Annotated in this window: 47 protein-coding genes, 2 tRNA genes and 4 pseudogenes; 21 read left to right on the plus strand and 32 right to left on the minus strand. The window is 40.6% G+C overall.

Annotated features, from left to right (window positions below):
- Positions 1–66: 66 nt before the first annotated feature.
- Positions 67–807 (minus strand): IS630 transposase-related protein, encoded by a 741-nt coding sequence (locus tag BM135_RS17975; protein WP_245737368.1) that lies wholly within the window; start codon positions 805–807, stop codon positions 67–69.
- Positions 808–874: 67 nt separating this feature from the next.
- Here BM135_RS17975 and BM135_RS17980 point away from each other — a divergent pair.
- Both BM135_RS17980 and BM135_RS10395 read left to right on the plus strand, forming a co-directional pair.
- Positions 875–1,159 (plus strand): annotated as a pseudogene (locus BM135_RS17980) (omptin family outer membrane protease); the annotation flags it as partial.
- Between the two features lie 557 nt (positions 1,160–1,716).
- Positions 1,717–9,141 (plus strand): Ig-like domain-containing protein, encoded by a 7,425-nt coding sequence (locus tag BM135_RS10395; RefSeq protein WP_175486083.1) that lies wholly within the window; start codon positions 1,717–1,719, stop codon positions 9,139–9,141.
- 152 nt (positions 9,142–9,293) lie between these two features.
- Here the strand turns inward: BM135_RS10395 and lhgO are convergent, their stop codons facing one another.
- The 3 genes from lhgO to BM135_RS10410 all read right to left on the minus strand — a co-directional run bounded on the left by lhgO (position 9,294) and on the right by BM135_RS10410 (position 13,568).
- Positions 9,294–10,484, minus strand: a complete 1,191-nt coding sequence (lhgO, locus tag BM135_RS10400; RefSeq protein WP_092519671.1) for an L-2-hydroxyglutarate oxidase — start codon at positions 10,482–10,484, stop codon at positions 9,294–9,296.
- Entirely contained in the window at positions 10,477–12,459 is a 1,983-nt protein-coding gene (locus BM135_RS10405; RefSeq protein ID WP_092519672.1) for a TRAP transporter permease, read from the minus strand. The genes lhgO and BM135_RS10405 overlap by 8 nt, the downstream gene beginning before the upstream one ends.
- A gap of 77 nt (positions 12,460–12,536) precedes the next feature.
- On the minus strand, positions 12,537–13,568 hold the full coding sequence (locus BM135_RS10410) for a TAXI family TRAP transporter solute-binding subunit (protein WP_092519707.1): 1,032 nt from the start codon (positions 13,566–13,568) through the stop codon (positions 12,537–12,539).
- A 268-nt stretch (positions 13,569–13,836) separates the two neighbouring features.
- Between BM135_RS10410 and BM135_RS10415 the strand changes: the two genes are divergently transcribed.
- The 4 genes and pseudogenes from BM135_RS10415 to BM135_RS17710 all read left to right on the plus strand — a co-directional run.
- Positions 13,837–14,667: an alpha/beta fold hydrolase gene (locus BM135_RS10415; protein ID WP_092519673.1), complete on the plus strand. Its 831-nt coding sequence runs from the start codon at positions 13,837–13,839 to the stop codon at positions 14,665–14,667.
- Between the two features lie 490 nt (positions 14,668–15,157).
- Positions 15,158–16,546: an amidohydrolase family protein gene (locus BM135_RS10425; protein WP_092519674.1), complete on the plus strand. Its 1,389-nt coding sequence runs from the start codon at positions 15,158–15,160 to the stop codon at positions 16,544–16,546.
- Positions 16,547–16,813: 267 nt separating this feature from the next.
- On the plus strand, positions 16,814–17,881 hold the full coding sequence (locus BM135_RS17705; protein ID WP_092519675.1) for a M60 family metallopeptidase: 1,068 nt from the start codon (positions 16,814–16,816) through the stop codon (positions 17,879–17,881).
- Positions 17,882–17,919: 38 nt separating this feature from the next.
- Positions 17,920–18,216: pseudogene (locus BM135_RS17710) on the plus strand (M60 family metallopeptidase); the annotation flags it as partial.
- Positions 18,217–18,340: 124 nt separating this feature from the next.
- On the opposite strand, the gene ychF reads toward BM135_RS17710, so the two are convergent.
- Both ychF and pth read right to left on the minus strand, forming a co-directional pair.
- Positions 18,341–19,432, minus strand: a complete 1,092-nt coding sequence (gene ychF, locus BM135_RS10440) for a redox-regulated ATPase YchF (protein ID WP_092519677.1) — start codon at positions 19,430–19,432, stop codon at positions 18,341–18,343.
- 112 nt (positions 19,433–19,544) lie between these two features.
- A complete protein-coding gene (gene pth / locus BM135_RS10445) occupies positions 19,545–20,135 on the minus strand; it encodes an aminoacyl-tRNA hydrolase (RefSeq protein ID WP_092519678.1) in 591 nt (196 codons plus the stop codon).
- A gap of 267 nt (positions 20,136–20,402) precedes the next feature.
- On the opposite strand from pth, the gene ychH reads away from it, so the two are divergent.
- Complete coding sequence (gene ychH / locus BM135_RS10450) at positions 20,403–20,678, plus strand: stress-induced protein YchH (protein ID WP_092519679.1); 276 nt, start codon at positions 20,403–20,405, stop codon at positions 20,676–20,678.
- An 86-nt stretch (positions 20,679–20,764) separates the two neighbouring features.
- On the opposite strand, the gene BM135_RS10455 is transcribed toward ychH, so the two are convergent.
- The 5 genes from BM135_RS10455 to lolB form a co-directional block, all read right to left on the minus strand.
- Positions 20,765–22,777, minus strand: coding sequence for an autotransporter outer membrane beta-barrel domain-containing protein (locus BM135_RS10455; protein WP_245737370.1), 2,013 nt, complete (start codon positions 22,775–22,777; stop codon positions 20,765–20,767).
- Positions 22,778–23,031: 254 nt separating this feature from the next.
- Positions 23,032–25,080 carry an autotransporter outer membrane beta-barrel domain-containing protein gene (locus BM135_RS10460; protein WP_092519681.1) on the minus strand — a complete coding sequence of 683 codons (2,049 nt, stop codon included), beginning with the start codon at positions 25,078–25,080 and terminating at the stop codon, positions 23,032–23,034.
- Between the two features lie 620 nt (positions 25,081–25,700).
- Positions 25,701–26,648 carry a ribose-phosphate diphosphokinase gene (prs, locus tag BM135_RS10465; RefSeq protein WP_139204099.1) on the minus strand — a complete coding sequence of 316 codons (948 nt, stop codon included), beginning with the start codon at positions 26,646–26,648 and terminating at the stop codon, positions 25,701–25,703.
- Positions 26,649–26,707: 59 nt separating this feature from the next.
- Positions 26,708–27,667 (minus strand): 4-(cytidine 5'-diphospho)-2-C-methyl-D-erythritol kinase, encoded by a 960-nt coding sequence (gene ispE, locus BM135_RS10470; protein ID WP_092519683.1) that lies wholly within the window; start codon positions 27,665–27,667, stop codon positions 26,708–26,710.
- Positions 27,667–28,284: a lipoprotein insertase outer membrane protein LolB gene (gene lolB / locus BM135_RS10475; RefSeq protein WP_092519684.1), complete on the minus strand. Its 618-nt coding sequence runs from the start codon at positions 28,282–28,284 to the stop codon at positions 27,667–27,669. Before lolB ends, ispE begins: the two co-directional genes overlap by 1 nt.
- A 304-nt stretch (positions 28,285–28,588) precedes the next feature.
- On the opposite strand from lolB, the gene hemA reads away from it, so the two are divergent.
- The 5 genes from hemA (at position 28,589) to kdsA (ending at position 33,603) form a co-directional block, all read left to right on the plus strand.
- Positions 28,589–29,851 (plus strand): glutamyl-tRNA reductase, encoded by a 1,263-nt coding sequence (gene hemA / locus BM135_RS10480; RefSeq protein ID WP_092519685.1) that lies wholly within the window; start codon positions 28,589–28,591, stop codon positions 29,849–29,851.
- Positions 29,852–29,892: 41 nt separating this feature from the next.
- A complete protein-coding gene (gene prfA, locus BM135_RS10485; RefSeq protein WP_092519686.1) occupies positions 29,893–30,975 on the plus strand; it encodes a peptide chain release factor 1 in 1,083 nt (360 codons plus the stop codon).
- Positions 30,975–31,850: a peptide chain release factor N(5)-glutamine methyltransferase gene (prmC, locus tag BM135_RS10490; RefSeq protein WP_092519687.1), complete on the plus strand. Its 876-nt coding sequence runs from the start codon at positions 30,975–30,977 to the stop codon at positions 31,848–31,850. Before prfA ends, prmC begins: the two co-directional genes overlap by 1 nt.
- Positions 31,834–32,643, plus strand: a complete 810-nt coding sequence (gene sirB1 / locus BM135_RS10495) for an invasion regulator SirB1 (RefSeq protein WP_092519688.1) — start codon at positions 31,834–31,836, stop codon at positions 32,641–32,643. Before prmC ends, sirB1 begins: the two co-directional genes overlap by 17 nt.
- A 105-nt stretch (positions 32,644–32,748) precedes the next feature.
- Positions 32,749–33,603, plus strand: a complete 855-nt coding sequence (gene kdsA, locus BM135_RS10500) for a 3-deoxy-8-phosphooctulonate synthase (RefSeq protein ID WP_092519689.1) — start codon at positions 32,749–32,751, stop codon at positions 33,601–33,603.
- 103 nt (positions 33,604–33,706) lie between these two features.
- On the opposite strand, the gene BM135_RS10505 is transcribed toward kdsA, so the two are convergent.
- The 8 genes and pseudogenes from BM135_RS10505 to BM135_RS10530 form a co-directional block, all read right to left on the minus strand.
- Positions 33,707–34,747 carry an MSMEG_0569 family flavin-dependent oxidoreductase gene (locus tag BM135_RS10505; RefSeq protein WP_245737371.1) on the minus strand — a complete coding sequence of 347 codons (1,041 nt, stop codon included), beginning with the start codon at positions 34,745–34,747 and terminating at the stop codon, positions 33,707–33,709.
- Complete coding sequence (locus tag BM135_RS17470; RefSeq protein WP_245737372.1) at positions 34,744–34,995, minus strand: FAD-dependent oxidoreductase; 252 nt, start codon at positions 34,993–34,995, stop codon at positions 34,744–34,746. The genes BM135_RS10505 and BM135_RS17470 overlap by 4 nt, the downstream gene beginning before the upstream one ends.
- A gap of 56 nt (positions 34,996–35,051) precedes the next feature.
- Positions 35,052–35,372 carry a hypothetical protein gene (locus BM135_RS17475; protein WP_245737373.1) on the minus strand — a complete coding sequence of 107 codons (321 nt, stop codon included), beginning with the start codon at positions 35,370–35,372 and terminating at the stop codon, positions 35,052–35,054.
- A 25-nt stretch (positions 35,373–35,397) separates the two neighbouring features.
- The gene (locus BM135_RS10510; RefSeq protein ID WP_245737374.1) at positions 35,398–36,069 is read right to left on the minus strand and encodes an AIR synthase related protein; all 672 of its coding nucleotides are present in this window, start codon (positions 36,067–36,069) and stop codon (positions 35,398–35,400) included.
- A complete protein-coding gene (locus BM135_RS10515; RefSeq protein WP_092519690.1) occupies positions 36,069–36,632 on the minus strand; it encodes an MSMEG_0567/Sll0786 family nitrogen starvation N-acetyltransferase in 564 nt (187 codons plus the stop codon). Before BM135_RS10515 ends, BM135_RS10510 begins: the two co-directional genes overlap by 1 nt.
- A gap of 12 nt (positions 36,633–36,644) precedes the next feature.
- Positions 36,645–37,742, minus strand: coding sequence for an MSMEG_0568 family radical SAM protein (locus tag BM135_RS10520; RefSeq protein WP_092519691.1), 1,098 nt, complete (start codon positions 37,740–37,742; stop codon positions 36,645–36,647).
- 36 nt (positions 37,743–37,778) lie between these two features.
- Positions 37,779–38,660: a nitrilase-related carbon-nitrogen hydrolase gene (locus BM135_RS10525; RefSeq protein ID WP_245737375.1), complete on the minus strand. Its 882-nt coding sequence runs from the start codon at positions 38,658–38,660 to the stop codon at positions 37,779–37,781.
- Positions 38,661–38,800: 140 nt separating this feature from the next.
- Positions 38,801–39,124: pseudogene (locus BM135_RS10530) on the minus strand (MSMEG_0572/Sll0783 family nitrogen starvation response protein); the annotation flags it as partial.
- A 29-nt stretch (positions 39,125–39,153) separates the two neighbouring features.
- Here BM135_RS10530 and BM135_RS10535 point away from each other — a divergent pair.
- The gene (locus BM135_RS10535) at positions 39,154–40,560 is read left to right on the plus strand and encodes a sigma-54 interaction domain-containing protein (protein WP_245737378.1); all 1,407 of its coding nucleotides are present in this window, start codon (positions 39,154–39,156) and stop codon (positions 40,558–40,560) included.
- On the opposite strand, the gene BM135_RS10540 is transcribed toward BM135_RS10535, so the two are convergent.
- The 4 genes and pseudogenes from BM135_RS10540 to BM135_RS10555 all read right to left on the minus strand — a co-directional run.
- Positions 40,550–40,849 carry a hypothetical protein gene (locus tag BM135_RS10540; RefSeq protein ID WP_092519692.1) on the minus strand — a complete coding sequence of 100 codons (300 nt, stop codon included), beginning with the start codon at positions 40,847–40,849 and terminating at the stop codon, positions 40,550–40,552. The genes BM135_RS10535 and BM135_RS10540 overlap by 11 nt on opposite strands.
- A 302-nt stretch (positions 40,850–41,151) precedes the next feature.
- The gene (dauA, locus tag BM135_RS10545) at positions 41,152–42,840 is read right to left on the minus strand and encodes a C4-dicarboxylic acid transporter DauA (protein ID WP_092519693.1); all 1,689 of its coding nucleotides are present in this window, start codon (positions 42,838–42,840) and stop codon (positions 41,152–41,154) included.
- Positions 42,841–43,013: 173 nt separating this feature from the next.
- Positions 43,014–43,352 carry a dual specificity protein phosphatase family protein gene (locus BM135_RS10550; protein WP_245737379.1) on the minus strand — a complete coding sequence of 113 codons (339 nt, stop codon included), beginning with the start codon at positions 43,350–43,352 and terminating at the stop codon, positions 43,014–43,016.
- A 101-nt stretch (positions 43,353–43,453) separates the two neighbouring features.
- Positions 43,454–44,497 (minus strand): annotated as a pseudogene (locus BM135_RS10555) (class I SAM-dependent methyltransferase family protein); the annotation flags it as partial.
- 274 nt (positions 44,498–44,771) lie between these two features.
- On the opposite strand from BM135_RS10555, the gene BM135_RS17480 reads away from it, so the two are divergent.
- Positions 44,772–45,980 carry an HTH domain-containing protein gene (locus BM135_RS17480; protein WP_245737376.1) on the plus strand — a complete coding sequence of 403 codons (1,209 nt, stop codon included), beginning with the start codon at positions 44,772–44,774 and terminating at the stop codon, positions 45,978–45,980.
- Positions 45,981–46,295: 315 nt separating this feature from the next.
- Complete coding sequence (locus tag BM135_RS17485) at positions 46,296–46,535, plus strand: DUF6622 family protein (protein WP_245737377.1); 240 nt, start codon at positions 46,296–46,298, stop codon at positions 46,533–46,535.
- A gap of 699 nt (positions 46,536–47,234) precedes the next feature.
- Here BM135_RS17485 and BM135_RS10575 read toward each other — a convergent pair.
- Together BM135_RS10575 and BM135_RS10580 are read right to left on the minus strand one after the other, a co-directional pair.
- On the minus strand, positions 47,235–47,591 hold the full coding sequence (locus tag BM135_RS10575) for a DUF3969 family protein (protein WP_092519695.1): 357 nt from the start codon (positions 47,589–47,591) through the stop codon (positions 47,235–47,237).
- Positions 47,591–48,043 carry a hypothetical protein gene (locus BM135_RS10580; protein WP_092519696.1) on the minus strand — a complete coding sequence of 151 codons (453 nt, stop codon included), beginning with the start codon at positions 48,041–48,043 and terminating at the stop codon, positions 47,591–47,593. The genes BM135_RS10575 and BM135_RS10580 overlap by 1 nt, the downstream gene beginning before the upstream one ends.
- Before the next feature lie 422 nt (positions 48,044–48,465).
- Between BM135_RS10580 and BM135_RS16980 the strand changes: the two genes are divergently transcribed.
- Positions 48,466–48,852, plus strand: coding sequence for a hypothetical protein (locus tag BM135_RS16980; RefSeq protein WP_175486077.1), 387 nt, complete (start codon positions 48,466–48,468; stop codon positions 48,850–48,852).
- A 60-nt stretch (positions 48,853–48,912) separates the two neighbouring features.
- Here BM135_RS16980 and BM135_RS16990 read toward each other — a convergent pair whose 3' ends face one another.
- Entirely contained in the window at positions 48,913–49,062 is a 150-nt protein-coding gene (locus BM135_RS16990) for a hypothetical protein (protein ID WP_175486079.1), read from the minus strand.
- 85 nt (positions 49,063–49,147) lie between these two features.
- Here BM135_RS16990 and BM135_RS17985 point away from each other — a divergent pair, with 85 nt between their 5' ends.
- Positions 49,148–49,231, plus strand: a complete 84-nt coding sequence (locus BM135_RS17985) for a hypothetical protein (protein WP_422646126.1) — start codon at positions 49,148–49,150, stop codon at positions 49,229–49,231.
- Positions 49,232–49,315: 84 nt separating this feature from the next.
- Here the strand turns inward: BM135_RS17985 and BM135_RS17000 are convergent, their stop codons facing one another.
- The 3 genes from BM135_RS17000 to BM135_RS10600 all read right to left on the minus strand — a co-directional run bounded on the left by BM135_RS17000 (position 49,316) and on the right by BM135_RS10600 (position 49,989).
- A complete protein-coding gene (locus BM135_RS17000; RefSeq protein ID WP_175486081.1) occupies positions 49,316–49,492 on the minus strand; it encodes a hypothetical protein in 177 nt (58 codons plus the stop codon).
- Between the two features lie 197 nt (positions 49,493–49,689).
- Positions 49,690–49,779, minus strand: a tRNA-Ser gene (locus BM135_RS10595).
- Between the two features lie 120 nt (positions 49,780–49,899).
- A tRNA-Ser gene (locus tag BM135_RS10600) sits at positions 49,900–49,989 on the minus strand.
- A gap of 312 nt (positions 49,990–50,301) precedes the next feature.
- On the opposite strand from BM135_RS10600, the gene ghrA reads away from it, so the two are divergent.
- Together ghrA and BM135_RS10610 are read left to right on the plus strand one after the other, a co-directional pair.
- Positions 50,302–51,249, plus strand: coding sequence for a glyoxylate/hydroxypyruvate reductase GhrA (ghrA, locus tag BM135_RS10605; RefSeq protein ID WP_092519699.1), 948 nt, complete (start codon positions 50,302–50,304; stop codon positions 51,247–51,249).
- Positions 51,250–51,331: 82 nt separating this feature from the next.
- A complete protein-coding gene (locus BM135_RS10610) occupies positions 51,332–51,883 on the plus strand; it encodes a TorD/DmsD family molecular chaperone (protein WP_092519700.1) in 552 nt (183 codons plus the stop codon).
- A gap of 145 nt (positions 51,884–52,028) precedes the next feature.
- On the opposite strand, the gene BM135_RS17495 is transcribed toward BM135_RS10610, so the two are convergent.
- Positions 52,029–52,199, minus strand: coding sequence for a DUF1439 domain-containing protein (locus BM135_RS17495; RefSeq protein WP_339385111.1), 171 nt, complete (start codon positions 52,197–52,199; stop codon positions 52,029–52,031).
- A gap of 118 nt (positions 52,200–52,317) precedes the next feature.
- On the minus strand, positions 52,318–53,523 hold the full coding sequence (mdtH, locus tag BM135_RS10620) for a multidrug efflux MFS transporter MdtH (RefSeq protein ID WP_092519701.1): 1,206 nt from the start codon (positions 53,521–53,523) through the stop codon (positions 52,318–52,320).
- A gap of 175 nt (positions 53,524–53,698) precedes the next feature.
- On the opposite strand from mdtH, the gene rimJ reads away from it, so the two are divergent.
- Positions 53,699–54,286, plus strand: coding sequence for a ribosomal protein S5-alanine N-acetyltransferase (gene rimJ, locus BM135_RS10625; protein ID WP_092519702.1), 588 nt, complete (start codon positions 53,699–53,701; stop codon positions 54,284–54,286).
- 233 nt (positions 54,287–54,519) lie between these two features.
- Here the strand turns inward: rimJ and BM135_RS10635 are convergent, their stop codons facing one another.
- Positions 54,520–55,119 (minus strand): protein kinase domain-containing protein, encoded by a 600-nt coding sequence (locus tag BM135_RS10635; protein WP_092519704.1) that lies wholly within the window; start codon positions 55,117–55,119, stop codon positions 54,520–54,522.
- Positions 55,120–56,006: 887 nt separating this feature from the next.
- On the opposite strand from BM135_RS10635, the gene murJ reads away from it, so the two are divergent.
- Positions 56,007–57,542 carry a murein biosynthesis integral membrane protein MurJ gene (gene murJ, locus BM135_RS10640; protein ID WP_092519705.1) on the plus strand — a complete coding sequence of 512 codons (1,536 nt, stop codon included), beginning with the start codon at positions 56,007–56,009 and terminating at the stop codon, positions 57,540–57,542.
- The last annotated feature ends 129 nt before the right edge of the window (positions 57,543–57,671 follow it).

A 57,671-nucleotide genomic window follows, 5' to 3' on the forward strand; every position in this document is an offset into this window, starting at 1 on the left:
AGACGGGCTAGGAACCCTAGGCGGCATCAGGCTGCATACACCGCACCAAATCTAATCGTATTTATTTTAACCTACATTTAAGATACAAGGCGGTAACCATTCCAATTGGCATCCGTAGTCTGCTATCGCTTTTATCGTGTCATGTCGTTTATGGAATGGGGCATTATCCATCACAATCACTGCACTGCTTGGAAGCTTTGGCAGCAAATCTTGTGTCATCCAGGCATGAAAGACATCCGCATTAATGTTTCCAGAAAACAAGCTTAAGGTCACGAAGGTCATTTTGAGGATGGCACCCATGACATTAATGCGACCTCTGGCCTGCCAATCGTGTGTACCGAAGCAGCGCCATCCTTTTGTCGAAGAGCCGTGTGTACGGGGCATAGACTGCGCAAAGCCGCTTTCATCCAGATAAACAATCGGTTTTCCCACCTGTTCATAATGGTGAATGCGCTCGACAAATGCCTGACGAATCCGGGCATCAGCGTTGGGATGCCTTAGCGTTTTTTTTTTGACAGTCATCTTCAGCCGTTTCAAGGCGTAATGGATAGCAGACTGTGCAACGCCTAAGCGTTTTGCCCTTTCCCATTGATAGTCATCGGGGTAATTTTGGACATCCATAATGAGCGCCTCATCACTGATTTTCGTGGGCGGTTTATCACGGGTCATACAAGGCTCTATTTTATGACGCCACCGAAATAAGGTACGCATAGAAATGTCAAAATGGGTACTCGTTTGTTCGAACGTCAACGAATGCTTGTCTTTGTATGCCAGTACTCTCTTTCGAAAATCCAAACTGTAGCCCATCTTACTTTATCCCTTGTCAGTTGAATCCAGACATTATGCCATATTAATATGATTCTGCTATAGCCCGTGGGTGAAGGCTTGGAGCAACGATGAACATTATTTGCGTAATTTAACCATTCCTCAGAAATCCGATAAGGTCCGTTACTATGGTATTAGTATAGATGCGGGCTATTACTTAACTGAAAATACTAAGATATATACGGCCGTGACCTGGAATAAATATCGTGAGGGTAAAGGTAAAACGAGATTTATCTACAATGATATTGGTCATACCGAACAGTTAGGGGACGATACTATAGGAATCGAAAACCAAAACTACAATATAGGTCTTGGATTACAGTATCATTTTTAGCATTCTTGTGATTGCCCGGTGTTGACCGGGCAATCCACAGGTAATTTTCTTACTTTTTCATATTGCATTATTCTGCATATTTTTAAGAATTATCTCAATGATCAATAAATTATTACAATGATTTATTTTATTTGTTTTTTATATATTTAATGAATCATTATAATAGCATTTAATTGTATTTGTTTTTTGTATAATAAATTCGACTTCACAAGTTTTTCATCTATTATTTAATATAAGCTCTATCTTATGCGATGTAATTCTTTATGAATTTTAAAATAATCATTCATTTTTCTCATGAATAATTATTAAGGTATTTATGCGTATTTTTATAATAGAGGGTCACTATGTGATCGTGTTAAGTAAAACAATAGGGGGATAAATCTAATTGTTTGTGAATTTATTCTTATGGGTATTGGGATAAATAAAATAGGCTTTAATTTTTAGTGAGTTATAGATATTGAATTTTTCCAAATAGATGATTAAAAAATAATAGTCATAAGTTTTTAACTTTGTGATGAATCAATCCATTTATTAAAATGATCTATTGGAATTCAAATATGGATAAAGGTAATATAAAGGAAACAAGCATGAAACGTGGTGGCTTTATTCGCCGTGTTGCATGGTTCAATATTGCATTGCAAATATTATTTCCTATTGCAGGAAGTTTAACCCCGGTCATGGTTGCTAATGCGAATAGCCAAGTAGAACCAAATTCAGCGCTTCAACAAGATAGTCGATGGTATATCATTCAACAGAATGAAACATTAGATGATATTGCTAAAAATCACTATTCAACGGATAACCAAAATGAATCAAAGGAAAGAGAAAGGCAGCTTGCTAATATTGTAAAACAAACAGGGCAATTTTTTAAGAATAACCCAAGCACTGATTCTGCGATGGATCTCGCTCGCTCAACCCTCGCCAATAAAGCTAATAATGAAATTGAGAAATGGGTTAAAAAATTTGGTAATGCCCGTATTCAACTGAATACCGATAAGAATTTTTCGTTTAAAGGTTCTCAATTTGATTTGTTGTTTCCTTTATGGGATGAAAAGGAAAATCTCATCTTTAATCAAAACAGCCTTCACAGAATAGATGGCAGAACGCAAGCTAATGTGGGGTTTGGCTGGCGTCATTTCACGTCTGATTATATGTTTGGTCATAACGTATTTTTTGATTACGATTTATCACGACACCATTCCCGTGTTGGCGTAGGAATAGAGTATTGGCGTGACTATTTAAAATTGAATGCAAATGGCTATATGCGAATCAGTAGCTGGAAAGACTCCCCTGATCTTGAGGATTATCGTGAACGACCAGCTAATGGCTGGGATATTCGGGTTGAGGGATACTTACCACAATATCCTCAGTTGGGTGCAAAATTTATTTATGAACAATATCATGGCAATGAGGTGGCGTTATTTGGTAAGGATAATCGCCAGCAAAAACCCCACGCATTTACAGCAGGTATTACTTATACGCCAGTACCTCTGATCACTATCGGTGCTGAGACACGGGAAGGTAAATCCGGTAAAAATGATGCGAAATTGAATTTTCAAATAAATTATCAAATTGGTATTCCGTGGCTGAAACAAATTTCAACTGATGCTGTTTCTTCTTTGCGTAAATTATCTGGTAATCGCTATAGTTTTGTTGAGCGAAATAATAACATCTTTTTGGAATATCAGAAAAAAGAAGTGATTCGATTGCAATTAGATGAAGTGATCGAAGGTTATGCCGGTGAAGAGAAGCCATTAAAGGTTGCTATAGCTTCAAAATATGGTCTTGAGCGCATTGATTGGGATTTTGCTTTATTGGCAGCTAATGGTGGCAAGGTTATTGAAAAGCGGGAGAATGATTACCGTATTTTGCTGCCAAATTACCAATATGGCCAAGAGGCTAATAATACATACCAAGTCTCTGCTGTTGCTATTGATAAAAAAGGCAATTATTCAACTCGGGCTTATCTTCAGGTTATCGTTTCTTCTGCGGCAATAGATAAAATGCAAAGCGCACTATCACCGACAAAAGTTGAGTTACCCGCAGATGGCAAAAGTACCAGAGAAATAACGTTAGAGATTAGAGATAAACGGAATTTGCCTATTAATGTTAATACTGAAGAAATCAATATTAAGATTGAATCAGAGCAGAAAACACCCGATAGCCTGCCTGTTCAGGTTCCTGCTTCCCAGAATGCTACTGCAAAGAAATCTACTGCTACTGGAATCGGTGCATCTACTCAGATTTCAGCTTTTCAGTATATTGAAGCAGGGAAATATGTTGCTACGGTGACAGCAGGTACGCGTACTGAAACGTTAACGCTGACCCCATTGGTGAGAAATACTATTTTTTCTTCTGCAAATATCGTGGTTAAAGCAGATGAAAAAACGGCAAAAATCAAACCCGGCCAATTGAATATTTTACAGAAAAATGTGCCGGCGGATGGTAGCACTCCGAACCAGATAGAAATGACTGTAACTGATAGGTTTGGTAATCCAATTCCTGATTATGTCGTCACATTTAATGCAGACAATGGCGCTGATATTAAAGGAGAAGGTACCACCGATGTAAATGGCCGATTAGTGATGCCGATGACAAATACCAATGCAGGAACGACTACAGTTACAGTTAACGTAGGAGGTATAGAGTACTCTGTAGAAGTTGTATTTACGCCGGACGAAAAAACAGCACGTATTGAAGAGAGCAATTTACAACTTATGCATCCAGATGGATCTATTGCGACCGAAGGAGATACTTTTGTTGCTGATGGGCAAACAGAATATCTAATTAAAGCAATAGTGACAGATAAGTCGGGTAACTTGATTCCTAACGTAGAGGTAATTTTTCACGCTAATAATCAGGCGAGTATTACAGAGGAAAGAGTTGAATCAAATGAGCAAGGAGCGGCAGAAACGTCAATAAGTAGCACAAAATCTGGAACCACAACGGTGACCGCGACTATCAACACGGGAACAGGCGCTATACAGGTTGAGATCCCAATGACCTTTATCGGGCATAAAGCGACGGTCAGAGTGTTAAAAGTTGAGCTGGATGAGAGTAAAAACCAGCCTGATCCTGAGGGTAACTATCTTGCAGATGGTAAAACACCTGTTACTGTTAAAGCTTTTGTTGTTGATGAAAATGACAATCCACTGACATCGGTCACAATCTATTGGGAATCAAATCGGGACAGGAATGTAGTTAAGCTGGGCGGTTTTCAATCTGATACAGATGACAATGGGATCGCTTTTGCTACAGTGACGAGTACAGAAGCCTTTGATGTAAAAATCACTGCCAGTACGAATAAGAGTTCAGAGAGAAGTTTAAGCACCTCAGAACCTATTAGGTTTAAGGAAGATGCTTCCATAGGGATAGTCACTGAAATAAAACAAGAAAATCCTAATAAAGACTTCGTTGCAGATGGTAAAGATAGTGTGAAGTTAACTTCGCAACTCGTTGATAAAAATGGTAACCCTTTGAAGGAAGTTAAAGTTACATGGGCAACTGATAAAAATGGAGCGGTGGTTAATCAAACAAGCATTACAGATGAAAATGGGGTCGCAAAAACAACACTGAAATCTACTGAATCAGGTGAGATCACTGTGACGGCAACTTATGAAAACAGTGATAGTACGCATAATATTCAAGCGATTAAAGTCAATGCGGCTGCGGATTGGAATACCGCAAAAGTTTCGCTCATCAGTGATAAAAGCGAAGCTGTCGCGGATGGCTATGATGGGATTAAAGTGATTGCAACGGTTATTGATGTAAATAATAACCCATTGTCTGGTAAGCATATTACTTGGCGTTCTTCGGAAAAAAATAATCAGTTGGATCCTGTTGCAAGCCTGATTGATGCACAAGGGAAGGCGAACACAGTTATTTCGGGTACGCAGGCTGGAGATATCGTTATTGAAGCGATATTTATGAATGAAGTAAAAGCAAAACATACGGTGACTTTTACCGCCATTCAACCGGATTCTGAAAATTCCGATGTAATTGGTATGCAAAAGCAAAGCCAATTTACATTATCGCCGCAATCTATTGTGGCAGATGGAATAATTAAGGCAGAAGCGAAGCTGGTTCTTAAAGATCAGTACGGTAATTTAGTTCCTAACCAGAATAACAAAATTTCATATTCAGTTATTTCGGGGGATACCAGCGGCATTATTTTCCATAATCAAAAGGAATCTGCACCGGGTGTTTATACAGTATCTATCACTGGATCACAGGAAGGGTTAGCTATTATTCGCGCTGAGGTAATAAGTCGCGCTGAAGTAACAAAACAACTCTATTTTGACGCAACGTTAGGTTTTGTTGCCAATGCAACAACAGCTCAACTGGCATCTGTCGCAATGATGAAAGCAGGTTCTAATAACCCAAACAACTTACAATTTATTTCTGTTAATACGGATGGTCAAGACAATGTCATTATTAAAGCCCAACTTCAAGATAATAACGGAAATAAGGCACTGCCTAATATTGTTGTCGGCTGGAAAGCCACATTGGGAGATTTATCTTCAATATTGAGTAAAACCGATGCAAATGGTATTGCAGAAATATTATTGACGAGTAAACAGGCAGGGAATGCTCAAGTCACTGCGGTATTGGGCAGTGGAGAGAGAACCGCTCAAACTCAGGCGAGGTTTGTTGCTGGGGCGCTGTCAAAATCACATTCATTAGTGAATATCTCAAAAAATATTGCAGCTGCCGGGGAAGAAATTCAGATTACGTTTACCCCTAAAGATATAAACGGCAATTTACTGACAGGAACAATAGGAAATATAGCATTAGAGTATACAAATGATTTAGGTATCACGCCTAATCCACCTCAGTTTCAGAAAAATAACTTCGGAGATTATGTTGCTAATATTCAAGCCAAAAATGTAGGTCATACGGATATTACTATTAATGTTGATTCTAATGTTGATTCTAATACTGATTCCCTAAGAATTGACCATCCTGTCAAATTAGAGATCGTGGCTAATCATACAAAACCCCAAGCGGTTGATGGGCAGAATCCATTTATTGTAAACAAACAAGGCGGAAACGATCTTCTTAAGGATGGGGATAGTGTGACGGTTGATGAAACAGTAACTTATTCCATTCCATTGGTGGATGAAAATGGTAATCCGTTAAGTAAAGATATCCCTACCTATTGGTCGATTGAAGGTGAAGGTATATTAAGTGCGGCGAGTGTATTAACAGATAATAAAGGTATAGCCAAAGTCGGATTGAGTAGTAATAAAACTGGCATGGCTAAAGTGACAGTCAATCTGCCAGATGGAAAATCTTATACGCAAACTGTGATATTTACTGCGGGTAAGTTAGATACACAAAACTCCGCAGTCATATTATCTAAATCTAAAATAATTGCTGATGGTAATGACGAAACGCTTCTTATTGTGAAATTGTATGATACATCAGGAAATGTGATACCTAACCGTTCAACTGATATTCGGGTAAATCCTCAAAACGGAAAGGGTATCAATATTTCTCCACAATTCGTTGAAGATAATGTTCACTCTGGTGAATACCATATTCCAATTAAAGGGACGAAAATAGGTAATGAAGAATTTACCGTATCGGTTAATGGGGTGGATTTAATCAAGAAACCGATTCTTACCTTTATTGGTGATGGAAAGTCTAAAAAGATGACTGACTTTACTCTCAGTCAGCGCTCAATAGAGGCGGGCACTTTCGTTACATATTCTGTAAAAGTCATTGATGCCAATAATAACCCATTGGAAGGCATGATGGTTTCATGGCGATTACCATCAGACATGGCCTATGATAAGGCGTATAAACCGAGATCAGCCAGTCAGACGGATAGGCAAGGTATCGCCGTGCTGAACATTAAGCCCATCAATGCCGGAAAATTCACTCTTGAAGCCTCTTTGGATGGAAATACACATCAGGATATGCCAGAGCTGACGGTGACTTCATCGGCCATTGACTTGCGAAAGTCGACATTTGTGACAGATGTGACGAAGATTGGTACAGCTGGCAAACAGAAAGAAGCAATACTGACAGTTAAGTTGTCAGATCAATACGATAATCCTGTTAGTGGGAAAAACGTCAAAATAGACTTGTTGAAGAAGCTAAATGGTTTCAACGTAAGTTCGGTCAAAGATAATGGTGATGGTACTTATACCGCATCAGCGACTTCAAGCAATAAAGGCTCGGCTGAACTTCAGGCTGAGGTTAATGGGCAAAAAATAGGGAATACATTAGTTATTAATGTAGGGGCTATTACGCCGACTTTGCGTTTTGATAATAAAGATGTAAAGGCAACTTATACTAAAAACTATACAAAATCCCAAAAAGTACACAACTTACCACACGGTGTACGTAAGATGTGGACAAGTTCAGCACCGGACGTTGCCGATGTGGATGACAACGGGAATATCACATTACTGAAAGCGGGTAAAACAACCATTACGGTACAAACGGGAACCAATGGGCAGTATAACAAGACGGATGCGAGCTATCAGTTGACGGTGGCGCGTGCAGAGCCTCGGTTAAAGAGCCGGGATATACAAATTGTTGCAGCATGGAATGATGGAGTAAGTCGCAAGGCTGAAATCAAGTTCGATAATCGGGACGTAGATTATGACAATTTATTGAAACTGAGCCAATTTTCCAGTTCTGCCAATAATGTGGTGAAAGTGGATACATATGGCAATCTTACGGCGGTGAAACCCGGAACGGCTACGATAACTATCAGTACGCCAGAGACAGAGCAGTTTGATAAATCTACTACAACAATCAGCTATGTATTGGAGAAAGGAGTACTTGATATTAATTTTGATAAAAAAGTTATTGAGAGTGACTTAGATGGTCAGGATATAAGTTCTCTAATTCAAAATTTAACTCTTCCTCTACATGCTAATTCTAAGATGAAAAGCAGTAATTCTGCGGTTGTAGAAATTATAGATAGCAAATGGAAAAAGAAATCTTCTGGATTAACGACTATTACTCAATATATTGATGAAAATGATTACTATAAATATAGTGAAGGTAGTTATGAAATTATCATATATGATAAGCCTATTATAATTTATCAAGAACCAAATGTAATTAATGCAGGAAAAGAAATCAAAATTTCTGATAGCAAGAAATGGACTCCTGTTTTTACAACAGATAACTTGAGTATAATTTGGAAATTAGACAGTAATAATAAATACCGAGAAGCTACTGAAGTATTTGTCGAATTGGTTGGAGACAATGGACAACTTCTTGATAAGAAAACTTATAGTGCGAGTTTATTAAATTCAAGTAATGAAATAATCAAAACCATATTTGAGCCAGAATCTAGTTATTGGGGTAAGCGAGCTTTAATAAGATTGACGGTAAAAGGTAAAGGTTCGCTTTCCGTGGTAAAAGAATCCCATGCTTTTCAAATTGAAAATCTTTCTCCAAATAAAATATGGAAAGAGCTGCGTATAAAAAAACGAATTAAAGTTGGAGAAATTTTTAATGTCCAAGGGGGATATGGTTATCGGTGGGAGAATTCTTGTCGAGATCATTTTGATGGTTGGTGGAGTTCTATAATTGGAGAGAATAAATATGTGGTTGTAGTTGCTTTAAATGGGGATAGTAAAATCGATTTCGGTGATCAGAAGCTGCTTTCTCCGATGGAATTTTCTTATCAAGCAATAACCAACAAAAATTATCTGGCTGATTTTTACACAATTGAGAGGACGGAGCCGAATGCCAACGGTCAAATAGTAAAAAACCATATTAATGAGAGTACTAATTTGGGAGTTGAAACTTCTGATTATGTAGGTGCTCAATTAGCGCTGATTAATCCAGACTGTTGGAAGAATGAAGTAGGGGGATATCGGATGAGTGTGACGATCAAATATGCAGGGAACGTGTACAAATATACCAGTACTCAGAGTCATGGATATGGTGGTAATGGTGATGGTATGTATAAGGAAAATATAGATAATAAATGGAAGTTACAAAGCGTCCATTAATTATCTACTGGTGAAAAATAGTTATTGGTAATTTAAAAGTGGTTTTTTAAATATTACTTCCAATATCTTTCATATAAGTAAGGGCACATTTGTGCGCCCTTACTTGTTATGGAGATTCTTCCGAATTGGTTTTTAGCTAAGGCATTAAAGAGCTAGACAGAAGAAAAATACTTTTTCACAATCTCCCTCCCAATCTCTATCGAAGCCGTAGCCGCCGGAGAAGGGGCATTACAAACATGCAGTGAACGGCGACCTTTCACAAAGTGAAAATCATCCACCAATTTGCCATCAGCAGTGAGTGCCTGAGCACGCACACCAGCTGGCCCCGGTGTGATATCTTCGGGTTGTAGATCAGGAATAAGTTGATGGGCATTTTCGGTAAAAAGTTGGCGTGAAAAGGAACGTCGCATTTCTGCCATGCCTTCACAATAATAACGTGTGGCGATTTTCCAAAAACCTTTATAAGTCAGCACTTCTGCTAAATCCCGTGGGTTGAAATCTGTTTTGCGATACCCCTCGCGTTTAAATGCCAATACTGCATTGGGGCCGACATCCCGCTTGCCATTATGCATTCGCGTAAAATGAACACCAAGGAAAGGGAAATCAGGATTGGGTACGGGGTAAATCAGGTGATTAACCAGATAGTTTTTACTGTTGTCCAAAACATAATACTCACCACGAAAGGGGACGATCCTCATGCCCGTTTCATAGCCTGCCAGTTTGGCAATTCTGTCACTGTGCAATCCGGCACAATTCACCAGCCATTTTGCCTGATAGCTGGCTTGTTGGGTTTGTACCTCAACGTCATTACTTTTTTCACGAATACTTTGAACTTGCTGCTGATAATGAATGTCTCCACCTCTGGTTTGAATTATTTCCGCCAGTTTTGCCGCAATTTCTGGGTAATTTACGATCCCTGCATCCGGCACCAAGATTGCCTCAAGCCCATTGACATAAGGCTCGCGCTCTTTCAGTTGAGTTTGCGAAAGGAGACTGACGTCAAGGCCATTTTTCAATCCTCGTTGATAGATATCTTCCAGCAAAGGCAGCTCTTTGAATTGCGTGGCAACAATCACCTTACCGCACCGATCGTAATATAATCCATGTTGTTGACAAAATTCATATATCGTGAGGTTTCCCTGTTTAGCTAATCGTGCTTTTAAACTGCCGGGCGTGTAATAAATACCGGAGTGCACAACATTGCTGTTATGGCCGCTTTGATGTGCAGCCACGCCATTTTCTTTATCCAATATCAGCAAGCGCAGGTGCGGATGCTGTTCTTGCAGGGCATTGGCAGTGCCAAGCCCGACTAATCCCGCACCAATGATAATTACGTCATACATTTTTGGGATTTTCCTCATTGTTATTATTTTCTGGGTGTTTCAATTTACGTTCTGATTTATTGCGTAATAAATGCATAGCAACTGCGACGACAATCAAGGCTATTCCGACCAGATCAGTGAGCATTCCCGGTTTGATTAAAAGAATTGCGGCAATAGCAAAGAAAATTCTTTCTAACCAGTGAGCCTTGTGCATCCAGAAATTAGCACTAGCAATGGAAAGTGAATAGATACCAATCAAGGCTGTCAGGATCATATAACCAATGGATAGGACGTTTAAATCATCGCCTTGCATCAATAATGCTGGGTTGTACACCAAAATAAATGGAATGATAAAACCCGGTAGAGCCAGCTGTACCGCATTCCATGAGGTCTGTATGGGATCAGCACGGGCAATACTGGCAGCCGTGTAGCTGGCAAGTGCTACAGGCGGTGTAATATTGGAAAGTACGCCAAACCAGAAAACAAAGAAATGAGCGGCCAATGGTAAAACACCCGCTTTAATTAATATAGGTGACACTGTCACTACGACAACAATGTATAAGGCCGTTGAAGGAAGCCCCATACTGAGCACAATACAAACAATCATCACGACGAGCAGGATCATCCACAGTGTATTATCGGTGAGGGATACGATATTGAAAGCGAGAGTTGATCCAATTCCCGTCATGGTAACAACACAGATAATAACTCCAATGGCGGCACAGGCGACGGTGACTTGAATCGCTCCACGGGCAGCCTCATTCAGAGCAGCGGCGATTTTCTTGGGGGTCATGCGCACGGAAGTATCTGGGGTGATCCAACTTGCGATGATAATCGCGATAATGCCGAGGAAACCGGCATAAATCGGGGTTTTTCCGGTCAATAAAGTCCCAATCACAATAAATAGCGGCAGTAATAGCAGGCCACGAGCTTTTAATACCGCTTTGACTTGAGGAATATTTTCTTTTCTGATGCCCTTTAATCCTTGTTTTTTGGCTTCCAAATCAATGGTGATAATCAGAGTTGCATAATAGAGCAGTGCCGGAATAATGGCAGCAATTACAATGGTAGTGTAGGAAATACCTAAAAAACCCGCCATGATAAATGCGGCCGCGCCCATAATAGGTGGCATGATCATGCCTCCCGTTGATGCCGTCGCTTCTACTGCACCAGCGAAACGAGAAGAGAGACCAATGTTTTTCATCAGGGGAATAGTAAAAGTGCCGGTTGTAGCGACATTGGCAACTGCACTGCCACTCAGTGAACCCGTTAAGGCGGAGGAAATAACAGCAACTTGGGCTGGCCCGCCACGACGACGCCCGGCTATGGACAGAGCAAGATCATTAAATAAAGCTGTCGCGCCACTGACACTTAAGAATGCACCAAATAAGATAAAAACAATGATCGCCGTCGATGCCGTGGATAGAGTAATACCAAAAATGCCTTCGCTGGTCATAAATAAGCGGAACAATAGGCGCTCAAGCGAAAATCCGGCATGTCCGAAGATCCCCATGAAATACTCGCCGAATAGGGCATAGACGATGGCAAAAAGGGATAAGCCAGGTATGAAATAACCAGTTGTACGCCTTGCTGCCTCAAATAATACGCCAATACCAATGACGGACATCACATAATCTATCGTATTGGGAATGCTGTTGCGTACGACATGCAAGTCAGTATAAGTAAAATAAAAATACCCATAACTGATCAATGTAAGCAGAATAAAAAGGTAATCCCAATAATTAAATTTGGAAGTCGAATAACGTTTGGAAATCGGAAACAGAATAAAGCCTAAAACCAGAACTCCTCCGAGAAATGTTGTATTGCGATAAAATTCCTGTGTATTGGATAATGCATTGGAATAGATAGCATAAAGAGAAATTGCAATGGCAAGTATTGTCGTGAGTTTCAAATAGAAACCAATTAAATGACGGTTACCTGATCCCGCTTCTTTATCCAGCACTATTGTGGATGACGTTATATTATTAGTGTTCATAGTAACTCCATAATATTATGGTCAATAGTATGATAGGTAAATCAGTTTGAAATTTATGCTTTCAGGTAGAAAAGTTATTATTGGTTGGTCACTAATGTAATTTCTGGAGGCACAAGATATTCCGGAATATCCAAGCCAATTTCGCGATAATATTGATAAGCACCAAGATGTAATGGCACAGAAACACCTTTTAAGGCATTTTCGGGCAGAATATATTTTGCAGAGCTGTGGATTTGGTGGACTTCCTTCTGATTTTCAAACATCACTTTTGTTAATTCATAGATAGTTTTTTCGTCTATCTTGCGTGTTGTCATCAGGATATTGGGCTGTGCGATCGTTTGAATGGGCTGTTTTTGGAGTGGGTAAGTTTCTGGCTTAATGACAAAGCGAAACCATGAATTGGCAATAGCGTTAATTTTTTCCAATTGTTCGTTTGTTACATTCAGAATACGGGCGGGAACCCCACTGGCATACATATCTGTGACTGCTGATGCCGGTACACCGGCAGGTAAGGCTCCACCATCAAGACGACCATCCCGCATGGCTGAAACGGTATCGCCATAACCAAGATATTCTGGATGAATATTTTGTTTACTGAGATTGACACCTTTCAGAATAATCAGAGTAGATTGTTCGGTACCACTGGCTTGTGGCCCGACAGAAAAACGGGTTCCGGCAATATCGTTTAGCGTTCTATCTTTGACTTTATCCTCTAATAAAACAAAGTGTTCAACATTCGGCCAAAGCACGGAGATAGAACGCAGATCCTGATAAGGGCGGTTTTCGAAATTTCGTACGCCTTGATAGGCTTCGACGGCAATTAAACTTTGTAAAATAGCGAGCTGAGCTTCATTCTTCTGGAATAGATCAATATTTTCAACCGAACCGGCTGAAGATTGTCCCGTTACCTGAATATTTTCTTGTTTCAGATGGTTACTCCAGATATTGGCTAAACCCACTCCCATAGGATAATAAGTTCCGCCTGTGGAAGCTGTAGCTACGGAGAGAAAACGTTTATTGGCATTTTCTATTTTTCCTATAATGGCCATGATGATCAGAGCAATGGCAGTAATAACAGCTAATAGGAGCTTTAGTTTTGGGTAAGTCATCTTCTTTATTGTCATAATGTGGTTACCAGATAATGTTGTGTAATAGATGTTAAATATTCGCATTCACTTGTATACAACATTACATATCCAGTTCGGAGTTTAATATTTAAAATTGTGATAGGAGTTTTATATGTATTAAAAAAATAAACGAAAAATATGAAATAACTGATAGATTTTAAGTGAGGTAAGGGCACGGCTTGCTCTTGCAAGGAATAAAAAATTCAGGCTTTATGAATAAAATTCACATTCATCTTGAGGAGATGGAATAATGGATACTACACACAATAATATTAATCATTATAATATTAAAACCCGTTATGCATCTATTTCGGTAATAGATACAGGCGGGATTGGGTTACCTGTTCTTTTAATTCATGGCAATTCAAGTTGTAAAGAAGTATTTCGTCATCAAATTAATCAATTAAAAGGGAAGTATCGGATTTTGGCGTTAGATTTACCTGGACATGGTTCATCATCAAATGCCAACGATTCACGTCAAGCATATTCAATGCCTGGTTATGCACGTACGATCATTGAAGTATTGAAGCAAATCGATATTGACAAAGTAGTGGTTTTTGGTTGGTCATTAGGTGGCCATATTGGATTGGAAATGTTGGATTTATTCCCTGAGATGATTGGTTTAATGATTTGCGGTACTCCGCCAGTATCAGTTGGCGCAGATAACGTGGCTCTTGGTTTTCGTCCTGGTGTAGGGCTTGCCGGCAAAGCGGAGTTTACGGAGGAAGACATCAAGAATTTTGTATCTGATACCTATGGAATCAATGCTCCTCATGATCCGTTTATTGTTGAAGCGGTGATAAGAACAGATGGATTGGCACGGCAGTATATGTTTGAAGCTTTTCTTTCTCCTCAAGCAACTAATCAAAAATTATTGGTTGAAACGAGTGAAATACCGTTAGCGATTGTTAATGGAGCAGATGATCCATATATTAATTTTGACTATATTAATGGGCTGAATTACCGAAATCTTTGGAAAGGAAAAGTATTCAATTTGGCTGGCATTGGTCATGCACCTTTTTGGGAATCACCCGAATTATTTAATCCAGTTTTGACTGATTTTCTTAATGGTTTTCAATGAAACATCTCCATTTTAATAGCTTGAGTAAATTATCGCTATGATTTATCTGTTGAGTTCTATCTAGCGGTAAGGATATTCTTTATTAAAGAATATCCTTCTTACATTCACATAATAAGTGCAAAGCTGTTAAGAATCTACCTGATACAAGTAGATATATATGTTTTTATATTTCAAGCTATTACTCAGAAGTGACGGGATATAGAAAATAAAGCAAATTTTAGAAAAAGTCTGATAAATGTTTTTTTAATCGTTTAATTTCCTGAGAAATTTGTGGGTTTTTTATTACATCATGGCAAGTAAATGTTGGTAATGGCGACATACCTAAAAATTGGTTTGCTTTACCTTATTTTCAACTATTGATGAACATTCATGAACACCTGATACTCACCAAAAATATTTATTGATAACGTTTTAGTAACATTAACGGATGTTGTGAATATCTCGAAACTTCTGAACCACCACAATTGTTACCATCTGAAAAGGAAATGCAATGAACGAAAATAAAAACCGTCGTGAGTTCTTAAGTCAGACTGGCAAAATGGTTACTGCCTGCGCGTTGTTTGGTGCAATCAGCCCTGTCGCATATGCTGCTCAGTCAGCCACAGCAAATGATGAGGCGAGCGATTCTACGAAGATAACTGATAAACATTACTATCTGGATAACGTTTTGCTGGAGTCAGGGTTTGTATTTGAGGGGCAGACGGCAGTCAGCACGCTGACTGAGCTAAAAACGCTGGAAATCAACAATGGAAAAATTGTTGCTCTGCGTGAGAACAAACAGTATTCGGACAGCACGCTACCTCGTTATGATGCAAGCAGCAAGCTGATGCTTCCGGCGATGCGGGATATGCATATCCATCTGGATAAAACATTTTATGGTGGCCCGTGGCGTGCCCTTAACCGACCAGCAGGCACCACAATTCAGGACATGATTAAACTAGAACAGAAACTCCTGTTGGAACTGCAACCGTACACTCAAGAGCGTGCGGAAAAACTGATTGAGCTTCTCCAGTCGAAAGGCTCTACCATCGCCCGTAGCCACTGCAATATTGAACCAGTCTCTGGCCTGAAAAATCTCGAAAACTTGCAAGCGGTTCTGGCACGTCGCCAATCTGGTTTCAGTTGCGAAATTGTGGCTTTTCCGCAACACGGTTTATTACTTTCTAAATCGGAGCCGTTGATGCGTGAAGCAATGCAGATGGGGGCGCATTATGTGGGTGGTCTTGATCCAACTAATGTTGACGGTTTGATGGAAAAATCCCTTGATACGATATTCCAGATTGCACTGGATTATGGCAAAAAGGTGGATATTCATCTGCATGAAACCAGCCCGGCAGGCGTAGCGGCGATTAATTACATGGTAGAAACTGTAGAAAAAACACCTCAGTTAAAAGGCAGACTGACCATCAGTCATGCCTTTGCACTGGCGACACTTAACGAACAGCAAGTGAATGAGATCGCTGCCCGTATGGCTGCGCAGCAAGTAACAGTTACTTCTACTGTACCTATCGGTACGCTGCATATGCCACTCAAACAGTTACGCGATAAAGGTGTATTTGTGATGACTGGCACCGATAGTGTGATTGATCACTGGTCGCCGTATGGTTTGGGTGACATGTTGGAGAAAGCCAACTTGTACGCACAACTATATATTCATCCGAACGAACAAATGTTATCGCGCGCGCTGGCGATTGCCACCGGTGATGTGTTGCCACTTAATGATAAAGGCGAACGTGTATGGCCTAAAGTGCAGGATGATGCCAGCTTTGTGCTAGTGGATGCTTCCTGCTCCGCCGAGGCGGTGGCGCGTATTTCGCCACGAACTGCGACATTCCATAAAGGGAAAATGGTGTGGGGGGGTATGGAGAAAACGGTATAAGTTAGAATAAAATCCACGCACAGTTGCGTGGATTTTATTGAATAACTCTAGGTCAATTGACTTCGTTCAAAGCGACAGACTCTATTCTGTATACCGCCATCTATTATGGGTTTATAGGCTTTTCTTTTATTAATCAGTCCATTAATGGCTGCTTAAAATTTGTTGATATAGATAGAACCTAAATGTAATGTTGTAGAGTGATAATCAACGTGGTTGCTTAATGGCAGGCTACGAAAATTTCATACCTACCATTTATGGAGGAGAATTATGATGAATATCACCGACAATATGCTACGTTTTGGCTTCCTTTTTATGCTTTGTTTAATTTCTGGCAACGTACAAGCAAAACAATCTATCAATGATAATATGGCGGGTAAAAATCACTGTGCCAGCATAAAGTTGAACAATAATTCAGATATAAACAATGCGTATATAAATAATGTGGAGAAACGCTATCTATTACCCGCTTTACCCTCCGCCGCTGAAGAATGGGAGCGTCTGCGCACGATGAAGCTGGTAGATTATTTCTCCTCCGGCTTATATGTTCGTAAAGATGAAACTATCCGTCTGTCATTAACTGGAGCGAAAGCCATTTCGGTTTTTTTTAATTCTCCCACAATCCCTTTCTCTGAGGGAGAAGCTGGTAAGTCGATTCTTGTATCCTCAAAGGATAAAGCCAGCACTTTTATATCTCCTGCTGACGGGATAATGTATTTCCGTTATACCCAGCATCATTCTAATAAGCCTAACCCCATAAAAGCGTCGATTAAGGTGCTTAAGGGAGGCGAAGCCATTCCTTTTTATGTTGCAGGCCAGACAACGCTCTGCCAGTGGCAGAAGATGTTAAAGGAATATAGCCATTCACCATTTATTGAGATAACCGATCGCAAAAGCATAATCACCGTGACACGGGATATTTATAATCGTTCTGCAAAGGCGGATCCGGCAGTATTGTTGGGTAAAATTAAATGCATTATCAATAGTTATGATGATATCTCTGGTTTATCGGCTAAGGGAGATAATAAAGACCGTCCATCTCTGCTTAAAATTCATTATATTGAGGATAAGTTTTCCTCACCAGAAGATATTAAAAACGTTTACATGTATGCGACAGATTATATAGTAGGCATGCCGGAAGACAGTGCACTGGATATACTTAACCCGGACAGATTATCATCCGCTTGGGGAATATGGCACGAAATTGGGCATCATTATCAACAGAGTGATTGGCTTTGGGAATCCGTCATAGAAAGCACTGTTAACATTTATTCTCTGTATATTCAATCGCTATTAGGTTTTCCGTCCCGATTAGACAATAAAATGATAATGGCCTAACCTGGAATGAAGTCGCGAAGGAATTCAAGCGGTCCCCTAACCGTAATTTCAACAGTGAGAAGCCGGATAGTATGAACTGGGTAAGACTGGTAATGTTTGAGCAACTGAGGAAAGGATTGGGGACTGACTTTTATCGTAAACTTCACAGCTATTATCGACACTATCCGTTGAAGCAGACAGCCAGCGACGAAGAGAAAATAAACAAGTTTGCCTTGAGTGCAAGCAAGGTCTCAGGTTTTGATTTAACGGAGTTCTTTGTCGGTTGGGGCTGGGCTATTAACAAACAAACCCATGATGAAATTAAGGCTCTTAATCTTCCAAAATCAACGCTATAAACATCAAATTATTATAAACATCAAATTATATAGCAGTGAGCCGTCTGATAAAATCCACGCAGTTGCGGGGATTTTATCAGTCTCGATAAGACATTCTAAAATGTCTTAAGACAAGAAAAATGATTTAGACATTGAACAAGAAATTCAGCACATCACCATCTTTAACGATATAGTCTTTCCCTTCTGCACGCATTTTGCCAGCTTCTTTCGCGCCTTGTTCACCTTTATAAGTGATAAAATCATCAAACGCGATGGTCTGGGCACGGATAAAGCCTTTTTCAAAATCGGTGTGGATTTTACCCGCAGCTTGTGGTGCTGTGGCGCCGATCGGAATAGTCCAGGCACGAACTTCTTTCACGCCCGCAGTGAAGTAGGTTTGCAGGTTCAGCAATTTATAGCCAGCGCGGATAACACGGTTCAGGCCCGGCTCTTCCAGACCCAATTCCGCCATGAACTCTTCGCGATCTGCATCTTCCAGTTCTGCGATATCGGCTTCGATGGCTGCACAAACGGGAACAACGATAGAGCCTTCTTTTTCCGCAATGGCGCGAACGATATCAAGGTGTGGGTTATTCTCAAAACCATCTTCATTGACGTTTGCAATGTACATGGTTGGTTTCAGGGTCAGGAAGCTCAGATAACGAATAACCGCTTTTTCTTCTGGATTCAGGTCCAAAGAGCGCAGCATACCTGCTTGTTCAAGGTGAGGAAGACATTTTGTCAAGGCTTCCAATTCTGCTTTAGCGTCTTTATCACCGCCTTTGGCTTTTTTCTGTACACGCTGGATGGCGCGTTCACAGGTATCCAAATCAGACAGAGCCAGTTCTGTATTGATAACATCAATATCTGAAGCAGGATCAACCTGACCAGAAACGTGGATGATGTTGTCGTTTTCAAAACAGCGTACTACATGACCTATCGCTTCTGTTTCACGGATGTTGGTCAGGAATTGGTTTCCTAAACCTTCACCTTTTGAAGCGCCTTTTACCAGACCCGCAATGTCCACGAATTCCATGGTGGTTGGCAGTATACGTTGTGGTTTAACAATCTCAGCCAATTGGTCGAGACGTGGGTCTGGCATCGGCACAACACCTGTGTTTGGCTCGATGGTGCAGAACGGGAAGTTTGCTGCTTCGATACCTGCTTTGGTCAGCGCATTGAATAATGTAGATTTCCCAACGTTAGGCAGGCCAACGATACCGCATTTGAATCCCATATATTTATCACCTTAAATCACTTATAAACCAACGAGCAATATGCTTGTCGGTGAGTTATACAAAATTGGCGCTATTATACACGCAATAACCCGCTGCGCCACGCACTCCCAGCTAGGCGCTGGCTTTAAAGGCATGCAGGCGGTTAATTGCCTTGTTCATACCCTCTTTAATGAGGATGTCAGTACAGCGCAATGCTTCATCTATCGCATCGTCAATCAGTTTTTGTTCGCTGGCAGGAGGCTTGCCAAGGACAAAACCCACAACTTTGTTTTTATCGCCCGGATGGCCAATACCAATACGCAGACGATGGAAGTTAGGGTTATTGCTGAATTTGTTTTGAATGTCTTTCAGGCCATTATGACCGCCATTACTGCCGCCTAGTTTCATTTTTGCCACGCCGGGCGGTAGATCCAGCTCGTCATGAGCAACCAGAATTTCATCCGGTTGAATGCGATAAAATCCAGCAAGAGCAAGGACAGATTTGCCGCTGAGGTTCATGAAAGTGGTTGGCACCAGTAAACGAATATCCTGCCCATTCATGTTGATGCGGGCGGTATAGCCAGAAAATTTACTCTCTTCTTTTAGGGACTGGTTATGGCGTTGTGCTAACAAATCGACAAACCATGCTCCGGCATTATGTCTGGTCTGTGCATATTCAGCCCCAGGGTTTGCCAGTCCAACGATTAATTTTATGTTACTCACGGTTTAGGTTCGCTTATTGGCAATAGAACAAAAAAGGGAATTAGTTTACCTATCTCAAGGCTTGAGTACAAAATCATTATTTTAATAAATATTGTTTTGGTGGAATGTAAAAAATTAGGCTTAAATTTGTACACCCTGTGATCATCGCCGCAATAACCTTTTGTATGATAGGGCTATACTTAACACAGAAGAAAGATGTCTACTTTCGTGCTTTTGAGTTCGTTGTGTTTGCAAATTAGCGTTCACAAAAAGTATTGGAGGTTGGTTATGAGACGTAAAAAGGCTTTTATTTTTGGTAATATTCTCATGGGAATGGGAATGACGGCAATGCTTGTTAGTCTGGCTTATGTATTGTTTAGCCATATTTTCAAATTTGGTCATTCTGAATTTCTTACAGGTATCTCATTAATGGGATTGTTTGTTGGCGCATTTATTTGGCTGGTAGGAGCTAGAGTTGGTGGTAGAGAACAAGTTAGTGATAAATATTGGTGGCTGAAAAATTACGATGAACGTTATCGTCGTAAAAAACATCGACATCCGTAATTATTTTAAACGTTAAAATTCAGTACATTTTAGGTAAGGCGGCAATTTACTACCGCCTTACCTTTGCTTGTGAAAGAGTTGGTATATCAAAATCTGACGTTCATGCCGAGATTAAAATAATAGTCGTGATTTGGCTCATTATCATTTTTTTCATGTGATACAGCCGCAAATGCGCGAAGATTATTGGTCAGATTGGCATTAATGCCGACAGTGTATTGAACGCGATCCTTCTTCTGTTTTTTCTCCTGCTGTACGAAACTTGTTTGGGTGGAGTTGATCGCGCTGCGAAGAGCATAGTGTTCATCATTGAATTGATGCTTAAACAGGACAGAGGCATAAGGATTAATAAGTCCCAATTGTGTATCTACTCGCCAGCCCATCGAGCCAATTCTGGCATGATAGTGTTGATCGCCAAAATGCATGGCAGTACTCCTGTTACCAGATTCACGATAACCATCAATATTTCCTTTGTCCCAAGTGTATTGAATGATTGGACTGGTGGTCAGATAACGGGTGACAGGGATATCCCAGCCTGCCGTAATACGCCAACCCCACTGCTTACCCATCGTTGAACCTGATTCCCTACGTGTGGCCTGACCAAGTTGGATGGAACGTGACAAATTATCGTAATTGGTGCGTAAATAATGGAAATCACCGCTTAGCCAGCCGCGGTTATAGTAGTTCCATAGTGTGTAAGCTGTTATGACATGGCCTGTCGCTGCATAATTAAAATTGGGTGTTGCATTTTGTTCATCTCTATAACGTGAAATTGTTGCCCCTAATAGCAAATTATCCGTCAGTTGATAATCGCTACCCAATGTAAGGGTTCGATTGTGATTGCCAGTATAACCGCCAAATACACCGATTTTACCTTGTTCTTCATGACGATTGCGTAGTTGTTGCAGGTGGCTGTCAAGTGAGGATAGGGCGACTTTAACTGGAATGCGATTGATAGGGTTCAATGTCATCACCTGTAGTGGGGCGTTATAGATCGACATAATGTACTGACCAATCACATGATGTGCATAAGGTGTTGGGTGGAAGTTATCGGAAAACAAGAATGCTTGGCTTTTATCAAATTCAGGATCGGAAGAAGAACAAACCATAGCCATTTTACCTTGTTGACAGGCATAACCCAAGGTATTGAAGATACCATAAATAGTCGGGTTCTCAATCATTTCTCGTAAGAGAAGGTTAATATTGGCACGAAGGATATTTCCGTTATCTAGTCGGCTTTCTTCAATTTGATTATATTTGTCAGAAAGTTGGGAGGCAGTTTTGCTGGCATTATCGTAAGCATCCCGCAATTGGTGGTAAATTTCTTTAGCTTTTTGGGGATCTTGGGGAGATGCATTTGCGGCAATTTTTTTTAAGACACCTTCGATAATTTTATTTCGGATTTCGGTATTTGGCGTAGGATACTGGTTAATGGCTTCATGAATTTGTTTCAGAGTTTGAGCGATCTTTTCTTTAGGTACTTTCTTTTTCTCCAACGAAATTTTAAGTACTTCTTCTAGAATTTTGGGAGTTGTTCCAACATCTGGAATGTTAGGTACAATAATTAAACCTGCGCCAGCTTTAATAAGCCGATTAACTTGCGATGCTGCGGATTCAGAACCGTCATTGATAAGATATTGTGCAGATTTTTTATCGCCTTTCGCTAGATGTTCTAGAGCTTTAGATATATTATTGCCCCCGACCCAATGTATATATACGCCATTAGGATCAGCCCGTTCAGAATGTGCTTTTAAATAATCATTGAGTTGCTTTTCCGTGGAGTGAGAAATAATGTCCCAGATTAGATTACCTGAACCATTAGCTGTAGCTCCTCCGTAGGCATAATTCGTTCCGTCTTTACTCTTTGATGGTATTAGTTTTTTGCCTGTGAATTTTCTAGTTATATATTCATCATATAGTTCAGATTTTTTTCCATCTGTTGTGAATTTTCCGATATTTCCACTATCACTCAAACTATCCCCAAAAACATATATATTGTCATAGGCATAAGAATTAGTAGTGAAATTTACTAATAATGCAGTTGTAGCTGATACTAAAAAGGATACCTTTTTCATATCGTTTCGTTCTCCTGAAAATAGCATGTTATTTTGGTACTAGTTCAACACATTGAGTTAAAAGACTATTCGATTATCTCTCTGGTTGATGGCTGATTTCCTGCATATTTCAGTTAGATACTACTTCTATTTGCATATACGAAAATTCAACAAAATATTAATATCAGGATTGATAATTAAACAAAAACGCAAGGCAGTAATATTTATTGCCTTGCGTCCCTGAGTGGAAGTTCTGTTTCTATTGTCCGATAGTTTATTAATATCGACTTATTTACACCGAATTAGAAACTAGCATTGATGCCAAAACTGAAATTATAGTTAGGATCTTGAGCACTACCCTCATTGCGAGTTACAGAAGCAAATCCACGCAAGTTATTGAACAGGTTTGCGTTCATGCCGATAGTATATTGGCGCCAATTAGTGCTTTGTTTGCCACTTTCTCGCACAAAAGAAGTTTTGGTGGAGTTAATAGAACCGCTCAGTTTGTAGCTTATATCACCAAATTGATGATTGAACTGAACTGAAGCATAAGGATTGAAACGACCAAATTTAGTATCTACTCGCCAGCCCAGTGTTCCAACTTTAGATGTATAGTTTTGATCACCAAAATTCATAGAAGTGCTATTGTTGCCGGATTCACGGTAGCCATCGATTTCACCTTTGCTCCAAGCATACTGGACGACTGGGCTGGTGGTCAGATAGTTGGTGACAGGGATATCCCAACCTGCGGTAATGCGTGCTCCCCACTGTTTACCTGTGGTAGCACCGGTTTCCCTGCGGGTGGCGTTGCCAAGCTGGATAGCACGGGTCAGGCTGTCATAATTGGTGCGCGAATAATGGACATCACCGCTCAACCAGCCATTGTTGTAGTAATTCCACAATGTATAAGCTGTCAGAACATGACCAAGTCCTTCATAAGAGAAATTAGCCGCAGGAGTGCGCTCATCTTTATAGTCAGAGTACATTGCACCCAACAGCAGGTTATTTGTCAGTTGATAGTTGCCACTCAGTGTAAAGGTTTTGTTCTGGCTACCAGTGTAGCCGCCAAAAACACCGATTTTGCCTTGAGCATTGCCGCTATTGCGTAGTTGTTGCAGGTGACCGTCAAGGGAAGAGAGGGCACTTTTAACTGGTGCACGGTTAACCTGGTTCAGGGTCATTACCTGTGATGGCGCATTATAAATAGAGGTAATATATTGACCCATTATCTTGTGTCCCAACGGAGTTGGGTGGAAGTTATCGGAGAATAAGAACTGTTTATCCCCTGTAAAACCTGAATCTTCGGAGGTGCATTTATCGGCACCCTTATTTTTATCTTTATCATATGAGCAGGCATAACCTAATGTATTTTGAATGCCATAAATCAGAGGGTTGGCGATTACTTCATTCAGCAGGCCATTGATATCAGCACGCAGGATATTGCCATTTTTTTCGCTGATTTTTTCGTCGACTAGATTGTTGTATATATCAGTGAGTTTTGAAGCATCTTTGCTGATTTCTTCATATGTTTTGAGAAGCTTACCATAAGCTTCTTTTTGTTTTTCTTTTTGTTCAGCTGAATCACCCTTGTAAGCATTTTTTGCTATTTCTTGAAAAATTCCCTGAAGAATCAGGTTTCGAGCTTGAATGTTAGGAATATCATAACCATTAATTACTTGATGGATGTTCTGTAGTTGTTCATTTATTTCTTCTTTTGATAATTTTTTGCCATCTGCTGATGGTTGGGATAATGCCTGTTCCAAGAACTTTTCTAGCATCTTGGGTGTAGTTCCAACATCAGGAACAATTGGTGCGATAATTAATCCGGCACCTTTTTCGACAAGTTTATTGATTTGATTTGCAGCTGTGGTAGCGCTTATATAGGCAATGTCAGCGGTAACTTTTTGACCTTGCATTGGATCTTTTGTCTTTGCAGTTTTTATTTGGCCGTCTTCTAAAGCTTTGGCAAGGTCGTTGCCTCCTACCCAGTGAATATAGATGCTATTAGGGTCAGCTTTTCCATTATTGTCATTAAGATATTTATCTACCTGTTCTTGCGTATTAAAACCGTCTTTGCTGTATTTTTTAAGAGCTGTAGCACTACCTTGAGCGTAATTAGTTCCATCTTTTTTAATAGATGGCGTTAGATCAGTCCCCGTGATTTGTTGAGCAATATACTCATCGTATAACTGACTGGTTTTTCCATCTGTCGTATATCTTCCGTTATTCCCACCATCGCTCAGGCTATCACCAAAGACATAGACTTTGTTATAGGAATAAGCATTTGCATTAGAAATGGCATTGATTGAAAGCGCTAACAGTGCAGGTGTGAATAAAAAAGCCTTTTTCATTTTGGCATTCTCCTTAAAAATAGTTTTTGTTCTTGAACAGCCTCTCGCCTTTGAATAAAGAAGTATCCAGTGATTCTTCCCTGAGGAAGTTGGAGGTGCTGATGTGTTTAGTATTCCAATTAAGCTGGCTGCCAATTTATTAGAAAAATTTATTTTTAAAAGCTAAGGAATAATATTTGTTTATCAATATGACTGTGTGACGTAAGGAAATAAAAACCTACCATCATTGAGTATTCGGCAGGTTAGCAGCAACTATTCAATGACACCAGTATTGTGAGGGGGTTTAGCAACTGGACGTACCAGATGAATTGAAATTATTGTGGGATATTAATTTCAATTTGTATGTAAGATAATCATCTTATTTTATTGAGAAAAATTCACGATATTTGGGTTAACTTATTGATAAAGTTAATTATTAATCTTATTTTAATATTCATCAATGTTATTAATTCTTGATGAAAATATTAGCTATGTATATCAAATAAACAGAAAACCCCGCCGCTGCAAATGCAGCCACGGGGTTTTTTTAAGCAATGATTTATTTAATCACTTGAATAAGTTAGCGCTTAATATTAACGCTAAAGCTTAAACATTCATGCTCAAACATTAGTACTCAAACATTAGTGCTCAAACATAGCAGAGATAGACTCTTCATTGCTGATACGGCGAATAGCTTCAGCAAGCATACCAGATAGTGTTAAAGTACGAACTTTGTTCAATGCCTTGATCTCATCAGACAGAGGAATTGTGTCACAGACAATAAATTCATCAATCACTGAGTTCTTGATGTTTTCCACTGCATTGCCAGAGAAAATAGGGTGGGTTGCATAAGCAAATACCCGCTTTGCTCCACGCTCTTTCAATGCTTCAGCTGCTTTGCACAGTGTGCCACCTGTATCGATCATGTCATCAACCAGAACGCAATCACGGCCAGCAACATCACCAATGATATGCATAACTTGAGAAACGTTTGCACGCGGGCGACGTTTATCAATGATAGCCATATCTGTATCATTCAGCAGTTTGGCAATTGCACGGGCGCGCACAACACCACCGATATCTGGAGACACAACAATCGGGTTTTCCAGACCTTTCTGGAGCATATCTTCCAGAAGAATTGGACTACCAAATACATTATCAACTGGCACATCAAAGAAACCTTGGATCTGTTCGGCGTGTAGGTCAACGGTAAGAACACGGTCTACACCAACGCTGGACAGAAAGTCCGCGACAACTTTGGCAGTGATAGGTACACGTGCTGAACGGACACGGCGATCCTGACGAGCATAACCGAAGTAAGGAATAACAGCGGTAATACGACCAGCAGAAGCACGACGTAACGCATCGACCATAACGACTAATTCCATCAGGTTGTCGTTGGTTGGTGCACAAGTGGACTGGATGATGAAAACATCACCACCGCGTACATTTTCATTGATTTGAACACTGACTTCACCGTCGCTAAAACGACCGACAGCAGCGTCTCCCAGGCTAGTGTACAGGCGGTTGGCAACACGTTGTGCTAGTTCAGGTGTAGCATTACCAGCAAAAAGCTTCATATCGGGCACGAGAAAAACCTCAGGCTTGCGTCCAGAGAGATATTGTTGACCAATCAAACAAATATTGCTCATTGGTTCAATAACACGGGTATCCCAGAGCGGAATGTATGCAACGGAGAAATGTTAACGCCACGCGTAACAAAGCCCTGCATCCACTCTGGGGCTTGATTTAACACCTTACGGGCCGATGCTTCTGATTCGAACTCGCCGAAAACACATGCACCGGTTCCGGTCAGGCGTGACGGTGCATATTCTAACAGCCATAAAAGAAGCTGTTCAACCTTACGAAAACGTTTTCTTGCGATTGGCTCACAATCATTTGCAAATGGTGCCTGCAATAATGCGGGTAGAGAGCGAATCGGAGAATTTCTTTTTAATTCAGGATCTGTGAAGATCGTCGGAGTTGATATCTCAATTCCGGGGTGGACAACCAAAAACCATTTCTCTTCTGGTGAGGCGGGCTGGAGTTTTTCCCCGATGCCTTCGGCAAAGGCAGCATGACCTTTAACAAATACGGGAACGTCTGCGCCAAGACAAACTCCAAGCTGCGCCAGTTCATCATCGGACAGATTGGCTTGCCAATGATAGTTCAGAGCAATCAATACCGTCGCAGCATTGGAAGAGCCGCCCCCCAAGCCTCCGCCCATCGGCAGGCATTTATCAATGTGAATATCGGCTCCTAAGCATTCGGTTCCTAATTGAGCGCTCTCATTGCGATTCTGCAATGTATTTTTTTGTAATAGCGTATGTTTTTGTAATAATGTGTGTTTTTGTAATAGTATGCGTCTTTGTAATATATGATTCTGTAATAATCGGGATGCCCGCACGATCAAATTATCATCATGGGCTACGCCTGCAACCGGAGTCAGCAAGCGGATTTCATTATCCTGACGCGGTGAAATGGTGATTTCATCGCCATAATCCAGAAATTGAAATAGCGTTTGCAGTTCGTGGTAACCATCAGGTCGTTGCCCTGTGATATACAAAAATAAATTCAATTTTGCCGGAGAGGGCCAGGTTAAAGTCATTATTGAATCGTCCAGTTATCCATCTTTAATTTTATGCGATTTTTCCCTTGGGTAAGCTCCAATCGAGTGGGTAAGGCTGGTGTGATCGAGGTATCGTATCCCTGATAATTGACTCGCCAAACTTCACCATTTTTTTTGTCACTCACGGATTTAAGCAGGTAGTTGGCATCCAACTGAAAATCTTTAGTACTGCCGGGCAAACCGATAATCCAACTTTTCAGGTTATCCAGAGGGATATTCATATTGGTAAGCTGGTAAATTAAGGATTCTGGCTCATCACTGAGATATTTTTTACCGTTATTGTCAGTGACTTGAATCATGTTCGGTTTAACAAATAATTCCAATTCTGTTGTACCCAGTGGGTTGAGCAGCAGTAATTTATAATTGTCAGGCGAATATTGTTGCCAGAAAAAACGGGCATACACTTTTTTTTCATTTGCCAAATAAGCGAAAGAACCCCGGGTTTGGTAATGTTCCAGCTTTGTCAGTTGTTGTTCACGAGCATGCCATTGTGGGGTATCCGCTGATCCTGTGCCCATTGGGGGTTGTGTGATTGTACAGGCCGTCAGTAAAACACCGGATAGGGGAAGTAAGCGAAAAAACGAAGACATTTTCATACGGTAACCCTTGGTGGTAGGAAAGTTTGAAACTTGAGTTCTATTGGTTATAAATATGGCAGTATTTAAATATGACAATTTAGGGCGTGTCACCCAATTTTATAATCAGGCGGGTAATTTAGCGAAAATTTGGTAAGAATTCTCGAATAAATTATCGCAGAACCATCCGATTGACTTTTATTGAACTGATGCATCAAGTAGAATGCTCGACCAATGAGAATCCTTATGAAGGGTGTGAGTTTATGAGAATAATTATTAATATCATTATTATCTTGCCCCCCTGTGATAACTCAATGCAGTGAAGATGACTTTATTAGCACTCGGTATCAACCATAAAACAGCACCTGTTTCCTTACGTGAGCGGGTGGCCTTTTCTCCTGACACGATAGGGCTAGCGCTTGATGACTTGCTCCAGCAACCACTGGTGCGAGGCGGTGTTGTGCTGTCTACCTGCAACCGCACGGAGCTTTACCTCAGCGTTGAGCAGCAGGGTAATTTTAAAGAACAGTTAATTAATTGGCTATGCAAATACCATCGCCTTAATCCTGATGATTTGACAAAAAGCCTTTACTGGCATGTGGATAATGAGGCCGTCAGCCATTTGATGCGGGTCGCCAGCGGCTTGGATTCTTTGGTATTGGGCGAACCGCAGATTTTGGGACAAGTGAAAAAGGCCTTTGCTGAGTCACAAAGTTATCAATCACTGTCAAGTGAACTCGAACGCTTGTTCCAAAAATCTTTCTCAGTGGCCAAGCGGGTCAGAACAGAAACAGAAATTGGTGCAAATGCCGTTTCCGTGGCATTTGCTGCTTGCACACTGGCACGACAAATTTTCGAATCCCTTTCTCAACTGAATATCCTGTTAGTGGGAGCAGGGGAGACGATTGAACTGGTAGCCCGACACCTCAAAGAGCATCGTGTGTATCACATGATGATCGCTAATCGTACGAAAGAACGTGCACAAATGCTTGCCAGTGAAGTCAATGCAGAAGTCATTTCCCTACCGGATATTGATACCCGATTGGCCGAAGCTGATATTGTAATTAGCTCCACTGCCAGCCCGTTGCCAATCATTGGCAAAGGCATGGTCGAAAGAGCGTTGAAATTACGGCGCAACCAGCCGATGTTGCTGATTGATATTGCCGTTCCCCGTGATATTGAGCCGGATGTTGAAAAATTGAGTGATGTTTATCTGTATAGCGTGGATGACTTACAGGCTATCATTCAGCAAAATCTTGCCCAACGCAAAGCTGCGGCGGTTGTTGCGGAAGATATTGTTCAACAAGAAAGCAGCCATTTCATGGATTGGTTGCGTTCTCAAGGTGCTGTTAATACAATTCGTGAATACCGGGAACAAGCAGAGAAAATCAGGGCTGAAATGACGGCAAAAGCATTGATGTCCATAAGGCAGGGTGCTGACGCTGAACAGATCATCAACCAATTGACCCATCAATTGACGAATCGTCTGATTCACTCACCGACTAAATCTCTCCAACAAGCTGCCAGCGATGGCGATTTGGAACGCCTGAATCTATTACGGGACAGCCTTGGGCTGGATCATAACTAACCCTATTCTAAACCTATTCTAAATAAGGTCTGATATTACGAATGAAGTCTTCTATTGTCGCTAAATTGGAAGCATTACAAGAACGCCATGAAGAAGTTTTGGCTCACCTCGGTGATGCTGAAGTGATCACTGATCAAGAGCGTTTTCGGGCACTCTCAAAAGAATATGCTCAATTGACTGATGTGACTAACTGTTTTAAAGCTTGGAAAAGCGTTCAGGATGATATAGAAACAGCCGAGATGATGCTTGATGATCCCGAAATGCGGGAAATGGCGCAGGAAGAACTCAAGGGCGCAAAAATTCGTAATGAAGAGTTGGAACAGCAACTGCAAGTGCTGTTATTACCAAAAGATCCGGATGATGAACGCAACTGTTTCCTTGAGGTTCGTGCTGGAACCGGTGGTGATGAAGCGGCAATATTTGCCGGGGATTTATTCCGCATGTACAGCCGTTATGCAGAATCCCACCGTTGGAAAGTTGAGATCATGAGCGCCAATGAAGGCGAACATGGTGGATATAAAGAAGTGATTGCTAAAATTTCTGGTGAACAAGTTTATGGTCACTTGAAATTTGAGTCTGGCGGTCATCGTGTTCAGCGTGTGCCGGAAACCGAATCTCAAGGGCGTATTCATACTTCTGCTTGCACAGTGGCTATTTTGCCAGAAATTCCAGAAGCGGAATTACCGGAAATCAGCCCAAGCGATCTGAAAATTGACACTTTTCGTTCCTCCGGTGCGGGTGGGCAGCACGTCAATACCACTGACTCTGCAATTCGAATTACCCACCTTCCGACGGGTATTGTTGTGGAGTGTCAGGATGAGCGTTCACAACATAAAAATAAAGCAAAAGCAATGTCTGTGCTGGCTGCGCGTATTCGTGCCGCTGATATGCAAAAGCGTCAGGAAGCCGAGGCTTCTGAACGCCGCAACTTGCTCGGCTCTGGCGACCGTTCAGATCGCAACCGTACTTATAACTTCCCACAGGGACGGGTTACTGATCACCGTATCAACTTAACATTATATCGCCTTGAAGAAGTGATGGAAGGCAAACTGGATATGCTTATCCAGCCTATCATTACTGAATATCAAGCAGACCAATTATCCGCATTGTCAGAGCAGGATTGATGAATTATCAACACTGGCTCCAGCATGCAGCTATGCAGTTGACTGAAAGTGACAGCCCTAAGCGTGATGCAGAAATTTTGTTGCAATACGTAACAGGGCGTTCCCGCACTTATTTGATTGCATTCAATGAAACGCCTATTTCTCCGGAGGAAGCCAGCCAGCTTGATGCTTTTCTGGCTCGACGCATTCAGGGAGAGCCGATCGCTTATATTGTAGGGGAGCGCGAATTTTGGTCGTTGCCCCTTGCTGTATCACCAGCAACCTTGATCCCACGCCCTGATACGGAATGCTTAGTTAAAAAAGCCCTGGAATTGCTGCCTGATTTACCTGCACAGATTCTGGATCTTGGTACGGGAACGGGGGCTATTGCATTGGCATTGGCGAGTGAACGGCATGATTGTCATGTAACAGGGGTGGATATCAATCCCGATGCCGTGGCATTGGCGAAATATAACGCTGAAAAAAATGCCGAAAAGTTACCTTTCCGCAATCAGCCTTTTCACAATGTGAATTTTTTACAAAGTGAGTGGTTCTCAGCAGTTGGGAAACAGCAATTTGATATGATTGTCAGTAATCCTCCGTATATTGATGAGCTTGACCCTCATCTGGGTGAAGGAGATGTCAGGTTTGAACCGGCCACTGCATTGATTGCTGCCCAAAATGGCATGGCAGATTTGCAGACAATTGTGGAACAGGCTCGCCACTTCCTGTTACCAAACGGATGGCTATTATTGGAACATGGCTGGAAACAGGGAATCGTTGTTAGAAACCTATTTTTGGAAAAAGGTTATCAACAGATAGAGACCTTTCAGGATTATGGTGGTAACGAACGTATCACGACAGGTCGATGGAATAAAAATGAAAACCATAGTTAATTATGAATTCAATAATGCTTCCCTGATAGACGGTATTATTCTAGTAACACGGGCCATTCGTCCTGATTTTCCTCAAATATTAGTGATTGAGCAATTAACCGCCTTGGTTGAAGAAGCACAGCAAAAAGTTTCCTCCATAACTGACACTAAAACAAAATTGCAATCGTTATTGACGCTTTTTTATCGAGAGTGGAAATTCCGCGGAGCGAATGGGGTGTATTGTTTGTCTGATACTCTATGGTTGGATAATGTACTGCGTTCACATCAAGGCGCCCCCGTAACACTGGGGACGGTATTTTCACACATTGCTCAGGCGCTGGGATTGCCCGTACAGCCCGTCATATTCCCGACACAGCTAATCTTGCGGATTGATTTCACTGATGAGCCAACATGGTTCATTAATCCTATGAATGGCGATACGCTCACCGAGCATATACTTGATGTCTGGTTAAAAGGTCATATTGGTCCAACAGTTGGCCTGAAAAACAAAGACTTACAGGGGGCGGATAACGCCAGTGTCGTGCGAAAAGCTACCGACACCATCAAAACTTCCTTAATGCAAGAAAAAAAGATGGAGCTAGCACTTAAAGCCAGTGAAATCGTGCTGATGTTTGACCCTGATGATCCGTATGAAATCCGCGACCGTGGGCTGATTTATGTACAGCTCGATTGTAGTCACATTGCTGTCTCAGATTTGAGCTATTTCGTGGAGCACTGCCCTGAGGACCCTGTCTCAGAAATGCTAAAAATGCAGATTAACTCCATTGAGCAGAGAGCGATTATCCTCCATTAAATATCGTTACAAGAATGTCGTCATAAGACGGAATTTCTCTGCTCTTTATTTATTTTTTTATGAATACTGCAAATTTATTTGCCCTTAACAAGAGAAGGTATAAGCATGCAACAGAAAGTGGTTAATATTGGTGACATCAAGGTCGCAAATAATCTGCCTTTTGTACTGTTTGGTGGTATGAATGTTCTTGAATCACGGGACTTGGCCATGCGTATTTGTGAGCACTATGTGACTGTAACGCAAAAACTGGGCATTCCTTATGTTTTCAAGGCGTCTTTTGATAAGGCTAACCGTTCCTCGATCCATTCCTACCGTGGGCCGGGTTTAGAAGAGGGAATGAAAATTTTTCAGGAGCTGAAGCAGGCTTTCGGCGTGAAAATCATCACTGATGTGCATGAACCTGCGCAAGCCCAACCTGTTGCAGATGTGGTTGATGTCATCCAGCTTCCCGCTTTTCTTGCTCGCCAGACTGATCTGGTTGAAGCGATGGCTAAAACAGGCGCAATCATCAACATCAAAAAACCTCAGTTTGTCAGCCCGGGTCAAATGGGTAATATCGTTGAGAAATTTAAGGAAGGTGGCAACGATCAGGTTATTTTGTGTGACCGTGGCAGTAATTTTGGTTATGACAATCTGGTGGTTGATATGTTGGGCTTTGGCGTCATGAAGCAGGTAACTAATGGTTCACCAGTTATTTTTGACGTTACTCACTCTTTACAGTGCCGTAATCCATTGGGTGCAGCTTCCGGTGGCCGTCGTGCGCAAGTATCTGAGTTGGCGCGCGCTGGTATGGCGGTGGGGATTGCGGGGTTGTTCCTTGAAGCTCATCCTGAACCAGAAAATGCAAGATGTGATGGCCCATCGGCATTGCCTCTGGCAAAACTGAAACCATTCCTGATGCAGATGAAAGCTATTGATGATGTGGTGAAAAATTTTCCGGAGCTGGATACCGACAAATAATCACTGTATCCGTCAGGGTCTCTTAATAAAGTTTGATAAAGCGGTTACAGGCGTTTTTTTCTGTAACCGCTGATTTTTTTCATTTCCCTAGTGTTGGGATATCTCACCCACAAGATGCTAAGTTGTCTGCGTTGCCACGAATTTGTTGCTGAATATGCTGCACTACATAAGCGGCGTCCTGATCGATCCCCAGAAACCGCCCAGAACCCCATGTATATAACCACGGCAAACCAATAAACATGACATCCGGGTCAATAGTAATTCCACGGTCATGATTCGGATAACCATTGACTTGGAAAATATCTAAATCCATCCATGAATAATCAGGTCTAAAACCGATACACCAAATCACAGAAGTAATATTTTCTTTTGCTAAATCAATGTGTGTGATTTCTTGCTCAGGGCACCAAACAGGCTGATACACTGATGCAGGTTCATTGGTTGCAATATTGTTCTTATCTAAATATTCATCAATTGAGGCATTAATACGATTATAAGTGGCATCAGCACGATCGAGATTTTCTGATAAATCCGGTCTAAACCAGAGCTGACCATCTTTAAAATCATCAAAACGTCCGAACAACTGCATACCTTCTAAAGCAAATTTACGCAGATCAATATCATGTCCACCGTCACGTCCCGTGACATAGTGGTTGGTACTATTACGTACTTCTTCATTATAACAATGATCTTTGACAGTAGTTTCGTAATAACCCATATCAAACAGCCATTTCACCACATCTTTACCACGATAGAATCGAGCACAACGTGGTGCATCACCTGTCGATAAATAGACTTTTTTGCCTGCCAGATGTAAATCTTCAGCAATCTGTGCGCCGGACTGCCCCGAACCGACCACCAACACCGCGCCCTCAGGCAGTTGTTTGGCGTTTAAATATTCTTCCGAATGCATCACTTTTATATATTCAGGCAAAGTATCACTTAGTTTTGGATAAATCGGGGTGTGATACCCGCCTGCTGCGACAACAAGCTGTTTGGCAATGGTTGTACCGTGATTGGTTTTAATGACAAATTTATGTGTTGTCACTTTTCTCACATGTTCTACCTGAATATTTAAAATGGCAGGAGGATTGAGTTTTTTAATAAATGTATCGAGATATTCCACTATTTCATACTTTTTCATAAAGCCATCAGGGTCTTGCCCTTGGTAAGGAGTTCAGGCAATAAGCACTGCCAGTTAGGGGTTACCAAGGCAAAATTATCCCAACGTTTACGGCGCCAGCTATGGGTCAATTCAGTTTCTTTTTCCAATACCACATGGCTAATGCCTGCTTTCTGCAAATAGTGACTGATACATAAACCTGCCTGACCACCACCCACAATCACTACATCATAACTTGGTTGTAACATTTTATTTTGGATATTTAACATGGAACATCCTTCTTATTTATTCGTCATTTCAATGAATTCAATTTGATCTACTTTTCTTAAGTTAATTTTTTTAAGACATTGGCATAACAAAAGCCGGTAAATATCTGGTTGTTAAAATCCCAAAATATACTGTGCTGTTTTTGTTGCTTCTGCTGTACTGCAATTACACCGCTGATATTGGTTTCACCAATCACCGTGCAGATAATGCCCTGACTGTAGAACAGCCTGATAATTTCTTCACATTTATCTGTATCGGCAGTCAGTAAGAAACCAAAACTGGGGAAAATTTGTAACCATTTAAACCAATCCACATCATCCGGTTTAGGAATAGCATCTAAGTTGATATCTGCTCCTGATGCTGTAGCTTCGAGCAACATTAACAAACTGCCTAAAATGCCGGCATTAGCTAATATCACGGGCGGAATGAGCCAGATTTTCCTCTGCCAATTGCGGTAACAAGGCAAGTTGTGACCGTAAAATGTGACTGGATACACGTTCAAAGCATTTCCAATAAGTGGTATTGAGGTGGAACTGTCCTTGTAGATTTAAAGCAATCAGAATTTTTTGTTGCGGTTTGACATGAAATACTGAGAGCAGTCTTCGCGCTACACCTTGAATCGCAACTGATAAAGCGGGTTGATAAACTGCGTCAAGATGTGTATGTCCACCAACCAATGGCACACCATAAACATTACAGGCATCCTGCATGCCTTGCATTAGCTGTTGGGCATGTTTGCTACTGGTATGCCAAAAGCTGTTCACAACTGACAGTGCCCGCCCGCCCATTGCTGCAATATCACTAATATTCGCCATAATCGCTGACCATCCGGCAAAATAAGGATGATTGGCTACAAAACTCGGCAACATACCCTCACAGGCATGCAATATATATTGATCATTTAATAACGTTTGATTATTTAATAATAGCGCTGCCGTATCATCTCCGGGATAGGCATATAAACTGTCCAATGAATCCACATGGCAAGTTGTATTGGCTGAAATACTGTAAAGCGTCTGCTTGGACTGCATAGCGGGTGTATGTCTTAGCATTTCAAATAATTGATTGAGTTCCATCAGTACGCCTCCTTCTGCATATAGACGTGCATCGGGATATACTGTAACGGATAATGTTCAATCTGAGCCTGCATCAATATATGGGGAATGTTGGCAATGGTTAATTGACGCAAACTATTCCAACCCAATTTTTGGAAATAGCGTTCATTTTGAGTTTGCACAGTGGTTAAGAAAGTACGACAGCCTAAGTTTTTGGCGATTGATACCGCTGCATTGATTAGCGCTTTACCAATAGTATGATAATGTCGATATAAAGGATCTACGCATAAGCGCCCGCCGTACCACGTTTGTTCAATATCAGGGAAGATCCACACCGCACCAATCACCCGGTCACGCTCACCGAACATTTTCCCAATGGCAATAATACCTAATGCTTTAAAATCATACTCATCACGATCTTCTTTTAATATTTTCTGTTCATTGCGGAAAGTCGCTTCACGTAAACCATAGTATTGACGAAGTTCCCAATCTTCCGACACAGTTTTGATGATAATGTCGTCGCTAAGAAATTTTTTCAGCCTTTCGTTTAGCTCAAGCTGCCAAGAACAGTGAAAAGGTTCCATCTCACATTCTCCTTATTCATATGCTTTCAGCGAAGAGCAGGCACCACATTTGGCACAGCCTGCTTGAGTACTTTCCGAGTTCAAGCCATGTTGTCTGAGTTGCCGGCCAATTTTCGGATAAAGCGACTGCATAAAAGCCGGATCAGGTTTAGGATGATGTTCCAATGGGGTGCCCTGAATCGGCACAAACGGCACCACAAATGGATACACTCCAATTTTGGTTAATTTGGCGCTCATCTCCACGATTTCTAATTCGGTGTCGCCCAAACCTGCCAAAATGTAGGTACTGACCTGTCCCCGACCGAATACGGCAACGGCTGCCTTAAATGCGGCAAAATATTTTTCCAATGATACTTCGGCTTTACCGGGCATAATTTTCTGTCGTATTTTCTCGCTTACTGCTTCAAGATGCATCCCAATTGACACAGCACCTGCATCTTTTAAACGCTGAAACCATGCAAAATCATCGGGGGGCTCACACTGTATCTGTATTGGTAAATCAACCTGCGCCTTAATCGCTTTAACCGAGTCATATAAAATTTTTGCCCCGCGATCCGCCTTATTTGGTGTACCTGTGGTGATCACCATTTGTTTGACACCATCCAGCTCAACGGCTGCCTTGGCGACTTCTGTCAATTGTTGTGGATGCTTGCGGATCAAAGTTCGACCATTTTTTACAGACTGATCAATTGAACAAAATTGGCATGCAGTTGCTTGGTCATTCATACGAATGCAATGCTGTAACACCGTGGTTGCTAACACATTGTGACTATGCAAGGTCGCAATTTGCTCATAGGAAATACCTTCGGCAGTTTTCAAATCATAAAAACGTGGTCGTGCAGGCGCAGTTAAGGTTGCGATCGGGGTCCGGTTTTTAAAAACAATCACCTTGTCGGAGTTCGTCTCAGGTTTTGCAGTATAGGGCGAATCTTGTGCTGCAAGATTCAGAACAGGAATCATCATGGTCTGCCTGTTAAGACTCAGTGCCTTGTGATCACTTGGCCCAGCGCCACCTTTACGAGACAAGCCAACTTCGCCTTCCCATTTCAGACCGTTACATTGCAAATCGGTCAATAGCTGTAAATCAGGAAATCGTTGTATTGCAGACATCCTTCCCCCTAATTACTTGGATTTAATCAATGCAATTTAGATATGTGCTTCATTGAATTTTGAAAGTTGTTCGAGATGATTTTGATCTGATGTTTCAGCTTTCAGTTCGTGTAATACATGTGCCAGACGGCGATTAATCAATAAGCTGAACAATTCAGGACGGCTATAATGCCCAACTGAATCCATCATACGTTTGCGTTTATCAATCAGGCTGAAATCCAGATCGGCAATGCAATAACCTTCCCCTTGCATGAGTGGTTCAGCTATGAACTTACCTTCAGGAGAAACAATGGCGGTAAAGCATCCTCCTGAGATTGGAGCGATGCTACAGCCGGTATCCTGCATAATTTGTTGTTGCTGTTCGGGATGCAGCCATGCGGTGGAATTGACCACAAAACAGCCGGACTCTAAAGCATGGTGTTGAATGGTTACGCTGATTTGATCGGCAAAAACTTGTCCTACCAACGAACCGGGAAACATGGCAGCATGAATTTGCTCACCATCTGCCATCAAGGCAAAGCGTGCCAACGGGTTGTAATGTTCCCAGCATGCTAGTGAGCCGACACGCCCCACAGCAGAATCAATGGCACGCAGGCCACTGCCATCACCTTGTCCCCATACCATTCGTTCATGGTAAGTTGGAGTAATTTTGCGGCGATGCTGAATGATTGAACCATCGGCATCAAATAACAGTTGCGCGTTATAAATCGTACCGCCTGCACGTTCATTGATGCCAATCGACACCACCATGTTAGCCTCAATGCAGGCCTGGCCAATCACTAAGGTTGTTTCTGAAGGTACAACTACTGATTCATTCAATAGTTTTAAATGTTCTTTGCCCATGGCAAGTGGTGGTTGTACAAAGGAAAAATAAGGGTAATAAGGCACTATGGTTTCAGGAAAGACGGCAAATTTCACTCCTCGTTTTCCAAGCTCAGAAATAATGCCACAGATTTTTTTACCGTTGCGGCTTGGCTATAAAGCACTGGACTGCATTGCACTGCGGCGGCTTTAATGATTCGGTTCATGTCTTATTCCCCTTATAGTTTATGTCTTACTTAGACAGTCCAAGTATCAATGATTAAGGCATTGTCACGACGCATCAGCAGTTTTAAATCCATTACATCCAATGGATTAATTGGGCGGACTCCCTGAATAAGCGCTTTTTCGGTTTGACCATACATAGCTTGCAACGCAAAACGGCAGGCATAGACTTCCCCACCTTCTTCCATAAAGGCTTTCAACTGATTATTGACGGCCAAATGACCTGGAAAAGCTTCTGCTCCTAAAGTTGGAAAACCACGTTGTACACCCAGCTGTACACCCGGCCCATAAAGCAATATTTTGGTTTCAAAGCCCTTGCGCAATAAACGCTTTGCCTGATGGTATTTACAGTATCAATAAACAAGGGTTGTGCACCTTTATTAACCCCGCCGGGGCTAAAATGTTGGGATTACAGCCTGAAGATGTACTGAGTAACAATATCCATCAGATTCACCATCATACCCATGAAAATGGCGAACATTATCCTGTAGAAGAGTGTCCGATTTATGCGGCGGTAAATGACGGTATTGTATATGAAGGTATTCAGGAAATTTTTTGGCGCCGTGACGGAAGTTACTTTCCAGTGGAGTTTACCAGTACTCCTGTGATCCGTGACGGTGAAATTATTGGTGCAGTGGTAGTTTTCCGCGATATTACTGATCGGCTGAATACCGAAAAACAACTGACTCATGCCCTTGAAGAGCTGCAAGATTTAAAAAGCCGACTGGAACAGCAAAACGAATATCTGCAAGAAGAAATTTTACAAGAAAATAAATACCATGAAATTGTCGGCAACAGTGCATCTATTTTACAGATTATTGAGAAAATCAATGTAGTCGCTCCAACCGATGCCAACGTGATGATTTATGGTGATTCCGGTACAGGCAAGGAGCTGATCGCCCGTGCTATTCACCAATCCAGTCACCGTAAACAGCAACCGCTTATTCGGGTCAACTGTGCAGCCATTCCTTCGGAACTATTTGAAAGTGAATTTTTCGGGCATGTTAAAGGTGCATTTACTGGAGCTGTGCGTGACCGTGTCGGACGTTTTGAATTGGCAGATCAGGGCACATTATTTTTAGATGAAATTGGCGAAATTCAACCAGAGCAACAAAGTAAATTGTTACGTGTGTTGCAAGAAGGAACCTTTGAGAGGGTAGGTGAAGAAAAGACGCGGCATGTGAATGTGCGGATTATTGCTGCCACCAACCGCAATTTAAAAGAAGAAGTGAAACACAAACGTTTTCGCGAAGACTTGTACTTTCGTTTAAATGTATTCCCGATTTATGCACCGGCCTTACGTGAGCGTAAAGAAGATATTCCACTTTTGGTTACACACTTTACCAAACTGATTTGCGATAGTCGTAAAATAAATTATTTACCATTCTCACAAAAGCATATTTTGGAACTACAGCAATACGACTGGCCCGGCAATATCCGTGAGCTGCAAAATGTCATTGAACGGGCACTAATTACAGCAAAACAAGGCGTTGTTTCCTTTACCTATTTGCTAGAACAAGATCAACAACTATCTCAAAAACTGTCTAAAATTTCACGTCAAAATATTCACAATGAACTACAAAAAACCGAAGGTGTGCTAACCATAGAACAACTCAAGGAGTTGGAAATTAAAAACTTTTCGATTGCTGTTAAACAATCCAAAGGAAAAATTTTTGGTGATGATGGAGCAGCAAAATTGTTGGGAATCAACCCAACAACATTGATCTCACGCTTAAAAAAATTGGGAATTGATTATAAGTCGGTTATTTTCTAGGGTAGTTAGTGATAATTTTTTTTGTATCAGCGTCAATATTAACATTAAAACAATCGAATGCCACCTCATTATAAGTCATTATATTTTCAGGCGTAATTTTTATTGGATAAAAACTCACAGAGTAATATTTTCGAGCATCTATTGGCGCTTCCACAAGACGAATGTCTATATGGCAATCGCTTATATCGAAGCCCTCGTTAGCCGCTTTATTCATCGCTATTAACAAAAATCCTGTAACATCTTTATTTATTTCATGCAAAATTTCGAATTTCTCTTCTATAAATTTCATTTTTCATCCTTATTCAAAAATTTTTATTGATAATAACACGCTAAAAGAGGCAGCTTGAAATACGAAGAGCATAAATGCTATTGCTGTAAAAAATACTATTGCTGTAAAAAAACACTACTACTGTAAAATCCAAAATCAATGCAATATTTAATATAAACTGTATGCTATAAACGATTCTTTAACAGAATTGATTTGAAGAGATGGCAGACCCAAAGCCAACAACACGTGCAAATAGTCAGAAACAGGCAATCGAAAGAAAGCGTGAGGATTCTTCAATTACAAATATTTCAGTGATCTTTAGGTTAATCCATTTCTTCTAATACCTTGGATAAAGTGGCATAAAAACTTAATTGCCCTTTAATCGGCTTGATGTTGGCTCTTGCCAATGTTTTCAATGGTTGGAATGGGATATCACACACAATGATATATTTCTCTTTTCCCATCTCACGGATAAATCCCTGAAATGCGTGCAGTCCACCAGCATCCAGAACGGGGACGGCATCCCACTGCATGACAATGGTTTGATAATCAGTACTTTTTTCTTTGAGTTCAGCAAAAATACGTTCTGCGGCAGCGAAAAACAGCGGACCATTAATTCGCACAACCAGTAGATCTTTATCATTATTTGTTAGAGGAGAAATACTAATCCGAGTCATATTGGCAATTTTACGCATGAACAACAGCGATGCCAGAACAATACCAATAGTAATTGCGATTACCATATCAAATAGAACCGTTAATGACAGGCACAGCAACATGACGATGATATCGTCTCTGGGAGCCCGACGGGCTAAATCCACTACCTTATGAGCTTCACTCATATTCCATGCCACAATCAGCAAAATAGCAGACATAGCTGCAAGTGGCAGGTAAGAAAGCATTGGAGCAAGAACCAGCAACGTCAATAAAACCAGCAGAGAGTGAACAACCGCAGCAATGGGTGAAGTTGCACCTGCACGGACATTGGCGGCGGAACGGGCAATAGCCGCAGTTGCGGTGATCCCGCCAAAGAAGGGAGCTACAATATTACCCATTCCCTGACCAATCAATTCACTGTTGGAATGATGTTTTTTTCCGGTCATGCCATCCAGAATAACAGCACACAGCAGGGACTCGATTGCTCCTAGCATTGCCATCGAAAATGCTGCGGGTAGCAGTGCTGATATCGTATTCCAGTTAATATCAAGAGAGTGGGTATCAGGCAGATTCCACGGCAGCACAAATTGAGGAAGAATTGGCGGAATACCTTGACCCTGTGTACCATCTTCCAGCGTATAACTGAATGATGAACCAATCGTTGCCACATCATGACCTAACAGATGCATGATACCCATGATACCTGTGCCTGCAATCAAAGCCGGTAAGTGACCCGGTAACTTTAATCCCAGTTTCGGCCAGAAAATTAATACCAGAAGCGTGGTTAAACCGATGAGTGTGTCGCTGAATTGTAATGAAGTAAACCCTTGAGAGAGGGCAATCACTTTATCAATATAATTTTCCGGCACATGTTCCAGTTTCAGGCCAAAGAAATTCTGCACCTGCATGGTGGCGATAGTAATTGCAATGCCGGAAGTGAATCCAAGCGTGACAGACAATGGGATATATTCAATAAGTCGGCCAAACCGCGCCAGCCCCATAACAAGCAAAATAACGCCTGACATAAGCGTCGCGATCAGTAGACCACTCAGGCCAAATTGCTGTGAAACTGGATAGAGGATAACCACAAAAGCGGCAGTTGGCCCGGAAACGCTGTAACGTGATCCTCCGCTAATGGCAATAACAATACCTGCAATAGCCGCAGTATAGAGACCATATTGTGGCGCAACGCCACTGCCGATTGCCAGCGCCATTGCGAGGGGGATAGCAATAATCCCTACGGTGATCCCCGCAATCATATCTTTGATCAAACGGGAAAAAGAGTAAGTTTCCTTCCAACATGCGTCAATAAGCGCACTAAATGGGCGTATTCCCTTAATTTTACGAGTATTCATTTAATTAAAAACCAAAAATAAGATATCAGATGATGATTTGAGAAAAGTGATGCCAGAATATCGCTTTTATCAGATCAGAAAGGTGTTATATGTCAAAAAGTTAACTGATAGGTTAGCGTTCATAAAATAAAAATCAAATAATTTAATTAATATTATTAATTAAATGTTACAGATTATACCCTTCGGTGCTGATAATATTCTGCCCATTGAACAAGGACATTCAGGTGTGTTTGCCTGAAAGTAACATGGGGTCTGGCTTGATGCAGCATAGTGATAACGGTAGGAATATCATATTCAGGGTGTTGTTTTAGCAGCCATGCTGCCACGACCATTGCACTACGGGATAATCCGAGTGTGCAATGAATGAATACGCTTCCTTTTTCATGCAATTTGTCCAGTGCACAAACAACAGACTGTAGCGCTTCAGGTGTCAACGGCAATAAATCGATTTGAGGTTGGCAAATATAATGTGCTGTATAAATACCCGGTTTTCTGTGCCATTCTGCTGTCATATCCAAAACACTGACTGCTTTAGCTGATTTGATAATTGATTGATTTGGCAAATAACCAAGAATGATCCCTTCTGTAATTTGATTATACGGTGCACTTTTTTTGCATCAAGGACATAGCGCCCGTATCCGGCAGCGATATCTACAATATTGATAGGCATATTTTGTTGATGTAAATGGTGAATGGCCTGACGAATTAATGTTTCTATATTGCTTTTACGTTGCCGTATGCCGCGCCAGCCAATGTTACCCCTAAGATATTGCTGATCTACTAACCGTTCCCAAATTCCCTGACCTTGTGGCTGGTTGCGATAAACATAATCCAGTGTGGAACCGGAATCAAAACCCGTATCAAGACCGATACGGATACCTTCGGAAGCTTTGCCCCAGCGTGTATTCATCACCTTACGCATCAATTTATAGCCAAGATTTTTGGGACACAGGCGTGGTAATGAAAGAGTGAGCGCCCGAAATTCATCGACTGTATGGCTCCAGATATCTTCATTGCTGTAATCATGTTGATAACGTGGGATAGCAAAAATGCGTCCAATAAAAGTACGTATTTTATCGAAAACCAAATGGCGATTTTTTTCGCCCAGCGTATCGTGATAGAACCCCTCCATAACATGTTTTTCTTTAATCAGGGTATTCAATCGTTGGTAAAATTGGTGTTGAGATTTATGGTTCACTACATAATCATTACCAGAAATAAATAGTTGTGTTGGCAACGTAATGGCGCTGGCATCTTTTACTACGCGTTTTGCGGTTTGATAAAGCTCCAATAGAATATTGACGGCAATTTCACGGGTGATCAGCGGATCGCTGTCATAAGAAGTAATGCGGGCTTCATCGTGAGTCAGGAATTTCGTTTTTACATAGGAATTAACGAAAAAAACACCTCGTATTTTTTGCATTAATCGTAGTCCTTGTACCGCAAAGGGAAAGTATAATTTAATATCGAACGCGGGAGCAGCAAGTATCATGGCACGGATTTTGGGCGCGTAATCATGTACTCAAGCAGAGACTAAAACAGCCCCGACACTCTGACCAATTACCACGATATTCTCCATTGCAATGCTGTATTGGGTGGCAATAAACCTGACAAATTCATCAACATCACGAATAGATGTACCCATTGATGGACTATAATCACTGGCCCTGCTGGTTCGAATAATCAATAATTTATCATTTAAATCAAAGTATTATTAATTTTTCGTTTGTGATTATATCTTTTCATTATTCAGTGACAACCTTTCTGCCATAATGCAAGTTAAAATCGATGACGGAACAATGATGAGTTTTATAATTTTGATTAGATTGAACAATTAATATAAAGGAAATGGTAAATTGTCTAGGGCACAGCGTTTGTTATCTCTTATGGAAATATTGCGTAGCTATCATTTTCCCGTACAGGGAAAGGTATTGGCCCAGAAGTTGAATATCAGCTTAAGAACACTTTACCGGGATATTGCAACTTTGCAGACTCAAGGTGTCAGTATTGAGGGAGAAGCGGGTATAGGTTATGTGTTACGACCGGGATTTGTTTTACCTCCATTGATGCTAACGCAAAATGAAATAGAAGCCTTAGCATTAGGGGCCAGTTGGGTGGTCAAACGTGCCGATCCACAGTTGAAAGCATCAGCAAATAGCGCAATAAATAAAATTGCGGCGGTGATCCCAACAGAACTAAAACAATATCTTGAGACGAACTCATTATTAATTGGGCCAGCGGCTACAACGGTTCAAACTGCTGTTGATATCCCCCAGATACGGCAAGCGATTAGTCATAGGCATAAAATTACCTTTACTTATTTAGATCTTAAAAGTAATCAATCAATGAGAGTAATATGGCCATTTGATTTGCGGAAAAAATGGGAGATTGATCTTGAATATTTTGAATTTGAAGGTGAGGTGAAAACGGGACAATACGGCAGGATGGTGTTAAGTGGTATGCCCGAAATTCGTTTCTATCTTGCAAATATTGAAATCAATAAAGAGTTTACCGATCAAGTCAATCTGCCGCAGATGGGGAGGTTAACTTTCTGCCACCAAATTTTGACCGACGAAAGTAACATGGCAAATTGCATTAAGGTGAGCGTTTCTTTTGAGCCTGAAGACAATATTTCTAATGCACAAGCGGTAAGTTTTTTTAAGCAAGTGACACAAGATTTGGTTGAAACGCTCTCAAGACTTAAGGATGTGATTGAAAAAATGGATTTAATTGAAAAAACTGATGTAATTAAAGAAAATAATGCAGAAAAATCCGCTGCTGTTAAACCCAATCTTCAATTGATTTATTCTTCTGATATCGAACGTTCTATGGCATTTTATACAACGATTTTCAACACAGAACCGATTTTTTCCAGTCCGCATTATGTGGCGTTTAATGCAGGAAAAGAAGCCATTTTCGCCATTTGGAGTGGAGGAACGAAGCCAGATAACACCGTTCCACGGTTTTCAGAGATAGGTATTATGTTACCTTCTGGTGAAGCTGTTGATCAGCTCTTCGAAAAATGGCAAGAGAATCCGAACATTGAAATCCAGCAGGAACCTTACACTGACGTCTTTGGTCGTACTTTCCTCGTAAAAGTTCCTGATGGTCATATGATTCGAGTGTGCCCTTTGGATTAAAGAAAACTCTATGTTCATAACAACGGTGACCGGGGTGAGTGAGCTCAGCCAATTAAAGAGGCAACTTGAAAGTTGTTATGCTGAAAAGCATAATATTAATGTGAGTTAGAAATGAGAAGTTAATGGCAATTTTATCTTTCCATTAACGATATTTTTATTTGAATGTATAAATAAAGCATTGTCTCATTTTCCTAGGCATAAACAAAAAAGTAATTAGTTTATCTTTGGTGCTAAAATGAATAATGATCTATTTTTTAAAACTATGAAGAACTTTATGTTTAACACTTTATACTAAATGTAAGAAGGATGAATGATATGTCAATCTTATCTATTATCAAAGGTACCCCTATCTGGGTTTGGATTTTATTTGCTTTTCTGATTAAACGAGGCATCAATGCGTTATATGACCGGGAAATGCGTATTGAACGTCTGTTTTTTATGCCGATTTTGTTTTTCATATGGGCTGTTTACAGTGTATTGCATGAAACGACATTTTCAAACACTGCCTTTTTAGCGCTTATTTTAGGGATATTCGTGGGAGGTGGTATAGGGTAGTACTTATGGCATAATCAGCCAAGATTAAGAAAAAAAGATTAAAGTGACTTAATCATCCGATCAGGAACTCCTTTAACTTTGAGCCTTATTATTATCGTCTTTATAGTTAAGTTCATTCTTTCTGCCATGATGAGTATTAATTCTCAGTTATTATACTCTTTCAATTTTAATTTAATTTTTGGTTTTATATGTGGTCTATCGGATGGTGTTTTTTGGGGCGGGACACTAAATTTATTTATCCACTACTATAGAAATACTATTAATTAGTCATTATTGATAATTAACAGTCACGCATAGTCATATTTTTTATTTAATTGGTTGATTTCAAGGCCAATTAAATTTAATTTTTGTTTTTTATAATCAGTATCCCAAGAAAAAATCACTACCAAATCAGATAGGGATGGCTTGTATATTCCAATTTAGATATCGCTGGAACGGTAAAGGAGACCGAATCGACATAGGAACCTATCCGGCGACTGGCTTAAAAGATAATCGTGACGATGTAACTTTTTATCGTGCAAGAGTTTTCTTTGGATTAATATTAATCCAAGTATGCTCGCGCCCTAACTTCGGCGGGGGTTTTTATGCCCGAAACCTAGACTTAAAAAGATGACAGTCACCCGCTTTGAAATTGATAAACAAAACGGGTAATTGTCAGATTGTGTTTAAGCTGATAGACACACTGTAAAATGGGGTAATTTATCCTCTTCTACCTTTACCTTTTATGAGAATTTCTTTCTCTACTAATCTTCCTATTTCGTCACTATTTTTAATGAATAATAATGTTTGCTCGATCAATTCATTAATACTAGCGGGCAATTCTTCCGGTACTAAAGATGTTACGTCTTCAAGTTCACAGCCGAGGTTAATGATATTAATCAAGTCGTCGGATGCTTTAATTTTTTTTAATACGTCAGGGACATAGGGCATAAATATAAACCCTTCCGCCTCATCAATAGAAATCAGTTTCTTATCAAGAGAATGCAACAATCCCAAAACCAAAATGCTAACAAATTTTTCCGCATGTTTTTTTTCAATGCAATAACAAAGTTTCATTAACTCCCCCTTATACTCCACCCACGATGGACTTTCACATCAAATACGAGACCACTTTTGTGTTGAAAATAATGGATAGACACTCGTTGATTGGAGGCACTATAGCCATTTTTATAGATTTTATACCATTGCCCAGCTCTTACGGATCTTAGATCCTGCAAAACTTTTTTATTGTTAACAACCCGAGTTGTTCCATTCTGGACTGGTCTAAACCCTTTAGGATATTGAGGTGCATCCTTGATTGATTTGTAAGTATGCTTAATACCACTTGATTCATGTTTATTTGGAGTTTTCGGAAGCTTTGGAATTTTTGGAGTGTTCGGGATGTTCGGAATCTTAATGGCTGAGATTTGATGCGCGCTTGTCACCTCATCTGGCGCTTGAAAGCTGTGCCCCGAAAAAGGAAGCAATATCAATACAAGGCTAAATAAAACCTTTGCGAGTTGTTTCATAAGAATATCCTCAATATGAGTAAGTCGGTTTTAAAGTATTCTCCACAACAGAATTAGAATTACTCTGGTGTAATGTGAGGCATTATATAAATACTCAACTAAACGGAATTAAAACCAAAACCGATTTATTTCGGATAAAATATTAATAAAAGATAAATAAAATTGATTTTTTAAAATTATATGATTAGTGAAATCTTTGAATTTACAACTCAATTCGATCAGCACTAAACTTCAAATATACAACTTATGATGACTTGCGCGCTATATTTGCTGATAAAGAACTTCATGTTACGGTTGATGGTATAATCCATAATCTTGGTCAAGATTATGGGTTTTCTGAAGAACAAGGCAGTGATCTAGGAGGATATGCATATTTTTATGCTGAATACTCTACTTTATAAGCACAAAAACTAGGCCTCCGATTGCAACAAATGCAACAAACTGGTCAAACCAAGCTCTTCTGCCTTAACAAGGTCAGCGTTAAAAACCCCGCGTCAGAAATAACCTTTCCTGCCGGAGTCAGGTTCTTGGGTGAAAATAAAACGTTTCCGTCCGTATTTGGAAATAAAGAAGTTATTGAAGTTATTTCAGGGGTATTTGAATGTAAGGATGGCGCTTTAGCTCGTGAAGTCACGCTAAAGGCGGGCTGGACAATTAAGCACCAAATCGAAAATTGGCTGTCAGGAAAGGCGACTGTTGACTCTAAAGGGCGGCCGATTGTTGAGTTCTTCTTCAAACTTAATGGTGTGCTTCAGTATGTTAAAAAGCGGGGCGCTGAACGTAGACCCGCATCATGTTCTCGACATTGATAAACCGACGCTGATTGCACTGACTAAGTCGATCATTCAGCACGAGAACGGCAAGCAACCTTATTCTGATGATATTTTCACACGGGCATTTGAGATGCTATGAAACTCAATAGCCAGTACTTTACTCACGGTGCTTTGGTGATTGTCTCTGGCTTGCTCTGGTTCTATTGCAGCGAGTATCAGGACAAGGCTGAAATCGACAGGCTGCATACTGCTTCTCTTGCTCATCCTAAACGGGTGTACATCAAAGCCAAGTGTCCAGTGTCTAAAACCGCTGCCCCCTCCGGCATGGATGATGCAGCCACCGCCCGATCTACAGACTCCGCTATCCGAAATTATTGGGTACTCAGAGAAAGAATTGCCACCTCAGAGCAAATGATTCTGGGGTTGCAGGAGTATGTCAGGACGCAGTGTGGGTGAGTGATGAGAGGACGGCAGGAATGAACCGTCCTACTCGATGTTATTATAAAAATGCACAAGTAGCGTAAGCTCCTGGACCTGGTTCGCTATTTGTTAAGCACCAAACCATACAATCAGTCCATGCCTGACCAGTCTGATTCGAACAAATTGAAGCATAGATTTGCATTGAAGCTAAAAGAGTCGTGCCTGCCAACAGGCAAAGAAGAATGTATTTTTTCATTTTATTCTCCCTATTTCATATTTCGCTTGCAGTAACATGATTGCAACAACACGTAAACCCATTTTCGCCCAATAACAAGCGAATAATGCTTAACAATTAGTTATCATCTGAAACTAAAGCAAATATTTATTTACTCATTCCTTGAGTGGCTAAAGGTTGTGATATTAAATTATCAGTAGGAATTTGGATGCAAAAAATGGCGGTGAGGGAGGGATTCGAACCCTCGATACGTTTTCACGTATACACACTTTCCAGGCGTGCTCCTTCAGCCTCTCGGACACCTCACCGAATTTTGTTTCTGTCGCATTTAATAAAAATACGTTGCTGCAATGTGTCCGACTATTTTAGTTAATCTGCTTAGACACTAAAAAAGCCTGAGCATTTTATTCAGGCTTTTTTATAGAAGATGGCGGTGAGGGAGGGATTCGAACCCTCGATACGTTTTCACGTATACACACTTTCCAGGCGTGCTCCTTCAGCCTCTCGGACACCTCACCATATTTTATTGTTGCAGTGATTTTTTCAGTTCATCGCTGCAACGGGGCGCTACTATAGGGAAAAGAGTGGCAAGCGTCAACAGGCTTATGAGGATTTTTTTCAGGCTTTTTGACTGATTAGACAAATAAAAAACAATTTGAGTGCTTGGCAGACAATTACAATAGTAAAAGTTCTCTTTTTGCAACGAGTCATGACAAATCTGTTAACCAGATAACATTATCAATATTTTCATTCCTGTCTTCTTATTGGGGACTTGCAACCTTTCAGCAATGAGTTGACTCTATTAGAAAAACAAAAAGGAATGAGATTTTATGAACATCATTTTTTTTCACCCTTCCTTTAATTTTAATTCTGATAAATGGATTCAGGGAATACAAGCTAGATTACCTGAGGCTAACGTTCGTCAATGGGTTAGTGGTGATAATGCTCCCGCTGATTATGCTTTAGTTTGGTTGTCTCCCTATGAAATGTTCGCTAATCGTCAGGATATAAAAGGGATATTTTCACTCGGTGCCGGCGTGGATGCCATCCTTAAACAAGAATTGGAAAATCCGGGAACGTTACCAAAGGGGGTTCCACTAATACGCCTTGAAGATACAGGCATGGCGCGGCAAATGCAGGAGTACGCACTTTCCTCTGTTTTACACTATTTCCGCCGCATGGATGAATATAAACAATATCAAGAACAACGTCTTTGGAATCCCGTGCCACCCCATAATCGAAAGGAATTTGTTATTGGTGTTTTGGGAGCAGGGATTTTAGGGCGTAGTGTTATTGAAAAATTGAAGTCATTTGATTTTACTGTTCGCTGCTGGAGCAGAACGCCAAAACAAATTGATCAAGTTGAGAGTTTTTACGGGAAAGAGCCGCTAGGTGGTTTTCTTTCTGAATGTAAGGTGTTGATTAATATTCTGCCAGATACGCCAGAAACTCGTGGCATCTTAAATCTTTCATTATTTAAACAGTTAAAACCTGGCTCATATGTGATCAATATTGCACGAGGTGCGCAACTCGTAGAGCAAGATTTGCTGATTGCCATTGATAAAGGTTATGTTGCTGGTGCGACTCTTGATGTATTTGTTGAAGAACCACTATCAAATTTTCATCCTTTCTGGACTCATCCACGCATTAATATCACTCCACATATCGCGGCAAATACGATTCCTGATGAAGCCATGGATGTGATTTGTGAAAATATCCGACGAATGGAAAAAGGTGAGCCTCCCATTGGTCTTGTTGATATGACTCTTGGTTATTAATAAGTAGCTTTACAGCAAGGCAGGCGATTAGGGACAATGACAACATCCATTATTTAGATAAGTTATTGGGTTGGATTAAATCATGAACGAATTTTCTATAGTTTGCCGCATATTAGGAATATTGTTTAACCGAGCACCACAAGATCCTGTTCTACAACCTGTGATTGCTGTGATTGCTATGATTGCTGAGGGAAAATTGAAACAAGCGTGGCCTTTAGAACAGGATGAGTTGTTGGATAGGTTACAGCAAAACAGTGAGTTATCGGTGATTGAAGCCAATTATCATGCTTTGTTCACTGGAGAGTCTGCGAGCGTGGCAATTTGCCGTTCTGATTATACCGATAAGGATGAAAGTGAAGTACGTGAGTTTTTAGTGGAGCGGGGCATGCCTTTGTCTGATACTCCTGCTGATCAGTTTGGCTCCTTATTGTTGGCTGCATCGTGGTTGGAAGATCAGGCCGCAGAGGATGAAGTTCAAGCCCAGATTGCGTTGTTTGATGAGTATTTGTTACCTTGGTGTGGGCAATTTCTTGGTAAAGTTGAAGCCCATGCACCTAGCTGTTTTTATCGAACTCTGGCGATTGTTGCCCGCGAAGCATTGCAGGCGTTACGTGAAGAATTAGAATCTGAGTGACAACGTCACGCTGTTTGTATTTCTATTTTTTTGTATTTATCGTGTTAAATAAATAAGTTAATCGATAACAATTAGTAAATAATGAGTAAAAAATAAGGGCAGGAGATTAAATAACTTGCCTTTATTATTTCATTGGTAATAAAAATTATTTATTAACCGAACTAATAACTAATGCACCAGGTTTAGTATCCAATCTTTTAACTGATTTTGACGCAGCAGCTTTAGTTTTGCTTTTGTCTTGGCTCAAAACATAAATCGGATTAGTATCAAAAAATCTACTTAAAGAAGTATTCAGATAAGGGATCAGTGTCTTAATTTATGTGGCAGTTGATTCTGGCGTAGTTTTGTCGTCGACGATTTCTGGTTCCTTAAGGAAAATAGTGCCTTTTTCCTATGGCATAATAAGTTCAATGCATGATTAATGTTTGTCAATATTAATATTTACTAATGATGATAGGCTCAATCTTCTTTTGATTGAGTTGGCGATGAAGAGCATAAATAGTGATTAAGCCCGCTAGCCCCAGTAAAAGCCATGGTAATTGCGGCATATTCAAAGCCCGGCCTGTATCATAGAGCCATCCACCACCGATATAACCCAACGCACCCCCCAATGCCAGCCCCAGTCGGCTGAAGCCCATGTAACTGCCGCGTGCGCGTGGATCGGTCAGTGAAGCACTCAGTGTTTCACGTGCAGGATCTGCGGTCACTAAGCCCAAATAAAACAGACAAATTAGGCTGAATAGGAGGTGCAATTGATTAATCCAACCAATTGGGAACATACATATGCTCATTAAAAACAGACCTGCCATGAGCCGTTGTTCCTGTCGGAAATGTTTCTCACTCCAACGTGCAATAGGATACAGCAGAGTCAGTGATATCGCGGCTTCAATGGCATACATCCACTTAACGGCAGTATGTGAACTGGAAATTTCATGGATAATAATGGGGAACATCAACATGACTTGTACAGACAGAACAAAATAACCCGTCAACGTCAGCACATAGTAAAAGAACCGACGATCTTTAATAACGCGTCCTATATCTTCTTTGATAGGTGTTCGGCTGGTTGAAATGCGGTATGCAGGCAGAAGCCATGCGTTAATGAATGCTGCCAGCACAAAAATAGCTGAACCAATCCAGCAAACGATATTGAAATTATATTGCAATAACCAGCTTCCTATCAGTGCACCGATCACAGCTCCGGCGCTGTCTTGCATTATTAAAAGTGAATAAAAGCGCCCTCGTTCATGGGGACGGGTTAATTTAATGACCAGTGCAGCTCTTGGGGGATCAAATAATGTTCCGCCTAATCCAGATAGAATGCAGGAAAGGAATAATATCCAAGGCTCAGATGCCAGAGCCATCAGGGCGAAACCCACCGCACGAAGTAGCATTCCGGTAACAATCATCGGCTTGGCACCGAATCTATCCGCAATCGCGCCACCAAAAATGCCCAGTCCTTGTTGTACAAGTTGCCGCAAGCCCAGAGCGAAACCGACAATAACGGCAGCCCAGCCAAGTTGCTCGACGAAACGAATTGAAATTAAGGGAAAAACAACAAAAAATCCTAAAACAACTAATAAATTATCGAACAAAAGAAAATATTTACCCAAGCTACGTGCTTGTGAAACTAATGACATTTTGCACCATCTAAATATGAAAAAACAAATATGAATTTTTTGTTATTTTGGACTTAATTTAAGTATTAAGGTAGAGGGAATATAGATGATATTTTTTTATCGTCGAAGATGATAAAAAATTCCGTAAGCGTTAAATTACTTAAAAATGTATCAACGTAAAATATCAGGAGAAATCATGTTTGGTTATCGTTCTACATCCCCCAAGATTTGCTTTATTACGGATAGAATGGTTGTTCGTGTGGTGTATGAACGGGATGCTTATAGGCTGGCTGAATATTATGCAGAAAATAAAGATTTTCTTAAGCCGTGGGAGCCGACAAGAGATGGTAGTTTTTATCAACCTTCTGGATGGACAAATAGGTTGAGTTATATTGCGGAATTGCAACGGCAGGGAGCTACATTTAATTTCTTGTTATTGGATTCTAATGAAAATGAAGTGATGGGGGTTGCTAATTTCACTAATGTTGTACGAGGAGCGTTTTATTCCTGTTACCTTGGTTATTCTTTGGGAGAAAAATGGCAGGGGCAAAGTCTAATGTATGAAGCGTTGCAACCGGCAATCCGTTATATGCAGCGTTACCAGAAAATGCACCGAATTATGGCTAATTACATGCCACATAATCATCGCAGTGGGAATTTACTTAAGAAGCTCGGTTTTGAACGGGAAGGTTACGCTAAGAATTATTTAATGATTGATGGAGTCTGGCAAGATCATGTGCTGACATCCTTGATTGATGATTTATGGAGTAATGCGAGTTTATGAGTTTGTCAGGACGGGCTTGGATTATGTAGGTGTTGTTGAAAGAGTTGGTATTGTTGAAAGACTTGCAATGAATTCGGATATAGACTGTGGGCGTTCTGAAGGATTGATTGCTAGAGCAGTGTCAATCGCATGTAGAAACGATAAGGAATACCCTGTTGGGCGCAGTTTTGTCAAGGGCTGATAACAATCTTTCAGATTGCGTACAATACTAACAGGGGGAGGCTTACCCAAAATTAAAGTGTATAGCACAGCCCCCAACGCATAGATATCTGTCCAGGGCCTTGTTGGTTTTTTTCATTAGCTGTGTACTGTTCAATGGGGCTAAAGCCGGAACGGATGGTTATTTCGGTATCATCAGACAAGCATTTTGTCGTTTTGTGGATAGAGCCAAAATCCAATAATATTGGTGATTGATTATCCTGAATTAAAATATTGTCTAAAGAAATATCGTAGTGTAAATAATTTTTTTGATGGAGTGCATCAAGTGCATCCAATAAAGGAAACAGTATCTGACAAAGCCAATTTTCATTGATGAGATGCGAATATTTTACTCCCAATTTATTTAATGTCATTCCTTTATAAAAGGGAGTTGCTATATAGGCCGTGCAGTTTTGTTGCCAAAAGCGTAGAAAACATGGGAGGCTGGGATGTTCAAAACAGGACATAAGGTGTGCTTCTCGGGTAAAGTTTTGTAATCCAGTATAAAACCGATTCTTTGACTCTTTTTCTCGTAATTTTAGCTTCATATCCTGTTGGCGTATGACAAAAGAGAGGGGCATATATTCTTTGATAGCAATATTTTGTTTAAGGTTATGATCCCAAACACGATACACGATACACGATACACGATACTACCTCTGCTTGTGCCGATAACTTCTTCGATTTCAAATTCATTGAGACAATGCCCAATCGGAAGAGGGTGAATAAAGTCAATGCTGCCGGCGGCATGATTCTTTTGAAAGTTCTGCAATTGGATAACCTCTTGGTTATATAGCTAATCCGTGAATTGAAATTGGAACTTGCCATGCTTGAGAGATACCTGAAGTTGATAATTTTGTTTATCGTTTACATTGGAAAAAAGCAGTTGCTGGTTGATTTGTAGTAGCTTGGTGATCATATTTTGCTTTCCACCATATAACGTTTCGGTAATACAAAAAGAGTCATGTTGAGTTAAACATAATGTTTAATATTTGTAATCTGTGAAAGTTATTTCGTTTAAGAAATATGTAAGTTTATTTTTTATCATTTAAATTAATTTAATTAGTCCAGATAGTCATATGTTATTAAGTAATATTTTTTCAAAGGGCAAGAGTTTGATTGTCACTATAAATGGTTGAAATATGTTTATTCAAACTTATTTTTAAGATAGCAATGTATAACTTATTATGTGAATCCAAGTCTTTTTTTATCTGTGAATATTTTTTCTTTATGGGATATATAAATTTTTTTTTGATAATGTGAATTATTACTCTAAGAGTATGTGGTGTTCTGGGAAGAGGATGCATTTGGTAAGAGATTAACGGGGATGATGAGTAATATCCGGTTATCAAAAAAATAATATCTTGTAAAATCATTTGGTTGTATGTAGATTATTCACAATTCTTTTCAACTTTGGAATGAATGGAACTCATTGACATACAACAACATTATCTTGATTTATTGGCTTAATGCTTTTATATCTCTTATGTTCATTTCATAAAAATCAATTTTAGAAAATATCATGAATTTACTGAAATCACTGGCAGCGATTAGCTCAATGACAATGTTCTCCCGCGTTCTGGGCTTTATTCGTGATGCCATCATTGCTCGTATATTTGGTGCTGGCATGACAACGGATGCCTTTTTCGTTGCCTTCAAACTACCTAATTTACTGCGCCGTATTTTTGCTGAGGGCGCTTTTTCACAAGCATTTGTTCCTATCCTTGCTGAATATAAAAACCAGCAGGGAGATGAAGCGACACGTACCTTTATTGCGTATGTATCAGGGATGCTGACGCTGGTTTTGGCGGTAATAACGGTGACAGGCGTGATTGCTGCGCCTTGGATTATCTATGTGACAGCGCCGGGTTTTACGGATACACCAGATAAGCTTGCTTTAACGAGCGATCTGCTCAGAATTACGTTTCCCTATATTTTTTTGATATCTTTGGCTTCCTTGGCGGGAGCAGTGCTCAATACGTGGAATCGCTTTTCTGTACCTGCCTTTGCCCCGACATTGCTTAATATCAGCATGATCGTCTTTTCGCTGTTTGTGTCACCTTATTGTAATCCTCCTGTGATGGCACTAGGTTGGGCTGTGATAGCAGGCGGTATTTTGCAATTGGCTTATCAACTTCCTCACCTGAAAAAAATAGGTATGCTGGTGTTGCCGCGGGTTTCTTTTCGGGACAGTGGTGTCTGGCGTGTTATACGTCAGATGGGGCCAGCTATTTTTGGGGTTTCAGTCAGTCAGATTTCATTGATCATTAATACTATTTTCGCCTCATTTTTAGTCTCTGGCTCAGTGTCATGGATGTATTATGCTGATCGTTTAATGGAGTTACCTTCGGGGGTATTGGGGGTGGCATTAGGTACAATCCTGCTACCTTCACTGGCAAAAAGTTTTTCTAGTGGAAATCACGAGGAATACAGGCGATTAATGGATTGGGGATTGCGCCTTTGCTTTTTGTTGGCTTTGCCTTGTGCGGTCGCGTTAGGGATTTTGGCGAAACCATTGACAGTGTCACTTTTTCAATACGGTAATTTTTCTACTCTTGATGCAGAAATGACGCAAAGGGCGTTAATCGCTTACTGCTTTGGTTTAATGGGATTGATTGTGGTTAAAATCCTCGCTCCAGGTTTTTATGCTCGGCAGGATATTAAAACGCCCGTTAAGATTGCGATTGCGACGTTGATTTTAACTCAGTTAATGAATCTTGTTTTTATTGGCCCATTGAAACATGCGGGTTTGGCACTTTCTATCGGTTTAGCTGCCTGCTTCAATGCCAGTATGCTTTATTGGCAATTGCGTAAGCGTGAGATCTTTAAGCCATTGGCAGGATGGGGAGTTTTCCTGCTGAAACTGGTCGTGGCAATTGCGGTAATGGTCGGGGTGTTACTGGCAATGTTGTGGGTAATGCCGGCTTGGGAGCAGGACAATATGGCATGGCGCCTGCTACGGTTAATGGGAGTTGTCATCGCGGGGGCTGGTAGTTATTTTACTGCATTGGCTTTGATGGGTTTCCGATTGAAGGATTTCGCTCATCGGGGATTATAGTAATTAATAAATATTTATAATATTAGCTGCCCAATTATTCTATGGGCAGCTTTTTTTCTTTGCTGTAGGTGATATTGAGTTATGGAATCTATTTTTTAATAGAATAGGTTAATTACGTGTCATCATTTT

It is taken from the genome of Xenorhabdus japonica (genome assembly GCF_900115195.1).
GTDB classification, from domain to species: Bacteria; Pseudomonadota; Gammaproteobacteria; order Enterobacterales; family Enterobacteriaceae; genus Xenorhabdus; species Xenorhabdus japonica.

Coding starts and splice junctions, on each gene's coding strand:
- BM135_RS10405 (WP_092519672.1), bottom strand. CDS start 12,459: ATGAACACTAATAATATAACGTCATCCACAATAGTGCTGGATAAAGAA.
- ychH (WP_092519679.1), top strand. CDS start 20,403: ATGAGACGTAAAAAGGCTTTTATTTTTGGTAATATTCTCATGGGAATG.
- ghrA (WP_092519699.1), top strand. CDS start 50,302: ATGAACATCATTTTTTTTCACCCTTCCTTTAATTTTAATTCTGATAAA.
- hemA (WP_092519685.1), top strand. CDS start 28,589: ATGACTTTATTAGCACTCGGTATCAACCATAAAACAGCACCTGTTTCC.
- BM135_RS10460 (WP_092519681.1), bottom strand. CDS start 25,080: ATGAAAAAGGCTTTTTTATTCACACCTGCACTGTTAGCGCTTTCAATC.
- murJ (WP_092519705.1), top strand. CDS start 56,007: ATGAATTTACTGAAATCACTGGCAGCGATTAGCTCAATGACAATGTTC.
- ychF (WP_092519677.1), bottom strand. CDS start 19,432: ATGGGATTCAAATGCGGTATCGTTGGCCTGCCTAACGTTGGGAAATCT.
- BM135_RS17705 (WP_092519675.1), top strand. CDS start 16,814: ATGATGAATATCACCGACAATATGCTACGTTTTGGCTTCCTTTTTATG.
- prmC (WP_092519687.1), top strand. CDS start 30,975: ATGAATTATCAACACTGGCTCCAGCATGCAGCTATGCAGTTGACTGAA.
- sirB1 (WP_092519688.1), top strand. CDS start 31,834: ATGAAAACCATAGTTAATTATGAATTCAATAATGCTTCCCTGATAGAC.
- mdtH (WP_092519701.1), bottom strand. CDS start 53,523: ATGTCATTAGTTTCACAAGCACGTAGCTTGGGTAAATATTTTCTTTTG.
- BM135_RS10415 (WP_092519673.1), top strand. CDS start 13,837: ATGGATACTACACACAATAATATTAATCATTATAATATTAAAACCCGT.
- BM135_RS10410 (WP_092519707.1), bottom strand. CDS start 13,568: ATGACTTACCCAAAACTAAAGCTCCTATTAGCTGTTATTACTGCCATT.
- BM135_RS17475 (WP_245737373.1), bottom strand. CDS start 35,372: ATGTTGCTCGAAGCTACAGCATCAGGAGCAGATATCAACTTAGATGCT.
- ispE (WP_092519683.1), bottom strand. CDS start 27,667: ATGACTTTAACCTGGCCCTCTCCGGCAAAATTGAATTTATTTTTGTAT.
- BM135_RS10505 (WP_245737371.1), bottom strand. CDS start 34,747: ATGAAAAAGTATGAAATAGTGGAATATCTCGATACATTTATTAAAAAA.
- BM135_RS17000 (WP_175486081.1), bottom strand. CDS start 49,492: ATGAAAAAATACATTCTTCTTTGCCTGTTGGCAGGCACGACTCTTTTA.
- BM135_RS10515 (WP_092519690.1), bottom strand. CDS start 36,632: ATGGAACCTTTTCACTGTTCTTGGCAGCTTGAGCTAAACGAAAGGCTG.
- rimJ (WP_092519702.1), top strand. CDS start 53,699: ATGTTTGGTTATCGTTCTACATCCCCCAAGATTTGCTTTATTACGGAT.
- BM135_RS10510 (WP_245737374.1), bottom strand. CDS start 36,069: ATGGAACTCAATCAATTATTTGAAATGCTAAGACATACACCCGCTATG.
- lolB (WP_092519684.1), bottom strand. CDS start 28,284: ATGAAAATGTCTTCGTTTTTTCGCTTACTTCCCCTATCCGGTGTTTTA.
- BM135_RS10425 (WP_092519674.1), top strand. CDS start 15,158: ATGAACGAAAATAAAAACCGTCGTGAGTTCTTAAGTCAGACTGGCAAA.
- lhgO (WP_092519671.1), bottom strand. CDS start 10,484: ATGTATGACGTAATTATCATTGGTGCGGGATTAGTCGGGCTTGGCACT.
- dauA (WP_092519693.1), bottom strand. CDS start 42,840: ATGAATACTCGTAAAATTAAGGGAATACGCCCATTTAGTGCGCTTATT.
- BM135_RS17470 (WP_245737372.1), bottom strand. CDS start 34,995: ATGTTAAATATCCAAAATAAAATGTTACAACCAAGTTATGATGTAGTG.
- BM135_RS17975 (WP_245737368.1), bottom strand. CDS start 807: ATGGGCTACAGTTTGGATTTTCGAAAGAGAGTACTGGCATACAAAGAC.
- kdsA (WP_092519689.1), top strand. CDS start 32,749: ATGCAACAGAAAGTGGTTAATATTGGTGACATCAAGGTCGCAAATAAT.
- BM135_RS10540 (WP_092519692.1), bottom strand. CDS start 40,849: ATGAAATTTATAGAAGAGAAATTCGAAATTTTGCATGAAATAAATAAA.
- BM135_RS10395 (WP_175486083.1), top strand. CDS start 1,717: ATGGATAAAGGTAATATAAAGGAAACAAGCATGAAACGTGGTGGCTTT.
- BM135_RS10580 (WP_092519696.1), bottom strand. CDS start 48,043: ATGAAACAACTCGCAAAGGTTTTATTTAGCCTTGTATTGATATTGCTT.
- BM135_RS10455 (WP_245737370.1), bottom strand. CDS start 22,777: ATGCTATTTTCAGGAGAACGAAACGATATGAAAAAGGTATCCTTTTTA.
- BM135_RS10520 (WP_092519691.1), bottom strand. CDS start 37,742: ATGTCTGCAATACAACGATTTCCTGATTTACAGCTATTGACCGATTTG.
- BM135_RS17485 (WP_245737377.1), top strand. CDS start 46,296: ATGTCAATCTTATCTATTATCAAAGGTACCCCTATCTGGGTTTGGATT.
- BM135_RS17985 (WP_422646126.1), top strand. CDS start 49,148: ATGCAGCCACCGCCCGATCTACAGACTCCGCTATCCGAAATTATTGGG.
- BM135_RS10610 (WP_092519700.1), top strand. CDS start 51,332: ATGAACGAATTTTCTATAGTTTGCCGCATATTAGGAATATTGTTTAAC.
- BM135_RS10550 (WP_245737379.1), bottom strand. CDS start 43,352: ATGACAGCAGAATGGCACAGAAAACCGGGTATTTATACAGCACATTAT.
- BM135_RS10575 (WP_092519695.1), bottom strand. CDS start 47,591: ATGAAACTTTGTTATTGCATTGAAAAAAAACATGCGGAAAAATTTGTT.
- prfA (WP_092519686.1), top strand. CDS start 29,893: ATGAAGTCTTCTATTGTCGCTAAATTGGAAGCATTACAAGAACGCCAT.
- BM135_RS16990 (WP_175486079.1), bottom strand. CDS start 49,062: ATGCAGCCTGTCGATTTCAGCCTTGTCCTGATACTCGCTGCAATAGAA.